Annotated in this window: 48 protein-coding genes and 4 pseudogenes (1 of these 52 running past the window's edge); 35 read left to right on the forward strand and 17 right to left on the reverse strand. The window is 68.9% G+C overall.

Features of this window, described 5'->3' with window-relative positions:
- Positions 1 to 69: 69 nt before the first annotated feature.
- From WJ438_RS07560 to WJ438_RS07575, 4 genes are all read right to left on the reverse strand, one after another.
- The gene (locus WJ438_RS07560; RefSeq protein WP_406724515.1) at positions 70 to 879 is read right to left on the reverse strand and encodes a mycofactocin-coupled SDR family oxidoreductase; all 810 of its coding nucleotides are present in this window, start codon (positions 877 to 879) and stop codon (positions 70 to 72) included.
- A gap of 25 nt (positions 880 to 904) precedes the next feature.
- Positions 905 to 2,374 carry an aldehyde dehydrogenase gene (locus WJ438_RS07565; RefSeq protein WP_406724516.1) on the reverse strand — a complete coding sequence of 490 codons (1,470 nt, stop codon included), beginning with the start codon at positions 2,372 to 2,374 and terminating at the stop codon, positions 905 to 907.
- 278 nt (positions 2,375 to 2,652) lie between these two features.
- Positions 2,653 to 3,828 (reverse strand): acyl-CoA dehydrogenase family protein, encoded by a 1,176-nt coding sequence (locus WJ438_RS07570; RefSeq protein WP_406724517.1) that lies wholly within the window; start codon positions 3,826 to 3,828, stop codon positions 2,653 to 2,655.
- A 71-nt stretch (positions 3,829 to 3,899) separates the two neighbouring features.
- Positions 3,900 to 4,559, reverse strand: a complete 660-nt coding sequence (locus tag WJ438_RS07575) for a TetR/AcrR family transcriptional regulator (RefSeq protein WP_406724518.1) — start codon at positions 4,557 to 4,559, stop codon at positions 3,900 to 3,902.
- A gap of 219 nt (positions 4,560 to 4,778) precedes the next feature.
- Here WJ438_RS07575 and WJ438_RS07580 point away from each other — a divergent pair, with 219 nt between their 5' ends.
- From WJ438_RS07580 to WJ438_RS07650, 15 genes and pseudogenes are all read left to right on the forward strand, one after another.
- Entirely contained in the window at positions 4,779 to 5,564 is a 786-nt protein-coding gene (locus WJ438_RS07580) for an enoyl-CoA hydratase/isomerase family protein (RefSeq protein WP_406724519.1), read from the forward strand.
- Positions 5,561 to 6,448 (forward strand): cyclase family protein, encoded by an 888-nt coding sequence (locus WJ438_RS07585; protein WP_406724520.1) that lies wholly within the window; start codon positions 5,561 to 5,563, stop codon positions 6,446 to 6,448. Before WJ438_RS07580 ends, WJ438_RS07585 begins: the two co-directional genes overlap by 4 nt.
- Positions 6,445 to 7,380, forward strand: coding sequence for a hypothetical protein (locus tag WJ438_RS07590; protein WP_406724521.1), 936 nt, complete (start codon positions 6,445 to 6,447; stop codon positions 7,378 to 7,380). Before WJ438_RS07585 ends, WJ438_RS07590 begins: the two co-directional genes overlap by 4 nt.
- Before the next feature lie 26 nt (positions 7,381 to 7,406).
- Positions 7,407 to 8,168: an enoyl-CoA hydratase/isomerase family protein gene (locus WJ438_RS07595; RefSeq protein ID WP_406724522.1), complete on the forward strand. Its 762-nt coding sequence runs from the start codon at positions 7,407 to 7,409 to the stop codon at positions 8,166 to 8,168.
- Positions 8,165 to 9,300 (forward strand): annotated as a pseudogene (locus WJ438_RS07600) (CaiB/BaiF CoA transferase family protein). Before WJ438_RS07595 ends, WJ438_RS07600 begins: the two are co-directional and overlap by 4 nt.
- On the forward strand, positions 9,297 to 11,321 hold the full coding sequence (locus WJ438_RS07605) for an acetoacetate--CoA ligase (RefSeq protein WP_406724523.1): 2,025 nt from the start codon (positions 9,297 to 9,299) through the stop codon (positions 11,319 to 11,321). The pseudogene WJ438_RS07600 and the gene WJ438_RS07605 overlap by 4 nt, the downstream one beginning before the upstream one ends.
- A pseudogene (locus WJ438_RS07610) lies at positions 11,318 to 11,689 on the forward strand (AMP-binding protein); the annotation flags it as partial. The gene WJ438_RS07605 and the pseudogene WJ438_RS07610, both read left to right, overlap by 4 nt.
- Positions 11,690 to 11,709: 20 nt before the next feature.
- Positions 11,710 to 12,975, forward strand: coding sequence for an AMP-binding protein (locus WJ438_RS07615; RefSeq protein ID WP_406724524.1), 1,266 nt, complete (start codon positions 11,710 to 11,712; stop codon positions 12,973 to 12,975).
- Positions 12,972 to 13,538: a DUF2889 domain-containing protein gene (locus tag WJ438_RS07620; protein WP_406724525.1), complete on the forward strand. Its 567-nt coding sequence runs from the start codon at positions 12,972 to 12,974 to the stop codon at positions 13,536 to 13,538. Before WJ438_RS07615 ends, WJ438_RS07620 begins: the two co-directional genes overlap by 4 nt.
- A gap of 83 nt (positions 13,539 to 13,621) precedes the next feature.
- A pseudogene (locus WJ438_RS07625) lies at positions 13,622 to 14,266 on the forward strand (FAD-dependent monooxygenase); the annotation flags it as partial.
- 44 nt (positions 14,267 to 14,310) lie between these two features.
- Positions 14,311 to 15,405, forward strand: coding sequence for an FAD-dependent oxidoreductase (locus WJ438_RS07630; RefSeq protein WP_406729624.1), 1,095 nt, complete (start codon positions 14,311 to 14,313; stop codon positions 15,403 to 15,405).
- A 357-nt stretch (positions 15,406 to 15,762) separates the two neighbouring features.
- Positions 15,763 to 16,971: an acyl-CoA dehydrogenase family protein gene (locus tag WJ438_RS07635; protein WP_406724526.1), complete on the forward strand. Its 1,209-nt coding sequence runs from the start codon at positions 15,763 to 15,765 to the stop codon at positions 16,969 to 16,971.
- A complete protein-coding gene (locus WJ438_RS07640; RefSeq protein WP_406724527.1) occupies positions 16,968 to 18,008 on the forward strand; it encodes a phosphotransferase family protein in 1,041 nt (346 codons plus the stop codon). Before WJ438_RS07635 ends, WJ438_RS07640 begins: the two co-directional genes overlap by 4 nt.
- On the forward strand, positions 18,005 to 18,754 hold the full coding sequence (locus tag WJ438_RS07645) for an SDR family NAD(P)-dependent oxidoreductase (RefSeq protein WP_406724528.1): 750 nt from the start codon (positions 18,005 to 18,007) through the stop codon (positions 18,752 to 18,754). The genes WJ438_RS07640 and WJ438_RS07645 overlap by 4 nt, the downstream gene beginning before the upstream one ends.
- 189 nt (positions 18,755 to 18,943) lie before the next feature.
- Positions 18,944 to 19,339 (forward strand): HIT family protein, encoded by a 396-nt coding sequence (locus tag WJ438_RS07650; RefSeq protein ID WP_406724529.1) that lies wholly within the window; start codon positions 18,944 to 18,946, stop codon positions 19,337 to 19,339.
- A 352-nt stretch (positions 19,340 to 19,691) separates the two neighbouring features.
- Here WJ438_RS07650 and WJ438_RS07655 read toward each other — a convergent pair whose 3' ends face one another.
- The 3 genes from WJ438_RS07655 to WJ438_RS07665 form a co-directional block, all read right to left on the reverse strand.
- A complete protein-coding gene (locus WJ438_RS07655) occupies positions 19,692 to 20,669 on the reverse strand; it encodes a hypothetical protein (RefSeq protein WP_406724530.1) in 978 nt (325 codons plus the stop codon).
- Between the two features lie 61 nt (positions 20,670 to 20,730).
- Positions 20,731 to 21,993 carry a group II intron reverse transcriptase/maturase gene (ltrA, locus tag WJ438_RS07660; protein WP_406724469.1) on the reverse strand — a complete coding sequence of 421 codons (1,263 nt, stop codon included), beginning with the start codon at positions 21,991 to 21,993 and terminating at the stop codon, positions 20,731 to 20,733.
- Positions 21,994 to 22,612: 619 nt separating this feature from the next.
- Positions 22,613 to 23,656 (reverse strand): IS630 family transposase, encoded by a 1,044-nt coding sequence (locus WJ438_RS07665; RefSeq protein WP_406724448.1) that lies wholly within the window; start codon positions 23,654 to 23,656, stop codon positions 22,613 to 22,615.
- 906 nt (positions 23,657 to 24,562) lie between these two features.
- On the opposite strand from WJ438_RS07665, the gene WJ438_RS07670 reads away from it, so the two are divergent.
- A complete protein-coding gene (locus tag WJ438_RS07670; protein ID WP_406724531.1) occupies positions 24,563 to 24,814 on the forward strand; it encodes a hypothetical protein in 252 nt (83 codons plus the stop codon).
- Between the two features lie 289 nt (positions 24,815 to 25,103).
- On the opposite strand, the gene WJ438_RS07675 is transcribed toward WJ438_RS07670, so the two are convergent.
- Positions 25,104 to 27,437, reverse strand: coding sequence for a hypothetical protein (locus WJ438_RS07675; protein WP_406724532.1), 2,334 nt, complete (start codon positions 27,435 to 27,437; stop codon positions 25,104 to 25,106).
- Positions 27,346 to 29,769: a hypothetical protein gene (locus WJ438_RS07680; RefSeq protein ID WP_406724533.1), complete on the reverse strand. Its 2,424-nt coding sequence runs from the start codon at positions 29,767 to 29,769 to the stop codon at positions 27,346 to 27,348. The genes WJ438_RS07675 and WJ438_RS07680 overlap by 92 nt, the downstream gene beginning before the upstream one ends.
- A gap of 168 nt (positions 29,770 to 29,937) precedes the next feature.
- Between WJ438_RS07680 and WJ438_RS07685 the strand changes: the two genes are divergently transcribed.
- The 13 genes and pseudogenes from WJ438_RS07685 (at position 29,938) to WJ438_RS07745 (ending at position 44,268) form a co-directional block, all read left to right on the forward strand.
- Entirely contained in the window at positions 29,938 to 30,477 is a 540-nt protein-coding gene (locus WJ438_RS07685) for a hypothetical protein (protein WP_406724534.1), read from the forward strand.
- A gap of 496 nt (positions 30,478 to 30,973) precedes the next feature.
- Positions 30,974 to 31,096 (forward strand): annotated as a pseudogene (locus tag WJ438_RS07690) (IMP dehydrogenase); the annotation flags it as partial.
- Between the two features lie 1,527 nt (positions 31,097 to 32,623).
- Positions 32,624 to 34,414 (forward strand): ABC transporter permease, encoded by a 1,791-nt coding sequence (locus tag WJ438_RS07695; RefSeq protein ID WP_406724535.1) that lies wholly within the window; start codon positions 32,624 to 32,626, stop codon positions 34,412 to 34,414.
- Complete coding sequence (locus WJ438_RS07700; protein ID WP_406724536.1) at positions 34,411 to 35,559, forward strand: ABC transporter ATP-binding protein; 1,149 nt, start codon at positions 34,411 to 34,413, stop codon at positions 35,557 to 35,559. Before WJ438_RS07695 ends, WJ438_RS07700 begins: the two co-directional genes overlap by 4 nt.
- A gap of 228 nt (positions 35,560 to 35,787) precedes the next feature.
- Entirely contained in the window at positions 35,788 to 36,834 is a 1,047-nt protein-coding gene (locus WJ438_RS07705) for an ABC transporter substrate-binding protein (protein WP_406724537.1), read from the forward strand.
- 49 nt (positions 36,835 to 36,883) lie between these two features.
- The gene (locus tag WJ438_RS07710; RefSeq protein WP_406724538.1) at positions 36,884 to 38,509 is read left to right on the forward strand and encodes a bifunctional 3-(3-hydroxy-phenyl)propionate/3-hydroxycinnamic acid hydroxylase; all 1,626 of its coding nucleotides are present in this window, start codon (positions 36,884 to 36,886) and stop codon (positions 38,507 to 38,509) included.
- A gap of 55 nt (positions 38,510 to 38,564) precedes the next feature.
- Complete coding sequence (locus WJ438_RS07715) at positions 38,565 to 39,509, forward strand: 2,3-dihydroxyphenylpropionate 1,2-dioxygenase (protein WP_406724539.1); 945 nt, start codon at positions 38,565 to 38,567, stop codon at positions 39,507 to 39,509.
- A 20-nt stretch (positions 39,510 to 39,529) separates the two neighbouring features.
- Complete coding sequence (locus WJ438_RS07720; protein ID WP_406724540.1) at positions 39,530 to 40,387, forward strand: alpha/beta fold hydrolase; 858 nt, start codon at positions 39,530 to 39,532, stop codon at positions 40,385 to 40,387.
- A 99-nt stretch (positions 40,388 to 40,486) separates the two neighbouring features.
- Complete coding sequence (locus WJ438_RS07725) at positions 40,487 to 41,278, forward strand: IclR family transcriptional regulator C-terminal domain-containing protein (RefSeq protein ID WP_406724541.1); 792 nt, start codon at positions 40,487 to 40,489, stop codon at positions 41,276 to 41,278.
- Positions 41,279 to 41,521: 243 nt separating this feature from the next.
- Positions 41,522 to 42,103, forward strand: coding sequence for a fumarylacetoacetate hydrolase family protein (locus WJ438_RS07730; RefSeq protein ID WP_406724542.1), 582 nt, complete (start codon positions 41,522 to 41,524; stop codon positions 42,101 to 42,103).
- Positions 42,100 to 42,879: an HpcH/HpaI aldolase family protein gene (locus tag WJ438_RS07735; RefSeq protein ID WP_406724543.1), complete on the forward strand. Its 780-nt coding sequence runs from the start codon at positions 42,100 to 42,102 to the stop codon at positions 42,877 to 42,879. Before WJ438_RS07730 ends, WJ438_RS07735 begins: the two co-directional genes overlap by 4 nt.
- Positions 42,880 to 42,902: 23 nt before the next feature.
- A complete protein-coding gene (locus tag WJ438_RS07740) occupies positions 42,903 to 43,412 on the forward strand; it encodes a hypothetical protein (protein ID WP_406724544.1) in 510 nt (169 codons plus the stop codon).
- Positions 43,413 to 43,641: 229 nt separating this feature from the next.
- Entirely contained in the window at positions 43,642 to 44,268 is a 627-nt protein-coding gene (locus tag WJ438_RS07745; protein ID WP_406724545.1) for a nucleotidyltransferase family protein, read from the forward strand.
- Here the strand turns inward: WJ438_RS07745 and WJ438_RS07750 are convergent.
- From WJ438_RS07750 to WJ438_RS07775, 6 genes are all read right to left on the reverse strand, one after another.
- Positions 44,243 to 46,663, reverse strand: a complete 2,421-nt coding sequence (locus WJ438_RS07750; RefSeq protein ID WP_406724546.1) for a site-specific integrase — start codon at positions 46,661 to 46,663, stop codon at positions 44,243 to 44,245. The genes WJ438_RS07745 and WJ438_RS07750 overlap by 26 nt on opposite strands.
- Positions 46,660 to 47,013, reverse strand: coding sequence for a helix-turn-helix domain-containing protein (locus tag WJ438_RS07755; protein ID WP_406724547.1), 354 nt, complete (start codon positions 47,011 to 47,013; stop codon positions 46,660 to 46,662). The genes WJ438_RS07750 and WJ438_RS07755 overlap by 4 nt, the downstream gene beginning before the upstream one ends.
- A gap of 17 nt (positions 47,014 to 47,030) precedes the next feature.
- The gene (locus WJ438_RS07760; RefSeq protein WP_406724548.1) at positions 47,031 to 48,134 is read right to left on the reverse strand and encodes a tyrosine-type recombinase/integrase; all 1,104 of its coding nucleotides are present in this window, start codon (positions 48,132 to 48,134) and stop codon (positions 47,031 to 47,033) included.
- Between the two features lie 65 nt (positions 48,135 to 48,199).
- On the reverse strand, positions 48,200 to 49,309 hold the full coding sequence (locus tag WJ438_RS07765) for a tyrosine-type recombinase/integrase (protein ID WP_406724549.1): 1,110 nt from the start codon (positions 49,307 to 49,309) through the stop codon (positions 48,200 to 48,202).
- Between the two features lie 19 nt (positions 49,310 to 49,328).
- Positions 49,329 to 49,577, reverse strand: coding sequence for a helix-turn-helix transcriptional regulator (locus WJ438_RS07770; RefSeq protein ID WP_406724550.1), 249 nt, complete (start codon positions 49,575 to 49,577; stop codon positions 49,329 to 49,331).
- 237 nt (positions 49,578 to 49,814) lie between these two features.
- Positions 49,815 to 50,441 carry a tyrosine-type recombinase/integrase gene (locus tag WJ438_RS07775; RefSeq protein ID WP_406724551.1) on the reverse strand — a complete coding sequence of 209 codons (627 nt, stop codon included), beginning with the start codon at positions 50,439 to 50,441 and terminating at the stop codon, positions 49,815 to 49,817.
- Between the two features lie 248 nt (positions 50,442 to 50,689).
- Between WJ438_RS07775 and WJ438_RS07780 the strand changes: the two genes are divergently transcribed.
- Genes WJ438_RS07780 through WJ438_RS07790 form a run of 3 tightly spaced genes read left to right on the forward strand, consistent with a single transcriptional unit; the run spans position 50,690 to position 53,925 of the window.
- Positions 50,690 to 51,145, forward strand: coding sequence for a hypothetical protein (locus tag WJ438_RS07780; protein ID WP_406724552.1), 456 nt, complete (start codon positions 50,690 to 50,692; stop codon positions 51,143 to 51,145).
- A 48-nt stretch (positions 51,146 to 51,193) separates the two neighbouring features.
- A complete protein-coding gene (locus tag WJ438_RS07785) occupies positions 51,194 to 52,918 on the forward strand; it encodes an IS1182 family transposase (RefSeq protein WP_406724553.1) in 1,725 nt (574 codons plus the stop codon).
- On the forward strand, positions 52,915 to 53,925 hold the full coding sequence (locus WJ438_RS07790) for an IS1380 family transposase (RefSeq protein WP_406724554.1): 1,011 nt from the start codon (positions 52,915 to 52,917) through the stop codon (positions 53,923 to 53,925). The genes WJ438_RS07785 and WJ438_RS07790 overlap by 4 nt, the downstream gene beginning before the upstream one ends.
- Positions 53,926 to 54,049: 124 nt before the next feature.
- On the opposite strand, the gene WJ438_RS07795 is transcribed toward WJ438_RS07790, so the two are convergent.
- Positions 54,050 to 54,976, reverse strand: coding sequence for an IS30 family transposase (locus WJ438_RS07795; protein ID WP_406724555.1), 927 nt, complete (start codon positions 54,974 to 54,976; stop codon positions 54,050 to 54,052).
- 385 nt (positions 54,977 to 55,361) lie between these two features.
- On the opposite strand from WJ438_RS07795, the gene WJ438_RS07800 reads away from it, so the two are divergent.
- On the forward strand, positions 55,362 to 55,676 hold the full coding sequence (locus WJ438_RS07800) for a calcium-binding protein (protein ID WP_406724556.1): 315 nt from the start codon (positions 55,362 to 55,364) through the stop codon (positions 55,674 to 55,676).
- An 11-nt stretch (positions 55,677 to 55,687) separates the two neighbouring features.
- Here WJ438_RS07800 and WJ438_RS07805 read toward each other — a convergent pair whose 3' ends face one another.
- Positions 55,688 to 56,392, reverse strand: a complete 705-nt coding sequence (locus tag WJ438_RS07805) for a hypothetical protein (protein ID WP_406724557.1) — start codon at positions 56,390 to 56,392, stop codon at positions 55,688 to 55,690.
- 180 nt (positions 56,393 to 56,572) lie between these two features.
- Between WJ438_RS07805 and WJ438_RS07810 the strand changes: the two genes are divergently transcribed.
- Both WJ438_RS07810 and WJ438_RS07815 read left to right on the forward strand, forming a co-directional pair.
- The gene (locus tag WJ438_RS07810) at positions 56,573 to 57,151 is read left to right on the forward strand and encodes a hypothetical protein (protein ID WP_406724558.1); all 579 of its coding nucleotides are present in this window, start codon (positions 56,573 to 56,575) and stop codon (positions 57,149 to 57,151) included.
- Positions 57,148 to 57,671, forward strand: the 5' end (the start) of a protein-coding gene (locus tag WJ438_RS07815; RefSeq protein ID WP_406724559.1) for a hypothetical protein. The gene runs 739 nt beyond the window's last position; the window shows 524 of its 1,263 coding nt (coding positions 1–524); its start codon is at positions 57,148 to 57,150; the stop codon falls past the right edge of the window. Before WJ438_RS07810 ends, WJ438_RS07815 begins: the two co-directional genes overlap by 4 nt.

Here is a 57,671-nt window from a genome sequence, read left to right on the forward strand (position 1 = left end):
CACCTCGGGGGCGCCCGTGACGGTCACGGGTGCCCCCGGCCGCTCTGGCTGAGCGGCATGTGCGGTTGTTCAGCGGGTGGTGCAGCCGGCGTCGACCGTCATCTCGAGGCCGGTGACGTATTGGGCCTCGTCGGAGGCGAGGAAGAGGACGGCGTTGCTGATGTCGCGGGGTTCGACGAACTCGATGGGCAGCGAGTTGACGAAGATCCCGCCGGTCGACGGGTCGAGGCCGATGAGCTCGTCCATCCCGCCGAGCCCCTCGAGCAGCGGGGTGCTGACGCCGGTGGGGTGCACGGTGTTGACGCGGATGTTCTTCTGCGCCACCTCGTTGGCAATCGACTTCATGATCCCGACGACTCCGTGCTTGGCCGCGACGTAGGGGGTGAGGAAGGGCTGGCCCTTGATGCCGGCGGTCGAGCTGGTGAGGATGATCGATCCGCCGCCGCGCCGTATGAGGTGCGGCAGGGCGGCGACGACGGTGTTCCAGGTGCCGGTCAGACAGACGTCGATCGTGTCCTGCCAGATCTGCGGCGTCACCTTGTCCCACGGCTGCACCGTGCAGATGCCGGCGTTGGCGCTGACGATGTCGAGGCCGCCGAGCTGGTCGACGCCGCCGGCGACAGCCCTGGCCAAGGCGGTTGGGTCGCGGACGTCGGCCACCGTGGCGACGATGCGGCGGTCGAGGGCCTCCACCTCCTTGACTGTCTGGTCGAGGTCGGCCCTGGTGGCCATGGCGTACCCGACGCTGTCGTAGTTTGTGCAGGCGTCGATCGCGATGACGTCGGCGCCTTCCTGGGCGAGCCGGACGGCGTGGCTGCGGCCCTGTCCGCGAGCGGCGCCGGTGATGAGGGCGATCTTGCCCTGGACCCGTCCTGCCATGGTGTCTGCCTCCTTGTTGTGGTGGTCAGGACCGGCCCGCGCCGATGGGCGGCATGATGCACTTGAGCTCGGTGTAGTCGGCGATGCCCTCCGGCCCGCACTCGCGGCCTACGCCGGACTGGCGGTAGCCGCCGAAGGGGCCGGCCATGTCCATGTTGTGGGAGTTGACGCCGACGGTGCCGCAGAGCAGCCGTCGGGCGACCTCGACGCCACGGTCGGGATCGGCGGTCCAGACGCTGCTCTCGAGCCCGTAGGGGGAGTCGTTGGCGATGCGGACCGCGTCGTCGATGTCGGTGTAGGGGATGACGCAGTAGACCGGGCCGAAGATCTCCTCCTGGGCGATGCGCATGGAGTTGTCGACGCCGGTGAAGATCGTGGGCTCGATGTACCAGCCCGTCGGGTAGTCCGCGGGCCTGCCGCCACCGGTGGCGGCCTTGGCGCCTTCGGTCTTGCCGAGCTCCAGGTAGGAGGCGACGCGGTCGCGCTGGCGGCGGGAGGCGAGCGGGCCGATGAAGGTGTTCGGGTCGTTGGGGTCGCCGAAGGGCAGGGACCGCAGGGTCTCCACGATCGCCTCGGTGGCCTCCTCGGCACGCGGGGCCGGCACGAGCAGGCGGGACGGGGCGTTGCAGGCCTGGCCGTTGATGAAGGCCATCGGAGGGGTGAGGGCGGGCATCGCGTCGGCCAGCACGACGTCGTCGAGCAGGATGGCGGCGCCCTTCCCGCCGAGCTCGAGCGTGCAGCGCTTGACGTTCTCGGCGCAGATGGCGCCGACGCGTTTGCCGGCCGCGGTGCTGCCGGTGAGCGAGACCTTGTCGACTCCGGGGTGGGACACGAGGTACTCGCTGACCTCACGGTCCGCGGGGACGATGTTCAGCACGCCCTCGGGCAGCCCGGCCCTGCGGAAGGCGTCGGCGAGGAAGTTGAAGCTCAGGCAGGCCTCCTCCGAGGGCTTGAGCACGGCGGTGCAGCCGGCCACGAGTGCAGGGGCGAGCTTCATGGCCGCGACGATCTGGGGGCCGTTCCACGGCACGATCGCCGCGACGACGCCGACCGGCTCACGCTCGATGAGCAGCTCGAGCGAGGCGTTGACCTCGTCGTAGGAGGGCCGGCGCTGCCGCCACGGGTAGTCCTCGGCCAGCGCGGCGAAGTACTCCCAGATCTGGTAGGCCCGGGGCACCTGCACCGCTAGGGACTGGGCGATCGGGGAGCCCATCTCGGAGGTGATGGTCCGGGCGATCGCGTCGGTGTTGTCGCGCAGGTTGGCTGCGGCCTCGTGGATGATCGCGGCCCGCTCGCTCAAGCTCATCCGCGGCCAGGGTCCGGTGTCGAAGGCTGTGCGGGCGGCGCCGACTGCGGCGTCGACGTCCGCACGGACCGCGGCGGCGACGCGTCCGGATTCTTCCTCCGTGTGAGGGTTGTAGGCGGTGATCCACTCGGATCCCTGGGAGGGGATCCAGTCCCCGCCGATGAACAGGCGGCCGTCAGAGCTCGACATCGTTTGCTTCCTCCAATGTGGACGGGTGTGCTACCTGTGCGCCGGGCGACGGATGCCCGTATGGGGTTGGTACTGCAACCGCACTCATCGCATCACCGCAGGTCAGACCTGGTGGACGGGCTCTCCTGTGGATTGATGGCAAGTCCGTGGAAGTGGCTTCCCGCCCCCGCTCCGGCTGCTGCTAGGAGGTCAGCCGCCCGTAGCTGACGGCCTGTCATCTTCTAGCGTGGGTTGCGCCGCGCTGGCCCTGCGGTGATACCGCGAGTTCGGTTGCAGTCTTAGTAGGACTTCGGGAGCTTGAGCGCCCGCTCGGCGACGTAGTTCATGATCTGTTCCTCGGTGACAGGGGTGATCCGCAGCATCCGCGCCTCCCGGAAGTAGCGCTCGACGTGGTACTCCGTCGCGTAGCCCATGCCTCCGTGGGTCTGCACTGCGCGGTCTGCTGCGAAGCAGGCCGCGCGTGCGGCGAGGAACTTCGCGGTGTTGGCCTCGGTCCCGCAGGGCCTGCCGCTGTCGTAGAGCCGCGCGGCGACCCGGGTCAGGTGCGCCGCGGCGAGCAGCTGCATGTGGGCGTCGGCGAGGGGGTGCTGGATGCCCTGGTTCTGTCCGATCGGGCGGCCGAAGACCACCCGGTCCCGGGCGTACTCGGTGGCACGGCGCAGGGCTGCGATCCCCAGCCCGACTGCCTCGGCCGCGACCAGGATCCGTTCCGGGTTGAGCCCGTCGAGCAAGTTGTAGAAGCCGCGCCCCTCCTCCCCGACGAGGTTCTCGCGTGGGATCGGCAGGTCGTCGAACACGACCTCGCAGCTGGCCACGGCGTTACGACCCATCTTCGGGATCGGCCGGATGTCGACGTGCGCCGGATCGAGGTCTACCACGAACAGGGAGAGCCCGTCGACCGGCCGCGTGGTCTGCCCCAGGGGTGCGGTGCGGGCGAGGACGAGCGCTGAGGAAGACTGCAGGCCCTTGGTCATCCAGACCTTGCGGCCGCGCAGCACCCAGCCGTCGTCGGTGGGGATTGCCCTGGTGGTAATGCGGGTGGTGTCGCTGCCGGCGTCGGGCTCGGTCACGCTGAACGACACGTGGATCTCACCGGAGGAGACGCGCGGGAGGTACTTCGCGCGCAGGGCGGGGCTGCCCCACTTCGTGACCGGGTGGAATCCGAACATCGACAGGTGCACCGTCGAGCAGCCGTTGATGCCGGCGCCGCTGGCAGCGATCTCCTGCAGTGCCAGGGCGGCGTCTTCGACCGTCGATCCCCCGCCGCCGTACTCCGGCTCGGCCATCATTCCGACGATGCCGAGCTTGACCATTGCGTCGTAGAAGTCGTGGGGGAACTCGTGGTCGGTGTCGTGGCGCGACCAGTACTCGTCGTCGAAGTCGGCGCAGACTGAGCGGATGGCTCCGACAAGGTCGCGTTGGGTGTCGGACAGGTCGAGATCGAACACGTTCATCCCTCTGGTGGTCGGGGCCGCTGCTGCGGTCGGATGGGGTGCGCAGTAGCGAGGGATGAGTGCGCCGAGTGTCAGGGGCGGTTTTCCGGCTGGAGTCCGGTCAACACCATCCGTGCCATGCCCGCGCCGATCTCGGATGCGTCCATGAGGCCGTTGGGCCTGAACCATGCGTGGGATGAGTTCGTCATCCCGATCACGCAGTTGGCGATGACGCCCGGGGGCAACGCGGTCCGCAGATCGCCGTCGGCGATTCCCTCTGCGACGACCTGCTTGACCAGGTCGAAGTACTGCTGGTTCCACTCCCGGATCGTGGTCTCCCACGGTCCAGTCGCGGTCTCGGTGTCACCACCGATCTTGCTGAAGTCCTCCTGCACGAAGACGTAGAGGTAGGGGTAGTGCCGCTCGAACGACTCCATGAGGAGTTCGATCAGGCGGGCCAGCTTGCGGCTCGCCGGGAGGGGCTGCGCGACGACCTTCTGCGCGGACTCGATGTTGGCCGTCACCGCCTCCGAGACCACGTCCCGGAACAGCTCCTCCTTGCTGCCGACGTAGTAGTACAGCGAGGCCCGGGACATGCCGACCTCCTCGGCGACGTCGTTCAGTGACGCCACCCGCAGGCCCTTCGCCCGGAACACCCGCACCGCCGCCTCGCGGATCGCCATGACCTTCTCGGTGTAGGCGGGATCGTCCGCCGCGGCCCTGGCTGCCCGTCGTCGGCCTATGTCGCTCATCGTCGGCCTCCTCTCGGTAGCCGACGCTAGCAGATGGGGGCGAGAGTAAACGGATTCGTTGACCCCGTCTAGTCCTCGCGTGGACTTGAACCCGCATGGGTTTACCAACGCCCCTGTCGACAGCATTTCATCGCAAGACCATTGCTTGTAAACGGGGGCGTTGATAACGTCCTGGCGCGGTCGGGGTTGCATGGGTGCACCGGGCCGAGGGAGGACGAAATGAGCGAGTGTGTCGTCACACGTGAGCGAGTAGGCAAGGCCCTTCACCTCACGATCAACCGCCCTGAGCAACGCAACGCCCTGTCGAACGAGGTGTTCGTCGAGCTACGGGCGGGTCTAGCCGCGGCAAAAGCCGACGGATCAGTGCGCGCGGTGGTGCTCGCTGGTGCCGGTGACAAGGCGTTCTGCGCCGGCGGCGACCTGCGGCAGATGAGTGAGGAGGGCGACGAACTGGCCGCGCACCGTGGCAGGGCCGGTCTGGCGCAGGTGATCCGCGACCTGTGGGAGCTCGGGAAGCCGACGATCGCCCGGGTTCAGGGGTACGCCCTGGCGGGCGGATTCGGCCTCGCCGCCGCCTGCGACTTCCTTGTCGCAAGCGAGCGCGCCGTATTCGGGGTTCCTGAGGCTCGGGTCGGCTTGTGGCCCTACATGATCACTGTGCCGCTGATGCAGTCGATGCCACCCAAGGAAGCACTGCGGCTGATGCTCACCGGGCGGCGGATCGACGCGGTCGAGGGCAGACGGTTGGGCGTGGTCAGCGATGTGGTAGACCACGACAACCTGGACAAGGCCATCGCCGACCTCGTTGACGAGCTTTCGCTTGCTGCGCCGCAGGCTGTCTCACTGGGCCGCACCACCTTCTACTCGGCACTGGGTAACGACGTCGACGCCCGGCTGCGGATGCTCGAGGCGTCCCTGACGGTCAACCTCGGCCTTGAGGACGCAAAAGAAGGCCTGGCCGCGTTCGCACAGAAGCGTCGGCCGGCGTGGCAGGGGGACTCATGACCACCATCCAGCAACTCCCGGCCGCATGGGGCCGCTGGGGTAAGGACGACGAGCGGGGCGCGCTCAATCTCCTCACTCCTTCCGCGACCTATCGTGGGCTCGAGACCGTACGAGAGGGCCGGTCGCTCTCCCTGGCCGTGCCTCTGCGCGCGGGCAAAGGGCCGATCGCCGGACGGCGCGCGCCGTTGCAGCACTTCATGGTCCGCGACGGCGGAGACTACGCAGCCGGGCTCACCGAGAAGGGATTCGGGTTCGCCGATGACTGCCTTGTGCTGTCTACGCACGGCAACACCCATCTCGACGCCCTAGCTCACGTGTGGCAGGACCACCGCATGTGGAACGGGCACTCCGCGGATCACGTCACCAGCAACGGCGCCCGCCGGTGCGGGATACACCTGGTCGGGCCGATCGTCACCCGCGGGATCGTCGTCGACCTCGCCGGCCCCCACGGCCCGAGCCAGGACGATGAGCATGCCATCTCGGTTGACGAACTACGTACTGCCGTCGAGGCGACCGGCTGCCTCCCGCAGGACGGGGATGCACTACTCGTGCGCACCGGCTGGCTGCACCGCTGGCGCGAAGGCGAGGCCACCGAAGCCCGCTGGGCCGGCCTCGCCCCGGACTGCGCGAGCTGGATCGAGGAGCAGGGCTTCGTTCTTGTCGGTGCCGACAACATCGCCGTTGAGGCTGGCCCGTCCCCCGACCCGGACGACGCGGCACCGCTGCACGTTGAGCTCATCCGCAATCGCGGGATCCACCTCATGGAACTCGTGGACCTCGAGGCCCTCGTCGCCACCGGTCGCCACGAGTTCCTGCTGGTCGTCGCCCCACTGCCGCTCGTCGGCGGCGTCGGCAGCCCGGTCAACCCGGTGGCTGTTCTGTGAGCGCCCCGGACCGCAACGTCGCTGTCTGTGAGGCCTGGCTGCGTGACGGAATCCAGGGCTGGCCCGACGTGCTTCCGACCCAGGACAAGGTCCGGATGCTGCAGGCGATCGCCGGCTGCGGCGTCCCTGAGATCGACGTGACCTCGTTCGTCCCCACCCACACCGTGCCCCAGTTCGCCGACGCCGAAGAGGTGCTCAGTGCGGTACCGGACGACGTCAAGGTCCGCGTCCTGACGGTCAACGTCCGTGGCGCCAAGCGCGTCGCCGACGCCCACGCCGCGGGGCGCCCGATCGACCGCTGTGGCTTCCCTATCTCCGCGAGCGAGCCTCACAACCTCGCGAACCTGCGCCGGGACCACGCCACCCACAAGGTCGCAGTCGCCGAAATGGTTGATGTCCTCGGCACCGCAGGCATCTCCCCGCTGCTCGGGGTTGCGACCGCATACGGCTGCCCGATCCAGGGCCGGGTCGAGCGCGAGGATGTGCTCGCGCTCGTCGAGTGGGGACACTCGCTTGGCATCCGCGCGATCATGTTTGGCGACACCACCGGCATGGCCGACCCACGTACCGTCCACGAGCTGTTCACCTTGGCTACCAACTCGTTCCCGGACGTGGAGTTCATTGCCCACTTCCACGACAACCGTGGCTGCGGCATCGCCAACACCCTTGCCGCGATCGACGCCGGAGCAGCGACGGTCGACGCCAGCCTCGGCGGAATCGGCGGCGAACCCGCCGCCGTCGAGCAGGGCTTCGTCGGGGAGAGCGGCAACGTCACGACCGAGGACCTGGTGGCCGTGCTGGACCGGATGGGCGTCCGTACCGGAATCGATCTGCCCGCCCTACTGACCGCCGGCGAGATCGCGGAAGACGTACTGGGCCGCCCCCTGCTCAGCCGCGTCCAGCGCGCCGGACTCATCAGTAACCCCCGCTGACCAACCACCTTCTCGAGGAGCAGCCCGTGGGCCGGATCGATCTCGACGTCGTCGACCACATCGCGACGATCACCCTGGACAACCCGAACAAGCGCAACGCCGTAGACGCGCCGATGCGCGACGGGCTCCGCGCCGCCTACGAGCGCATCGAGCACGACGACGACATCCACGTCGCTATTGTCCGCGGCGCCGGCAACCGCGCGTTCTCCTCCGGCGGCTACATCGACGGCTACCACGAGGTGAACGCGTTCGGCCCCGGTGGCGGCGGCCCACCCCCCATCCCGCGGCCGTGGCCGATCTGGAAGCCCTTCATCGCGGCCATCAACGGCTACGCCGTCGGCGGCGGGTTCGCGCTCGCCCTCGCGTGCGATCTCCGCGTCGCCGGCCGGAGCGCGACGCTCGGCCCATCGGGGCTGCGCCGCGGCGCGGTCCAGGGCGCCCAGCAAAGCCAGCGACTCAGTCGTCTCGTCGGGGCCAGCAAGGCATTGGAGCTGCTGCTGCTGTCCCGCTACGTCGGCGGCGAGGAGGCCGCGAGCTTCGGGCTGGTGCAGGCAGTCGTTGACGACGAACAGGTGATGGACACCGCCATGGACTGGGCCCGCACGATCGCCGGATACAGCCCCTGGGCGGTGCAGCGCACCAAGCAGCTCGTCTACGAGGGCCACCACATGCCGCTTGGCGAGGCGTTCGCCTGGGAGGAGGAGGTCGCCGCCGAGGGGTACCGCAGGCCGGATGCGCTCGAGGGCTTCACGGCGTTCAGCGAGGGCAGAAAGGCACGGTTCTCATGAGCTCTGGTCCTCTCGCCGGTGTCCGCGTGGTCCACCTCGCCTCCCTCGGCCCCGGCCCGTACGCCGCGATGCTGCTCGCCGATCTGGGTGCCGAGGTCATCGTGGTCGACCGCACCTCGGACATGGAGACCTCCGTGCCGGCCGAGCGCGACCCGCGCCGACGCGGGCAGCGCAGCATCAGGCTGGACCTGAAGCAGCCTAAGTCCCGCGAGGTGCTCGATGTGATGCTCCGCCGCGCCGACGTGTTCTGCGAAGGCATGCGCCCCGGTGCGGCCGAACGCCTTGGCCTCGGCCCTGAGCGCCTGCTCGAGCTCAACCCGCGACTGATCTACGCCCGCATGACCGGCTGGGGGCAGACTGGCCCACTCGCCCACGACGCCGGCCACGACATCAACTACATCGCGCTCACCGGTGCTCTGCACGCAATGGGTGAACCCGAACACCGCCCCCCGGTTCCGCTGAACCTGCTCGGTGACTACGCAGGCGGCAGCACATTCCTGGTGATGGGCGTACTGGCCGCACTTCTGGAACGGGTCAGCTCCGGCCGCGGCCAGGTCGTCGACGCCGCCATTATCGACGGCGCCGCATCGCTCACCTCGGCCACGCTCGGGATGCTCGCCACCGGCCGCTGGGGCGAGCGCGGTACCAATGTGCTCGACGGGGGCACACCTGGTACCGCACCTACCGCACGGCGGACGGCGGCCACGTCGCCGTGGGCGCGATCGAGCCCCGGTTCTACGCCGAGTTGCTGACCCGGCTCGGGCTCGATCCCAAGGAATACCCGCGCGAGGACCAGTCCCGCTGGAATGCCCTCGCCAAGGTCCTGGCCGAGACCTTCGCCTCCCGCGACCGCCGGCACTGGGAACAGATGTTCACCGGCACCGACGCCTGCGTGACCCCCGTGCTCTCCTTCACCGAAGCCCTCACCCACCCGCACCAGTTCGAACGCGCCGGCTACCTCGAGGTGGCAGGGGTCCCCCAGCCCGCCCCGGCGCCGCGGCTCTCCCGGACCCCGGCGCCGCGCCCGTCGGCCCCGCCCGCGCTCGGCGGCCACACCGGCGAGATCCTGCGCGAGCTGGGCTGGACCGACGACGCCATCGCCGCGTTGCACAAGACCGGAGCAGTCGCATGACCATGACCAGACCCCGCGGCGAGATCCTGCGCCCCGTTCCAGCCGACGCGATCGACACCACCCGCATGGGCGCCTTCCTGCGTTCCGCCGAGGCTCGGACCGGCACCGCGATAACCGGCCACGACGAGCTGTGGCAATGGTCAGTCGAACACGCCGCCGACTTCTGGCAGCACGTGATCGACACATTCGACCTGATGATCTCCGGGATCCCGGGCCCCGTACTCGCCGACCCGACCATGCCAGGGGCCCGCTGGTTGCCTGGCGCGCGCCTGTCCTATCCCGCGCACGCGCTGCGGGCGGAGTGGTCCGGCCCGGCGCTGGTCGGTCTCTCCCAGACCCGCGACCGCGTCGAGCTCTCCTTCGCTGAGCTGCGCGACCAGGTCGCACGCTGCCGCACCGGGCTCGCTGCGCTGGGGGTCGGTCCGGGTGACCGCGTCGCCGGGTACCTCCCGCACGTGCCCGAGACGGTCGTCGCCTTCCTGGCGACCGCCTCCCTCGGTGCCGTGTGGGTCTGCTGCCCGCCCGAGTTCGGGGCACGAGCGGTGATCGATCGGCTTTCCCAGGTCGATCCCGTCGTCCTGATCGCCGTGGACGGGCACCGGTACGGAAACAAGGAGATCGACCGCAGGCCGGAGGTGGCCGCGATCCGCAGCGCGCTGCCCACACTGCGGCACACCGTGACTCTGCCCTACCTGTATGACGACGCTGCCCCGGACGGCAGCCTCAGCTGGTCCGAACTCCTCCGCGAGCCTGGGCCGCTCGAGTTCACCCCGGTCCCCTTCGACCACCCGCTCTACATCCTGTTCAGCTCCGGCACCACCGGCCTGCCCAAGGCGATCGTCCACGGCCACGGCGGGATCCTGCTCGAACACCACAAGAGCCTCGGTCTGCACAACGACGTCCACGCCGGAGACCGGTTCTTCTGGTTCTCCACGACAGGCTGGATGATGTGGAACTACGCGGTGTCAGCTCTGCTGCTCGGCGCCACCGTCGTGTGCTTCGACGGCAACCCCGCGTGGCCGGACGCCGACGCACTCTGGGCCGTAACCGAACAGGAACGGCTGACCTACTTCGGCACCTCCGCAGGCTTCCTCATGAACTGCCGCTCCGCCGGCCTCACCCCCGCAGCGCAGCACGACTTGAGCTCGCTGCGCGGGATCGGGTCGACCGGATCCCCGCTGCCCGCCGAGGGCTACCGCTGGGTCCACGAGCAATTCGGCCCGCAGATCCTGCTCAACTCCGCGTCCGGCGGCACGGACGTGTGCTCCGCCTTCGTCGGGGCGTCCCCCCTGCTGCCGGTCCGCGCCGGCGAGATCCCGGGACGCATGCTCGGCTGCGCCGTGCACGCGCTCGACCCGTCGGGACGGCCCGTGATCGACGAGCCGGGCGAGCTCTCCCTCACTTCGCCCCTCCCGTCGATGCCCGTCGGACTCTGGGGCGACGCCGACGGCTCCCGGTTTCGCGACACCTACTTCGGCCGCTGGCCCGGCATTTGGACCCACGGCGACTGGGTGACATTCACCGCCGACGGCGCCTGCACCGTCAGCGGCAGGTCCGACGCCACACTCAACCGTGGTGGCGTCCGGCTCGGCACCTCCGACTTCTACACCATTGTCGAGGACATCCCCGCCATCGCGGACAGCCTCGTCGTGCACCTCGAAGACCAGCAAGGTGGCGCCGGAACACTGGTGCTGTTCGTCGTTGCCGAGCCCAGTGCCCCGGACAGGAGCGAACTGCGCGAGGAGATCGTTCGCCGGCTCCGTAGCGACATGTCGCCCCGCCATGTTCCGGACGAGATCGTCTGGCTCCCTGCCCTGCCCAGGACCCTGTCCGGCAAGAAGCTCGAGACGCCGGTCAAGCGCCTGCTCATGGGCGCCCACTCCGATGATGTCGCCGCCCGCGACAGCCTTGTCCACCCCGAAGCGCTGCTCGACATCGAGCGGTGGCGCGACGGCCATCCCCAGCTCACCCCGCAGCGGCCGTGCCGCAGCGGGACGGATCACCGGGAGGAGCGGCAATGACCGCTAGCTACCTTGAGTCCATCCCCACCCACGAACTCACCATCGTTCGGCTCTTGGAACGGCGCGCGGCGCTCGCCCCGGAGGGCCCGTTCTACTCCTGGGCGGACTCCGTGAGCACATTCGGCGAGTTCAACGCGGCCGTCAACCGGATGGCCCGCCGGCTGGTCGCCGCCGGAATCACCCGCGACACCCACGTTGCGGTCCTGATGAACACCTCGCCGGACTACCTCACCCTCTGGTTCGCCCTCGCCAAGGTCGGCGCAGTCGAGATCCCGATCAACACCGCGTACATGGGCGACATGCTGCGCCACCAGCTCACGACGAGCACCGCGACCGTGTGCGTCGCCGACGCCACCTTCGCCCCCGAGTTGCTGAGGTCGCACCCTCCGTGCCAGGGCTCGCGCACATTTTCGTCCGCGCCGACCAGACCGCCGATGGGGCTGGCGGCGGGGTGCCCGGGAGCCGGAACTTTGCGGAGCTGCTCGCCGACGACGACGAGGCCAACCTGGGGATTGAGATCCGCCACGACTCCACGGCCGGCATCATCTTCACCTCGGGGACCACGGGGCCGTCGAAGGGCGTCCTGCTCAGCCACCACTACCTCGCGGCCTACGGGGCGATGTACGCCGACATCAACGGGCTTTACTCCGACGACGTTGTGCTCAACTTCCTGCCTTTCTTCCACATTGGCGCGAAGTTCCAGACCATCGCCACGCTCGTCTGTGGTGGCCGCATGCGGTTGCTGCCCCGGCTGAGCATCAGCACGTTCCTCGACGAGGTCACCACGCACGGCGTCACCAACTTCGTCGCCGTCGGCGGTGTCTGCAATATGCTGCTGTCCAAGCCCGCCAGACCCGAGGACGCGCACAGCACCATCCGCACCGTCTACGCCGTGCCCGATCCCGCGGACGTCCACGAGGAGATGGAGCAGCGCTTCAACTGCACGATGACCACCGTCTACGGATCCACCGAGGTTGGGTTGCCGATCTTCCGCGGCGTCGGTGACCAGTACCGCCCCGGGTCCTGCGGCCGCGCCAATCCCTACTACGAGATCAGGGTCGTCGACGAGTTCGACAACGAGCTGCCCCCTGGTGTCGCCGGGGAGCTGGTGATCCGGCCCAAGCGCCCGTTCCTCGTCGGCTCGGGCTACATCGGGATGCCCGACCGCACGGTCGCGGCATGGCGGAACCTTTGGCTGCACTCCGGCGATCGCGGCCGCATAGACGACGACGGCTGGTTTTACTTCGAGGACCGCGCCACGGACTCCCTGCGCCGGCGTGGCGAGAACATCTCGTCCTTCGAGGTCGAGACCCTCGTGACGGGACACCCGGCAGTGTCGGAGGCGGTCGCGGTCGCTGCCCCCGCCGAGGTCGGCGAGGACGACGTGTGGGTGCTCGTGACGCTGCGCGAGGGGCACACGACCACCCCGGAGGAGATCCTCCGGCACTGTGCGGACACCATGCCGTACTTCATGGTCCCCCGCTACATCGACATCGTGGAGGACTTCCCCCGCACACCGACCGCCAAGGTCGAGAAGTACAAGCTCCGCGCCGCCGGTCCCGGACCGACGACGTGGGACCGCGAGGCTCACGGCTGGAAGGTCACCCGGACCGGCCTGGTCCACGACGCCGACCTGCTCCGGAGCAGCACGTGACCGGGCAGCGCGCGGCCCGTCGGGAACGGACGCTCGAGGTCGAGCCCCTAGGCCCCGGCCGGTTCCGCTTCACCGCCGACCTCACCGACCGCTCGGTCGGAGGCGATCACGAACCGCCCTCGCCGACCGCGGTGATCCACGACTTCCGCGTCACCGGGGAGGTCGAGGGCCCCGAGCTCCGCATCACCGCGCTGACGGTCGAGGCGCTGACCCATCCCTACCCGCAGTGCCCGTTCATCCTGCCCACCTGCGACGACCTCGTCGGCGCGTGCCTCACCTCGGGCTGGCGGGCGACCGTCCTCGAGCGGCTCCGCGGCACCGCGGGGTGCACGCACGTCGTCTCGCTGCTGCTGGGCCTCACGGAGCTGACGACCCTGACCTTCTTCCTGACCATCAACGAATCCGTCCCGTACGGGCCCGAGCAGCGTGCGGACGGCCGGTGGATGGCCATCGGGCTCGCCGCGGTCCCCACGCTCGCCGGCGCCTGCCACGTCCTGGCCGAGGACGGGCCATTGCTCGCCCGCGCCCACAGTCACGGCGGCACCGGGAACCCGGACACCTGACGGCGCCCGCGGCAACGCCGCCGCATCGACCTCGCACGGGCGCGGACGCCTCGCCCACACTTACCTCTGCAAAGGACGCATCCATGGCCATTCCCGCCGACCCCCGGCTCACCGCCGTTACAACCGACTGGCTGTCGTCGTTGAACCAGGCCTGGGAGAACCTGGACCCCGCTGAGGCGGCGGGCCTCATCGAGCCCGACGGCTACTGGAAGGACATCGTCTCCTTCACCTGGGCCTACCGCACCTTCGCCGGTACCGAGGAGATCGAGCGCGGCCTCAAGCTCACTCTGGACGACGTCCGGCCGCGGAACGCGCGGATCGCCCCTGAGCGCACTCCGCCGAGACTCGTCAGGCGCTCGGCGCGGACGGTCATCGAGGCCTACTTCGACTTCGACACCGCCGTCGGCCGCGGCACCGGGTTTGTGCGACTGCCCTACGACCCCGACGCCCCCACCACGCCGAGGGCCTGGATCCTGCTGACCACCCTGCAGGAGCTGGCCGACGCCCCCTTCCGGATCGGCGAGCACCGCCCGACCGGCGTCGAGTACTCGGAGAACTTCGCCGGAGACAACTGGCTCGACCAGCGGCGCAAGACCCAGGCCTTCGAGGACCGCGATCCCGAGGTCCTCATCGTGGGCGGCGGCCATTCCGGGCTCATCCTGGCCGCCCGGCTCGGCCTGATGGGGGTCGACACCCTCGTCGTCGAGCGCAACCCGCGGGTCGGCGACAACTGGCGCAACCGGTACCACTCCCTGACCCTGCACAACGAGGTCTGGGCCAACTCGATGCCCTACCTGCCCTTCCCCCGAACTGGCCGACCTTCGTCCCGAAGGACAAGCTCGCCGCCTGGCTCGAGGGCTACGCCGAATACATGGAGATCAACGTCTGGACGGACACGACGTTCGACGGTGGGGAGTATGACGAGGCTACCGGCACCTGGACCGCCGACCTCACCCGCGCCGACGGCACCCGGCGCACGATCCGCTGCCCGCACCTCGTCCTCGCCACAGGCGGAAGCAGCGGCGTGCCCAACCGGCCGGACCTGCCCGGCCTCGCCGACTTCCACGGCGAAGTGCTCCACTCCAGTGAGTTCGGCAGCGGCACCTCCTACGCCGGGAAACGCGCGATCGTCTTCGGCACCGGCAACAGCGGCCACGATGTCGCACAGGACCTCCACGCCAACGGATCCGCCCAGGTCACCATCATCCAGCGCAGCCCCACGTGCGTGGTCAGCCTGGTGCCCAGCGGCACGATGGTCTACGCCCTCTACTCCGAGGGCCCGTCCAACGACGACATCGACCTCATCACCGCGGCGATCCCGTACCCGGTGCTCCGAGACACCTACCAGTGGCTCACCAAGCGAACCTGCGCGCTCGACAAGGACCTGCTCGACCGACTGCACGCCGTCGGCTTCGAGACCGACTACGAGCCGGACGGAACCGGTTTCCACATGAAGTACCTGCGCAAGGGCGGCGGCTACTACATCAACGTCGGCTGCTCCGACCTCATCGCCGACGGCGAGATCGCGCTGCGGCACGCCCGGAACATCGATCGCTTCCAGCCCGACGGGCTGCGCTTCTCGGACGGATCGGTCGTCGAGGCCGACGTCGTGGTGCTGGCCACCGGCTACGACAACCTCCAGGAGGGCGTGCGCCGGCTCCTCGGCGACAAGGTCGCGGAACGCGTCGGCCCGATCTGGGGCTTCGACGACCACGGCGCGATGCGGAACATGTGGATGCGCACCGCGCAGCCCGGATTCTGGGTGATGGGCGGGTCACTGATCGACGCCCGCCTCTACTCGACCTTCCTCGCCGTGCAGATCAAGGCCGAACTCGACGGCCTCTTCCCGAAGGAATTGCCGATCTGAGCAGGGTTGGCGACTGGCGTTGACCGTCGTGTCCCGCCAGGACGCCCGCCGATCACCGCATCGCGAGGTTTGAGTCGCTTCAGTCGCTGTTCAGGAGCCGTACTGCGCTGAGCCTGCACGTTGCAGGGGGAAGCCAGCAACCCACGCCTGGTGGACCCGGGATCCCTTCAGCCGCTGTCCAGGCGGAGGGGATCGACTCTTCAAAGGCCGGTCCCCTTATGAGCCGTTGGAAATCCGGCCTGTTCGCCATCAAAAGACAGGCGGACGGAGCGGAGCGACTGAAGCGACTCATGCCGGCGGCGACTGAATGAAAGCAGAGTACGAGCCAATGGCTGGTCTACCAGAGAAGAAGGTCCTGTGCCCATCGAACTGACACCTGACCCCGAGGTCGCTGATCTCGCCGACCGCACGGCGGCGTTCGTCCGCGATGTCGTCATTCCGGTCGAGGAGGAACACGCGGGAATCACTGCGCGAGCGGGAGACGCGGTGCGTGCGCGGCTGCAGCAGGCCGCCAAGGACGCCGGAGTGTTCGCTCCCCATGTGTCCGCTGAACATGGCGGTCACGGGCTGGACATGCGGGCACGTGCGGTGGTCTTCGAGGAGGCCGGCTACTCGCTGTTCGGTCCGCTGGCGCTGAACATCGCCGCCCCGGACGAAGGCAACATGCACATGCTGGAGCACATCGCGACGCCGGAGCAGAAGGAGCGGTACCTGCGTCCGCTGGCGACCGGCGAGGTGCGTTCCTGCTTCGCGATGACCGAGCCCTCCCCGGGTGCGGGCTCCGACCCGGCGGCCTTGTCGACGCGGGCCGAGCGGGTGCCGGGCGGCTGGCGGATCGACGGCCGGAAGTGGTTCATCACCGGCGCCGACGGGGCGGCGTATGCGATCTGCATGGCCCGTACCTCCGGTGAGCCGGGCGACCGCGGTGGGGCGACGATGTTCCTGGTCGACGCGGACAATCCCGGCATGAAGGTGATCCGCCACATCGAGACGCTGGACGAGAGCCTGTTCGGCGGGCACTGCGAGGTCGTGTTCGACGGGTGTGTCGTCCCCGACGACGCGGTCCTCGGCGAGGTGGACAAAGGCTTCGAGTACGCCCAGGTGCGGCTCGGCCCGGCCCGGATGACCCACTGCATGCGGTGGCTGGGCATCGCCCGCCGTGCCCAGGACATCGCGGTAGGACGAGCCGCCGACCGCCGGTTGTTCGGCTCGCGCCTGGCCGAACTGGGCATGGTCCAGCAGATGATCGCCGACAACGAGATCGACATCGCCGCTTCCCGTGGATTGATCCGGCACGCGTGCTGGGAACTCGACCAGGGCCGCTCGGGCGCCCAGTCCACAGCCATAGCCAAGACGTTCACCGCCGAAGCGGTCTGGCGCGTCGTGGACCGCTCGCTGCAGATGTGCGGTGCGCTGGGCATCTCCGGCGATGTGCTGCTCTCCCGCTTCCTGCGCGAGGTCCGCCCCTTCCGTATCTATGACGGTCCGTCCGAGACCCACCGCTGGGCGATCGCCAAGCGCATCGTCGGCAAGCACCTCAAGGCCAGCAACCGGGGGGAGGCGTGAGCGCGCAGACAGAGAGCCCCGAAGGGCTGGACATCGCTGCCCTCCAGAAATTCCTCGAGACCAAAGCGGCAGGCGTGGACGGGCCGCTGCACGCGGAGTTGCTGCACGGCGGACGGTCCAACCTCACCTACCGAGTGACCGACGGGACCTCTACCTGGGTGGTGCGGCGGCCACCACTCGGTGGACTGACCCCTTCGGCACACGACATGGGCCGCGAGTTCCGCATCGTCGCGGCGTTGCGCGACAGCGGCGTCCCCGTGGCGGGGACGGTGGCGCCGTGCGAGGACGCCTCGGTGATCGGCGCGCCGTTCTCGGTGGTGGAGCACGTCCCCGGCCGGGTGATCCGCACCCAGGCCGAGCTGCACTCCCTCTCCCCCGCCGATATCACACGCTGCGGTGCCGCGCTGATCGACGTGCTCGCCCGGCTGCACGGCGTCGACTACCGCGCCGTCGGCCTCGAGGGTTTCGGGCGACCCGAGGGCTACCTGCCCCGGCAGGTGCAGCGCTGGCGCGATCAGTGGGAACGGGTCAGCACCCGACCACTGACCGACCTCGACACGTTGCACGCACGGCTGGCTGCCGCCGTGCCGGCCGAGAGCGGCGCGTCGATCGTGCACGGTGACTACCGCATCGACAACGCCATCCTCGACCCTGCCGATCCGGCCGAGATCCGCGCTCTGGTCGACTGGGAGATGGCCACCCTGGGCGATCCGCTCGCCGACCTCGGCCTGCATCTGGTCTACCGCGATCCGGCCTTCGACCCCGTGCTCGGCGGCTCGGCCGCCTCCACCAGCCACCGGCTGCCGGACGTGAGGGACCTCGCCGAGCACTATGCCCGCCTCACCGGACACGACCTGGCGCAGCTCGGTTTCTACCTGGGCCTGGGCTACTTCAAGATCGCCGTGATCGCCGAAGGTATCCATGCCCGGCATCAGCAAGGCCTCACGGTGGGCGACGGCTTCGAGACGGTCGGCCAGGCGGTTCCGCTGCTGGCGGCCTCCGGACTGCGCGCGATGAACGGAAAGGGGATGCTGTGACCACCACCGGCGGCCGTCCGGCCGCACTCGTCACCGGGGCCTCGCGCGGCATCGGCCTGGGCATCGCCCGCCGGCTGGCCGACGCCGGGTACGACCTGACGGTATCCGCCAGGGACGCGGCGCGCCTGGACAAGGCCGCGGCCGCACTCGCGGACGCGGGCGGGCGCGTACACCCGGTACCTGCCGACATGGCCATCGAAAACGACGTGCAACGCCTCGCCGCGGAGCACTCCCAGCACCACGGCAGACTCGACGTGCTCGTGATCGGCGCAGGCGTGGGCTCCTCCGGCGCTCTCGAAGAGACCACGATGAAGCGCTACGACCTGCAGTTCGACGTCAACGTGCGGGCACCCTTCGTGCTCCTTCAGACCAGCCTGCCGCTGCTGCGCAAGACGGCTGCAGCGAATCCCGAGCACGGTGCCAAGGTCATCGCCCTGGCCTCGATCACCGGCGTCGCCGCCGAGCTGGCCCTCGCCGTGTACGGCGCCACCAAGGCCGCACTCATATCCCTGTGCCGGTCGGTCAACACCGAGGAATCCGCCCACGGTGTCTCCGCCACCGCGATCTGTCCGGGGTATGTCGACACCGACATGGCCGCGTACATGCGGGACCGGATCGAGCCGCACCAGATGATCCGGGTCGAGGACGTTGCCGAACTCGCCATGTCCGTCACCCGGCTCTCGGCCTTCGCCGTCGTCCCCGAACTGGTTGTCACCCGCCCCGGCGAGCAACTCTGGCGCGCCTGAACCTGTCGAAGAGTTGCCGGAGGAAGGAGAGCATACGTCAGCTTGACGATCACAGCCGCAGCGAAGTACGTGCCCGACACCACGAGCGACCGCCACTTCGCCAAGGACCTGACCACGCCGAGATCACCGTCGTAACGGTGGGTCCGGAGGGGGGTCTGCGCGCCGACCGGCACACGGGAGAATGCCACCATGCCTACACTCTTCACCAAGATCATAAACGGCGAGCTGCCGGGCCGGTTCGTCTGGACCGACGACCGGGCGGTGGCCTTCTTGACGATCGCCCCCGTCACCGCCGGGCACACCCTCGTGGTGCCACGCGAAGAGATCGACGACTGGACGACGGTGGAACCCGACTTGATGAGTCACCTCATGGTGGTCAGCGGCAGGATCGGCGCCGCGGTCCGCCGGGCCTTCGACGCACCCCGCGCCGGGCTCGTGGTGGCCGGCTTCGAGGTCCCGCACTGCCACCTGCATGTCTTCCCCGCATGGGGACTGGACGACTTCGACTTTCGCCGCGCCAACAGCAACGTCCCGGCAGCAGAGCTCGACGAAGCCCACACCCGCATCCTCGCCGTCCTCTCCTGACCAGGCACAACCACCACCCGAACACCACGCACCCCGGCGGGCACTCCCCCGGCGCGCCCCAGCCCACTGATGTGAGAGAACACCGGCCAGCCCGGCCCCTCGGCCGTCACCCTGCCCGGGCAGCGGGACGCCGAGGACCCGGCCGGCCACCTGATGGACGGCGGCCGCATCACCGTCGACGAGTTGGCGGTGCATTGAGATCGTTTCATCGTGAAGGTGCAGGTCGTGGCTCTGGTGTGAGTCCGTGACCGTGTCCTCGTCCAGGCCGGCGGCGTGATCGTCTCGGGGAGATCGTCGGTCACCTCTGGATTTAGGTGTTCAATGCCGGAAAGTTACGGTTTACGCTGCTTTGTCAAGCAGCTTTGCCGGTGGGCGTGTTGGTGGTGGCAGGTGGCTGTGTGAGGGGGGCCGGTGCTGTCTGCTTGGGGAGTCTGTAAGTTGCCGGCGCGGTCTTGACCAGCAGGTTCTTGCGCACCCAGGTGTTGAGGTGGTAGGCGAGGGTCCTCTCTTTGACGGTGTTCAACGTGGTCGCGAGCTCGCGGGTGCACCAGTCGCGGTCGGGGTCGGTAGCCATGATCGCGAGTACGTCCTGCTGACGGACGGCGAGCCTGGAGGGGCGTGGTGGCCCTTCAGGGATCTTGAAGGTGGCCGGCCCGGTCTTGATGAGGATCTCGCGCCTGGCCCACCGGATCAGCTCGCCGGTCAGGTCACCGCGGTCCAGCCGGAGCAGGGTGGTCAGTTCGGTGACACGCCACTCGCGTTCCGGGGCGGTGCCCATGGCGGCGAGCACGTCATCGAGTCTGCTGGTGTGCATCGGGACTGTCGGAGGCAGCAGTGTGGCCGCGTCCGCGGGCGGATTGGTGGGGGTCGGGATGGTTTCGTCCGGGTGTGCGGCCCGAAGTGGGACGGGCGCCGCAGGGACGGGGGTGACGTCGCCGTCCGCGGGCGCGTGGATGACGATGCCGATGGCGGTGACCGGGCTGCTGGCCCGGGGGCGTTTTTCGCCGGGCTTGCGGTGTCCGTAGCGGGCGGAGACGCCCTTGACGGCGCGTGCGCTGATCCGCGCACGGCGTGGTGGCAGCAGGGTGGCGGCGACCGTTTCGGTGACGGCGCTGGTCAGCTCACTCCCGGCGGCGGGAAGGATGTCGGCGGCGCGGGTGGCCGTATCGCGTGCGGCGGCCAGGGCCGCGGTGAAGCAGGCCCGGTCCGGGGCTGAGGTTCCCCCGAGATACGGAGGTTGGTGGCAGAGGGTCAGATGTGACTCATGAGAGGAACATCGACTATGGCTGCACCCAGAAAGTACTCGCCGAGTAGCCGAGGGGATTCTCACCCCTCGGCCCTCACAGATCCGTACGTGACGATCTCTCGTCATACGGCTCTTGTCGTTCTGGTCACCAGACGCGGGGAGCGTGGGTGGTCCAGGCCCAGTGGGCGAAGAACCGGGGTCGCCGTGCGACGGCCTGGTTCCACGCCGTCTGGGCTTTCTTCCTGCCCCTCAGCCGTTTGAACTTCTTGCGCATCCACCGCATCACGTAGGCGTTGACGCGTTCCAGGAGGGGGCAGAGGGCCGACTGGTAGAAGGCCCCGTAGTACGCCATCCATCCCCGAATGATCGGGTTGATGAACCGTGCGAGATCTGCTTCGGTCAGGCTGGTGCGGTGGTGCAGCCGCCAGGACCGCACCTCGGAACTGATCCTGCGCAGGGCTTCCCCACTGATGGCAGGGAGGAACGACCGGAACATCTGGCCGTCCTTGCGCACCGCGGAGCGTGTGCGGAAGGTGAACCCCAGGAAAGTGAACTCGGTGTGCTGGTACGAGGCACGCCGGTTGGCATCCTGGCAGTACACGATCCGGGTTTTCTCCGGGTGGAGTTCAAGCCCCACCTCGGCCATCCGCTTCTTGATCGCCGCGAGCACGAAGCGTGCCTGGCGTTCGCTGACGCAGTGGATCACCGCGTCGTCCACGTACCGTTCGAAGCCGATGGCGGGGAAGTTCCGCGCCATCCAGGCATCGAAGGCGTAGTGGAGGAAGAGGTTGGCGAGGACCGGCGAAACCGAAGAGCCCTGGGGCGTCCCCCGGTCCCGCTCGCGCCGTGTCCCGTCGGGCAGTTGCAGCGGTGCGGCCAACCAGCGCCGCACATACAGCAGGACCCAGGACTGGGACGGATCAGTGTGGGCGGCGACCGCCTTGAGGACCAGGTCCCACGGAACGCTGTCGAAGAACGCGCGGATATCCAGGTCGATGACCCAGTCCGCCTTCCAACAGCGTTCCCGGCACCGGCCCACAGCATCGATCGCCGACCGGCCGGGACGATAGCCGTAGGAATCCGGATGAAAGACCGGCTCGGCCTTCTTCTCCAGGACCCCGGCAACCACCGTCTGAGCGATACGATCCCCAATCGTGGGCACGCCCAAAATTCGGACGCCCCCTTTCTTGGGGATCTCCACCGCACGCACCGGAGGCGGAAAATAGGTGCCGGAGGTGAGACGGTTCCAGATCCGGTACAGATTGTCCTTCAGATCCTTCTCGAATTCCTCCATCGACACCGCATCCACGCCCGCCGCGCCCTTGTTCAACCTGACTTTCTCGTACGCCTCCCAGACGGAATGCTTGGAAATATTGAACGGCTTGTCTGATGCTTTCAACTCGTTCACGCGACTCCTCCCGGGTGACCCCCGGTTGATCGAATAAACACAGTCACGAACGACCCGGCCCCTTCGCTCCGCCCCCGTTACAGGGGTTTCATCACTACTACGAGCCGGTCCGCCGGCGTGCCTGGCATCGGTACTCAGTCCCTCACGGCTTCGGACCGCCCGGGACGCTCCCTCTCTCCCCGCTCACCAGCGGAGACGTATCCAAGCCCGCCTTCTCCTGTTCCGTACGAAGGCCGCAGACCGGGCTCGCGTCGCCTGTATGCCGGACACCGCCTGGCCAGTAAACGGGCACCCGCCAGGCTCATCCCGGGATCGCATTGACACCCCGGTTCTGATGTCGTCTCTAAGTTTCGACACGTCAGCAGCGATTCACTTGCGCTCGCCTTCCCGATCCCTACCTGACGTCTCAACGGACGCCTTTTCCTCATCGTTCACCACGGCAGTCTTCAGCTAGCGCAGCATGAGGTGGTTTAAATTCTCCCCCGCAGGGCGAATTTGAAGGGCCATACCTTCATCCTTCGTACAGCATCGCTACAAGAAGAGTTCCTACATGCTTCTTCCTTTCGCGTTCAGGACACAACAATGCCGCGTAGTTATTGAGCCGAAACGGTCTGGTTTCCTACTGGATGGTGTAGCGGACGTGGCGGGCATGGAAGTAGCCGCGGACGATGTGGGGCTGGCGCTGGCGGCGATGGAGGAAGCGTCGGGTCTCGCGGGCGAGGTCGTCCACCGAGCGGGCTCGTGAGGCATGCACGTGCCGTTTGACATCTGCGTTGAGGATCTCGTCGGGGTTGAGTTCGGGGCTGTAGCCGGGCATCAGGTGCAGTTCGATCCGCTCCGCGTTGTCGGCGAGCCAGGCGGTCACGGCCTTGCTGCGGTGGACCGGGTGCCGGTCGGCGATCACATGGACCTTGCGGCCGGCCTGGCGGGCGAGCCGGTCCAGGAAGGTGATGAACACCTTCGCGGTGAAGCGGCCGGTGAAGACGGTGAACCACAGGGCGCCGCGCGAGGCGATGGCGGACATGATGTTCACGCGCAGCCGCTTGCCGTTGACCCGGACGACAGGGGTGTCGCCCTTCGGTGCCCAGGATCGGCCGGGCGGGGCGGTGTCCGAGCGCAGCCCACACTGATCCGCCCAGGCCACCACGGCGCCCTCGCTGCGGGCGCGCTCGGCGAGGGCGGGATACTCCTCCTTCAGCCAGGCCGTCACCTTCTCCTGCTTCTGCTGGTAGGCGCGGCGGGCCGGGCGCTGCGGGGTGAACCCGTGGCGGCGCAGCCACTTGCCCACGCCCTGTTCGGTCATGGTGACGCCGACGACCATCCGAATCAGCTCGGCGACCAGCGCCCGGGTCCACAACGGACCGCCGATCAGCAGTTCCTCGGGCGTGTAGTCGGCCATCGCCTGGAACAGCACCACACGGTCCTCGGCACCGATCAACTCGCCGGGTCCGGAGCGGGACTTCGCCGGCGTCGCGAGCGATTCCCGTCCCAGCCGGCGGTACTTGCGCCACCAAGTGCCCACGGAACGCTCCGACACCCCGAACACCTCGGCCGCCTGCCGGTACGTCCGTACCCGCCCCGACTCCAGCGCGGCCACCACCCGCAGCCGCACCACTTCCTGCGCGGCAGGCGCCAGCCGCCGCGCATCTCCCGACTCGATCACGCACACTCAACGCGCGAGGCAACCAGATCGTTTCGGCTCAATAAGACGAGAGTCACGCCTGTCAAGTGCATCGGGCAGATCGAGGCGAGTGCCATTCATGAGGACGGGACGCGCCCTACAAGAGGTACTGCCCGCGCTTGTTACTGTCCGAACGTCGCTCACGGCAGAAAGGCATCGAGGCCGCGCGGTCCGCGCGAGAACCAGGCCCGGGACGCGGCGCCCCCGGCGCGTGGGTGACCTGCCACGCCCGCGCAGCCAGCAGACCGTCTGACCAGCGACATAGGGCACCTGATGATCCATCAGAACGAGCGTCACAAGCGTCATTTCAGCGTCAAGACATCGCCCGTAACGCCCACACCGCACATCATGCGCACGCACAAATCCGCAGGTCAGAAACCCTTTGCGGCCGGTTCGAGGATGGCGACGCACTCCACGTGATGCGTCATCGAAAAGATGTCGGACTGATCGGATTTCGGAAAAGACCAGGTCAGATGCCATTTCCCGGCTCGCTGGCCCGCGTACGGTCGCCCAAAGCGTCAAACGAGCGTCATGACCGACACAGTCCGTCCCCCACTCGGGGTGAAACAGACTGCGACACGAGGACACCTGGCGGCATCCGCCCCCACTGAGATCGCGGCGCCCATGGCCGATATGGCGGCCATGCTCCGTAGCGGTCTCGAAGCGCGGGGGCAGTTGCAGGCGCTGGAGACCCCGGCCCCCGCTGCCCGCCTGCCTCACCGTCTTCGCCCCGGCGACCGGGTAGGAAAATGCTAGATCGACATCCTCAAAGGGAGATCTTCTGGCGGCCGATCGCTCAGAGCCAGTACGGCCCGTTCGGAGAAGGACGTGATCGGGACCAAAGTCCGCGCCCTCGCTGATTGAGGAGCGCCCCGCGATCTGATCAACGTGCTCGCATTCTCCCGCCGCTGGGCCAATGCTGAGCTTAAGGACTTCGGCAGCCGCCACGCCCGTAGTCGTTTCGAGCGAGAGGATCTGCAGTCGAACCTCACGGGCGCCAAGTGGACCGACGACGAAGCCTTCGCGGCCTACGGTCTCGAGGATGCCACCGTCGCCGCTCTCCGCACGTGGGCCGTGGAGTGGGCCGACGACCTCGCAACCCGCCTCCTCGAAGGGTCCGATGATCCGAACATCGAGTGATCACGGTCGGACGGGACCGGATCTCCAAGCTGCCTACGATGCAGACCAGGATAAGAGTCAAGAAATCAGTAGGTTAGGAACGAAGTCAGCAACGGGGCGATGGCTGGACTCCAGCACCGTCGCGATGCGGCGCCGGCCGCCCCGGCGGCCAGGATCGTCGCGGCCTGCCGATGCCGGGTTCGTTCTCCCCACCGACGCTGCCCGGAGGCGCCGGGTGGCCGGCGCCAGCTGGCCACGGCCTCACACCGCACGCGCCCCCTCGGCTCGCTGACGCCCCCTGGGGTCCCCGTCAGCCCGTCGTTGCGGGCTCCACCACGAACTGTCCGTTCGCCGTAGGCCGCACGGCAAAGCCGAGCCGTTCCACGAGGGCACCGAGCGAGGCGCCGCCGCGCAGTTGCCGATAGGTCTCCTTCCCGAGGGTGTCCGTGAGGGCCTTGCCCACCTGGAAGGAGGCGACATCGAGTCCACCGGTCGCGGCGAACAGCAGGTGGCCGATGACGAACCGGCCTGCCTCCTCCGGGCCGTCGGCCTCCACCAGCCGACGGGCCTCCTGGCGAATCTCCGGCGTCAACGCCACGGGCCTCGGACGTGGCACCGGTGATGGCGTCTGTGAGGGTGAGGGCACTCGTCCTGCGGAACCCACCTGCCCGGCAGCTCGCGCCGAACCAACCTGGGAGGGCAGCGGCACCGGCGGGACGGCCACCTCCGGAAGTCGTGCCCCGGCATTGCGGAACAACTCCTGCTCCTGGGCCAGTTCCACGCGCCAGGCCCTCAGCCCGTCATGGGCGAACCCGAGGTCGAACTCGACCACCTTCCCCTGATGCGCGAAGTTCGTGAAGTCCTCACGAGGTACGAAGAACGCCTTCATGCCGCCGTCCTCCACTGCGACCTGCCCCGACCGCTGTCCTTCGATCTGCCGGACCACGCCGCGGACGCGCTGACACACCTGCTCGGAAAGCTGCCAGTCCCGGCTCGCGGGCCGGTACTCCCCGAGCTCCCTGAAGTTCGCCAGACGCGCCGCCGCATGACCGTCGGACATGCCCTTCGCCACCCACTCGTAGTTCCACCGCCTGCTGCGGCCGGGGTTGAGCTGCGCGGCCTCGTTGCAGCGGCGCTGCGCCTCGTCCTGCGAGTACTCCTCCTGGTTGAGCCAGCGCAGGAAGTGCACAACGTACAGGTAGTAGCTGCACACCGGACTCGTACGCGATCCGGCGATGACGGAGAGACGTTCGAGTGCGGCGAGGTCGTCGTACTCCGGAAGTCTACGGTAGCAGCGGAACCACAACTCCACGTCATGGTCGGCGAGATCGCCGCGGTCCTCGAACGCCGCGTCGAAGAACTCCACGACGGTCTGGAAGACCTCGGTGGGCGTGTCCTTCCAGTCGCGGCCCTGCTCCTGGAGAAACTTGCGGGCCAGGACCAGCGCCAGCCCGGAGCGACTGCGGGAGTTCACGATCACGTCGCGCCAGGCCCGGACCATGGTCTCGATCTCGCCATGCGCGATCTCGATGTCCTCGCGGCAGCGCTGGAGGTACGGGCTGTCGGTGCTGTCGGGGCGTACCGACTCGCACTCGTCCAGCAGCGAGAGCGCCACCCTCAGCTGCTCGTCCGCCCAGCTCCCAGCGTCGCCGCCCGCGGTCAGGAGGTGGACGAGGCTCTTGTGCGTGGAGACCACGACCAGCTTGTTGAGGACCCTGACGATCATCTGGATCGCAGAGACGTAGTTGTGCTCGTCCTCCGGCTTGAGCTTGCGAGCCCTGGCGAACACGCTGAGCGCCGCGTCGTACCGGTCGCGTACGTGCTCGATGATGGCGGCCTCGCGGCCGGTACCGGTACCGGTACTGAATTGGCGCAGTCCCGCGTACACCCACTCTCGGTGCAGCATCCCCAGGGCGTGGAACTGCACGTGGTCCTGTTCCTTGGAGAGTTCGATCGCCCGGTTGATGAACTTCTCCGCCTGCCCGTCCTCGTGCTTCTTGAAGTCCAGATGGTAGCGAGCCAAGTGCAGCCAGTAGTGCGGCTCTTCGGAGCACCGGCGCGTGAGCTCCTGAAAGATTCGGTACGCCTGCACCCGGCCCGGCTGCTGATCGGTGCCGAAGGCCCTGATCAGTTCGGCGAACTGGTGCGTTCCCGAGCCCAACCTGTCGCGACGGATGAAGAGGTTGTCGAGGATCGCCCGCGTCTCCACGTTGGCGGACCCGAGGTGGCCGACCAGCTGTCCGATGAACTCGATGGCCGTGTTCGCCAGCCTCGACGGCCACCTGGCGTCCCCCGTCTTCGCCTCCAGCAGCACCTCCAGGAGGGTGTCGGCGATGGACGGGTGCAGGATGCGCAGTTGCCGGCCGTCCTCGACGACCAAGTGACGAAGGTCCGCGCCGAGGATGTTCTCAAGGTCGGCCGTGTACTCCGCGAGGGACGCGGCATGCCCGCCCCACTCTCCGGTGATCCACCGGCGGACCAGCGAGTATGGCAGCCCGATCTGTCCGTACCGGGACACGAGGGCCAGGTAGGCGGCCACGCGCCGCTGCTCCTCAGTGAACTGGCTGACGTGGCTCTCCACGTACTTCGCCGTGCCCGAGAACTCCGTCTCGAAGGCGCACAGGCCGAAGTAGAACGGGGTCACCTGTTGGTCCGGTACGTCGTATGGGACCAGCGCCTCCACCGCCGCCTTCGCCTTGGGAGAGCGGGCGCGGCAGCTTGCGGTAGAGGTCCTCCCGCTCGCTCTGCCCCATATCGGCGCTCTCCGCCACCAGCACGAGCGACCGCTCGGTGCGCCGGTAGACGCTGTCGACGCGCTCGACTGTGTCCAGGCTGTAGTGACGCAGCAGCAGCACCGGATGTTCGCGGTGCAGGTCCCAGGCGATGCGCCGGGCCAGCGTGGTGCCGCCCGCGCCGGGCGCGTGGAACAGTTCGAAGCTGGCCGAGCTCTGACGCCCCAGGACATCGGCGATCGCCGCCTGCAACGAGGGCTGCAGTGTCCGGGGGACATCCTGACCGGCGTCGAGGTCCAGCCAGTTCGCCGGGCGGCCCCGCCAGAACGCGTCGACCGCCTGGTCGTGCAGTTCCTCGTCCAGGATCTGGGAGTGCAGCACGACGAGGTCGGCTTCCAGATCGGCGAGCCAGGGACGGGAGAAGCGGATCGGCCCCTTCGCGCCAGGGAGCGTGGCGAGTCGTTCGGGGCGCGGCAGGGCTCCGGTATCCGCGAAGACGTTGAGGAGAGCCTCGAACCGTCCGTCGCCGGGGCTGGCGCGGAGGACCTTCACCGGCGGTTCGTAGAGGTCGTCGATGAACTCCATTACCCGCTCCGCGCGTTGGTCCGGCTCGTCTCCAGCGGTGAGGCACATGACTGCGGCCGCACGGTTGACGCTGTTCCTGCTGTGCCGCTCAAGGACCTCGCGGACGAGATCCTGATAGGTCGAGCGCCAGCTCCGGAAGTCTGGCGGCGCTTGTTCGCCCAGGCGCTCCCGGCCACCCGCCATCAACCACGACACCGTGTTGCGGCCGGGCGTCGGCGCCCCGTGCCGTCCCGAGACGACGATCTGGTGCTCGGCCGTCTCCGGATCGAATCCGTGGGCGAGGCCGGTCGTCTCGCTGTCGGGGTTGAGGTCGATGATGACCGACCAGCGGTGGTCGGGCAGGCGGGCGAGGTCCTCGTGTGTCACACCGTTCTCGACGACGAGGAAGCGGTCGAACCCGTTTTGGGTGTCCGCGATGAACGGCTTCACCTGTTCCGCCATCTCCTCTGCGGCCGCCTTCGCGCCGACTGCCGCGACCGCCCTGCCCGGCGCGGAGGTCTGCGGCTGGTGCGCGTCGGCCAGGACCCGTGCCAGGAGCGTCGGGTGGTACTCGGTGAGGAGAAGATGCGTGGCCCATCCGGCCAGCCGGTACGCCGTGACACGCTGCTCTGCCGGTGACTTCCGCTTGGCCGCGTAGTTCAGCGCAGCGCCGAGCCGCGCGACCAGGTACTGGTGCCGGAGCGATACCTTACGGGCCGGCTGGAGCGCCTCGATCGCTTCGTCCTTGCCCCGGCGGATACTCTCGACGAGCCTGACGTTGCCCTCCCACCCAAGGGGCCCGGCCCTTCTCGGGTCGCGGAGGTCACAGTCCTGGAGGATTTCGAGCGGGAGCTGCTGCCTCAGCAGCTCTTGCCCGACGAGCAGGGTGGCCGTCTCCAGATAGGCGTGGTCGTACAGAAGCGGCGCGTCACCGTCCCAGGCGATGTCGATGAGCCAGTACGCCACCTCGTCCGCACTCGCCCCGTCCAGGAGGATGTTGCGCGTGTGCAGGTCGCCGTGGTTGTAGCCCAGCATGACGAACTCGGTCTCGCCGGAGAGTTCGTTGTCCTGCTCCAGTACGGATACGGGGTCGGGCAACATCTGAGTGGAGAAAGCGAACGTGGTGCCGGCAATGTCGGCCAACCGCCGGGCCTCGCGAAGCGCCTCCCCCTTCTGGCCGGCGAAGAACCCCGCTCCCATCCATGCTTCGAGGGTCTGCCGGACCGTCATGGGCTCGCCGCCAGCGTAGTTCCCGAACTGCGCTTCCAGCAGTTCGCGGCTCACTTCCGACAGAGCATCGATCGAGACCGCCGTGGTCGCCACGCGGGCCGGGCGCACGCCACGCGTCTCACCGGCGACTTTGTAGATGTCGACGCGGAGCTGTTCGTCGTGTCCGGAGAGCTCCAGGGGCGGCACGCGCCGGTCGGCGAAGGGGATAAGCCGCTCGGTGAAGAGCCGGTGCGCCTCGTTCTGACGGTCGTTGGGGTCGTCTGACACCTTCAGGATGTACTGGCCCTCCAGGCGGGCCCGGCCCTCGGCCATCAGGTCGCAGCGGGTGACCCGGGCAGCGGTGAATCCGTCGGCGAAGTCGTCCAGGTATGTGATCTTCACGGGTGTGCCCAGCTCACGCTCGACGATCTGTGCCACCCGTTCCCGCCGCTTCACCTCCTCCTCGTCCACGGTGCCGGTACCGTCCTACTCAAAGAGGCGCGTCATACCGCCCGATCGTAGAACCTTCCCCTCTTAACTACTCGGTGTTCGAAGCGACTTAGCCGACCATTGTGCGAGGTGGGGCTCGAGACGTCTGCTCAGGTTGGCCAGCGGGACGCGGCCAGGAATACTGGAGTGATGGACGCGGGTGGGTACGCGGCGTGGGCCGCTGCGGTGACGAGTGTCGCCACGTTGGTGGTGACGACGGTCGTCGGGGGACGCAGGGAAAAACGTCAATGGGCGCGCGAGGCCCTGACGGACGCTTTCGTCGCGTTCCTAGCGGCGAGTTGGCAGCATTCTGACCTCGCGAAGGTGTCGGCGACGCCGCCTGACACCTCGTCGATCGAGGCGATGGACGGGCAGTACGGCGAGATGCGCAATCAGCTGACGCGGCTGCGTCTGCTGTCGCCCCCCGACGTGGTGCGCGCCGGCGAGGCGCTCCTCCGTCTTCAGCGCGGAGTGAAGGACGCGGGGTCCGCGTCCGAGCGAGCGGAGGCGCTGGCAGCGGCGTCGACGGGGCGCCACGACATGGTGTCCGCGGCCCAGAAGGCGATGGGGCTCCGCCGGCCGTGGGGCGCCGCTCCCAGGGGGCTGCGGAGCGCCTCCACCGCTCCCGGCCTGCCGGAACCCCGGCAACCCTCCGATTCCACAAGGACGCGCGCCGACGAGATCTCGTAGCCCGTCCGCCAGCCCGAGGACTGCGGATCGGCGGGCACGGAACCATCCCGCTCCTTTAAACAGCGGCCAGGAGGCTTTTCGCCAACGGCGGGCTCACGCTCTCTGGCACCTCGAATTCCTCCTCCATCGTTCCGCAGCGGCTTCGCCGCCGTGGGGTGGGCGCGGAGTGTTCGTGCAGCAGCCGGAGGCCGTGCGGGGCGAGCGGGAGCAGGCCGCGGTGGAGCCCCGGCATTCCGGCCGCGGCCAGGTCATGGTCAGCGGCGCGGTAGGCGGCAGCGGCCATTGCTGCGGTCGGGCCACCGGGTTCGGCTCTGCGGGCAGCGGTGACACAAGCGCCATCGGATCGCCGAGAACATCGACATCTTCGACTCCGAACTCACCGCGGACGAGCTGAAGGGCGGCCTCGACGGCCTGGAAACCGGACGCCGCGGAGGGCCCGAGCCGAAGGCCGTCATCTTCGCCGACTTCGGCCGCGCCATTCCCGAAGCCTGACGCCGTCCTGCACGGCACGGTCAATCCCGGCCGTGTCTTCGACCGGACCCTCATCCTGGAACAGACACCTGACGGCTACCGCGCCATGGACCAGCGCGAAGCCCTCAAGGTCCTCCTCACCCCGTGACACCCGGAGCGGTGCGGCGGCGACAGCGCAATCGCCGCGTGCACGGGCGTGCAAGCACTCCTGAAATGCCTTCACCGTGTCCCGGCCCAGAAGTCCTACGGGCACACAGTGCATCGTGAGCACGGAGAGCGCCAATGGACGGCAAGCCGACGCTGACCACGGCAACCCCCTGCGCACAGCCAACGTGGGCGGTACCTTGCCTCTCCGGTGAGACTCTCCCGGCCGCGCCGAAGCAGCCGTCACCGCGTCGTGCCCAGTAGTCCTCACCGTTGCGGGACTCCTCGCGACTACATCGGGCAGAGCAGCCCGCACGACCGCTGCCTCTGCGGTGACACCTCATCAGGACGAGCGTCATCTGAGCGTCGAGACGGCTGGCGCCATCCGGGCCGAGAGAGGGAAAGACAACCCCGTCGATCCGACAACGGTCCCAAGAACGCCAGGTCGGACAGCCTCCGTAAGCCAAAGAGGCGCTCAACATCGTGCGCTTCGGGAAACAGATCGAGCACACCCTGCCCCACCTGAAAAGCCCAGGAAAACCGCAGGTCAGAGCCCCTTCGCGGCAGGCTCAAGAATCGCCACGCACTCCACGTGCGACGTCATCGAAATGACGTCGTCACAAGAGCGGGACGGAAACTACCAGGTCAGACGGCATTCCCCGAGTCGTCGCACGGCCCTCGGACGTCTGGGGCGTCATCTGAGCGTCATGGCATCCGGCTTCCGAACGGCAGCACCGCGTCTCGTCATGGCCGCTGTCGCTCCCTGGTGAACCTCTTTACCCTTGACCCCCGCCCTTGTCCACGCGCCCCCCTCGCCCGCCACGGCGTGGCACCGTCTCAACGCCCTCCTCGCCTGCCGCACGCGCGTCGCCGGGATCACGCCCATGGCCTTCGCGCTCATCCGGAGAGGGCGGACAGCCAGCCTCATGAAGGAGAGCGTGTCGCACCCTGTGCGTGCCGGGTCTCAGGTCCATGCCTGTCGTTCCTGGCCGCGAGGATCGTCGATCTGGGTCCAGTCGGCGTCGACACGCATGGTGGCCCGGTACTCCAGGTCGTACGGGTCCCGCCCTCGGCGAGGCGTCGATCGACGGTCTCCGGGCCGAGGGCGAGAGCCGTCGGCGTGATCACAGACAACAGGCCCATGGAGACCACGACGCGTGGCCGGGCGCCGACGGTCGCCCGTGGTTCGCGGACAGTTGCCCCGAGCGTGACGCCGTCCCCCGGTTCCGGCCCACGGGCGCCCGGCACGAAGGGCGGAGACTTCCGGCGGACGCTACGGACCGGCCCCTGAATAGGACGAACACGCAGGCAAGGCGCCGGCGGCCCGCGACGGGACACCGGCTACACCCTCGTACGTGCAGAGCCACACACCCCGCGCGCCCTGCCGCAGGACATACTCCCGATACACCAATCACCCCTGGGAAACAAGGGATTGACGGGCCAGTCATGTCCTCTTAATGTCACCTCCAGTACGGATGACGTACAGCGCGTACGGAATGCGTACAGCTGCGACTGTTCGAGGAGGAACACCATGAGCAGCATGGCCTCAGGCGCGGCCACGGGCGGAAAAGCCGCACCTGGCGCAGCCCTGGTGCGGCACCTCCCCCGGCTGATCGGCGCCGTCGTCTTCACCTGGCTGTTCGTCTGGCCGCTGGTGATGCTGGTGTACGGGGCGTTCAGGACGTCCCCGATCGGGGTGAACCCCAGCTGGACCACGGAGGGTGTCACCCGGGTGCTCACCGACCCGGGAACCTGGAGCACCCTCGCTACCTCCCTGGTGTACGCACTGGTCATCACCGTCTTCGCGATGGCGATCGCGGTCTTCTTCGCAGCCGTCAGCACCCGCTTCGACGTTCCGCTCCGCCGTTGGATCACTCCGGCGATGATGGTGATCGTCGCGATGCCGACCGTGCTCTACGCCCTGGCGTGGGCCATGCTCGGCGCCGGGGAGTCGGGCCTGATCCACAAGTCGCTGTCCACGGTCGGCCTCGGCTCGCTGGCTCCGCTGTTGGAGACCCGCAGCTGGTTCGGGCTCATCGTGGTCACGGCGCTCAAGGCGGGCGCACTGGCCTACCTGGTCGTCGTCGGCGCCTTCCGCAACCGCAACGCCGCCCTGGAGGAGGCCGCCCGGATCAGCGGAGCCTCGGGGAGGCGGGCCTTCTTCGGCATCGAACTGCCCGCGCTGATGCCCGCGATCCTCGCCGCCGCCCTGTACGTCTTCGTGAAGGGGCTCGAAGCCTTCGAGACGCCCGCGATGCTCGGGGTGCCCGCCGGCATCGAGGTCTACTCGACGCACATCTACGACTACCTGCGCGGCGGGCTGCGGCCGGACTACGCCGCCGCCTCCGTGGCCTCGCTGGTCATCGTGCTGATCCTGGCGGCGCTGGTCGCACTGCAGTGGCGGCTGACCGGCGGCGGACGTTCCTACTCCTCCGTCGGCGGACGCGCCAAGGCCGGAAGCCTGCGGCCGGCGGGCCGGGCCCGGACCCCGCTCACCGTGACGATCGCCCTCTTCCTGCTGGTCGCCCTCGCGGTCCCCACCGTCCAGGTCGTCCTCAGCGCCTTCCAGCCATACCTGGGCGTCTCGACGCTGACCACGGCCAACATCGAGCGTCTACTCGCGGACGACGGCGTGGTCAAGGCACTGCAGAGCACCCTGACCGTGTCGGCGATCGGCGGCGCGCTGGCGGTCCTGCTCGGCTTCGTCGTCGCCTACGCCTTCGTACGCATGCGGTCGGCAGCCGGCCGGTTCATCCAGATGGCCTCGTGGGTTCCCGCCGCCATGCCCGGCCTCGTCCTGGGTCTGGCCCTGCTGTGGTCGGTGCTCACCACGCCCGGCGGCAGCAGCCTGTACGGCACGATCTGGCTGCTCGTGATCGGCCTGGCCGTGGCGACCGCGCCGCTGGCCACCCGCACCCTGGAAGGACCGCTCTCCCAGATCGGGGTCGAACTGGAGGAGGCCGCGCGGGTGTTCGGCGGCAGCCCGCTGCGCGCCATCGGCATGGTGACCGCGCGCATCCTGTCGCCGAGCCTGCTCTCGGCCTGGTTCCTGGTCGGCATCACGATGTCCGGAATCCTCGACGTGCCGATCCTGCTGGGCTCCACCGACACCCAGATGATCGCGACCGTCAGCTTCTCCTACTACAACAACGGCGAACCGGTGATGGCCTCGGCCCTCTACGTTGTCTTCACCGCCTGCCTGGCCGCGCTGGCCCTCGCCCTGGCCGCCCTCGGCGCCCTCGTCCGCCTGGTGCTCCGAAGGGCCGTGCCCGAGACCGCGCCCGCCACCTACTCCGACTCCGAGAAGGAGAACGTCCGATGACCGGGATTTCCGTCAGGGGTGTCACCAAGTCCTTCGGCGCCAAGACCGTCCTGGACGGGGTGGACCTCGAGGTCGCCGACGGCGAGTTCGTCTGCCTGCTCGGCCCCTCTGGCTGCGGCAAGAGCACCCTGCTGCGCTCCATAGCCGGTCTCGAGAGCCCCAGCTCGGGCAGCATCCACCTGGGTGACGAGCCGGTGTACGACAGCTCACGGAAGCTGAACCTGCCGCCCGAGAAACGCGAACTGGGCATGGTGTTCCAGAGCTTCGCCCTGTGGCCCCACAAGACCGTGTTCGACAACGTCGCCTACCCGCTGAAGCGGCAGCGGGTCGAGCGCCGCGAGATCACCGAACGCACCCGCGAGGCACTGTCGATGGTCGGTCTGCTCGACTTCGCCGACTCCTACCCCGGCACCCTGTCCGGCGGTCAGCAGCAGCGCGTGTCGCTGGCCCGCGCCGTGGTCGGCCGACCGCGCCTGCTCCTGCTGGACGAGCCGCTGTCGAGCCTCGACACCAACCTGCGGTCCCAGATGCGGCGCGAGATCCGCCGCATCCAGCAGCACCTGGGCGCCACCGCGCTGTACGTGACGCACGACAAGGAGGACGCGGGAGGCCTCGCCGACCGCATCGCGGTGCTGCAGCAGGGCACCATCGTGCAGCAGGGCCCGCCGCGCGAGGTGTTCGTCCGTCCCCGCACGGCCTTCGTCAGCGAGTTCGTCGGGTTCGACAACTTCCTGCGGGCCACGGTCACCGAGACCGGCGACGGGATGTGCACCGTGGAGCTGCCGGGCGGCACCAATCATCTGCGGACGGCCGTCGACCGCCCGGTCGCCCCGGGCGACCGGGTCACGGTCGCGGTCCGCTCCCGGCTGGTCCGCGTCCACCCCGAGGGCCGGGAGACCGACAGCGGCAACGTCTTCCGCGGCACCGTGCGGTCCAAGTCCCACCTCGGCGACGACGTGGAGATCGTGGTGTCCGACGGCACCACCGAGATCGTCGCCCGGGTACGCCCCGGGTACGCCGACGAGGTGACCGTCGGCGAACCGGCCCTGGCGGCGCCGCCGGCGGGCGCGTCGGTGGTCGTCGCGGTGGGCGAGGAGGCCCACAAGCAGCCCGCCTCCACCGCCCCCGCCCCGGCGGCGGCCTGAGAGCCTGGCCCGAGAGCCTCCGTCACGCGACCGGCCGGCGGCACCGGCGCTCCTTCGGGCGTTCCCCCGCCCGGACGCCGGTGCCGCACCCCTCACCTCCGCACCCCGCACTTCCCGCTTCCGCGCGGCGGCCTCCCCACGACCGCTCCGCCACCCCTGACACCGGCCGGGGAGACCACCCCCGGCACCCCACCCGCGCACCCCGACCGTACGAAAGGCCACACCGCCATGAGAAGAACGCACCTCGCCGTCACGGCCGCCCTACTCTCCACGTGCCTCACCCTGACGGCGTGCGGCGGCTCGGACTCCGCCCCGGAGGTGACGGACGCCTCCTCCCTCACCGAGCTGTACGAGGTGGCCAAGAAGGAGGGCGAGATCCTGGTCTACGGCCCGACCGAGGACCTCTACGCCAAGGTGTACGAGGAGTTCGAGGCCGCCTACCCCGGCATCAAGGTGAAGACCACGGACATCTTCGGCGCCGAGCTCGACTCCCGGCTCGAGGGCGAGCTGGTCGCCGGCGGCTTCGAGGCGGACCTGCTCCACATCGGCGTCTCCGACATCGAGCGCTACGCCACCTCCGACTATCTGTCGTCCTTCCGGCCCGTCGAGGCGGACGCACTGGAGGACGCCTACCGGGGCAAGGAGGACCTGTGGAGCGTCCCCTCCCAGCACCTCTACGCCACCGTCTACAACACCAAGACCCTCGACGAGGCGGACGTCCCGGACACCTGGGCCGAACTCGGCGACCCGGGGTGGAAGGCCAAGCAGGGCGTCTCCGACCCGTCCATCAGCGGCGCCACCCCGCAGGTCCTGTCCGCCGCCCTGGAGGCGGGCGTCGTCGACGAGAAGTGGCTGGACGACTACGCGGGCAAGGTCAAGCCGAAGGTCTTCCCCAGCGTCGCCACCGCGCTGCAGGCGGTCACCACCGGTGAGACCCAGGCGTCCCTGGTCGCCGGATACGGCACCTACATGCGGCAGAAGGCCGCCGGAGCCCCCCTCGGCTACGCGGTCATGAAGGACGGCGGCTACATGTCGGACGTCGCCTACGGCACCCTCGACTCCAGCCCGCACCCCAACGCCGCCCGCCTCCTGGTGAGCTGGATGTTCTCCGAGGAGGGCCAGAAGTCCGTGGCCGAGCACATCTACGAGTTCGGCACCATGCCCGGCGCCCCCGAGCCCGAAGGGGCCGAGGAACTGGGCGAGTTCGAGCCGATCACCTACCCCGGTGCCGAGCGCTACGAGAAGGACCTCGAGCTGCTCGGCGAGAAGTTCTGACCACGCGCAACCAGTGGATCCACAGGCAGAAACGGAAGACATCGCACCCATGGACGACATCGTGAGAACGCAGGTACTCGTCGTCAGCGCCGGCCCGTGCGGCACCACGATCGCCAACCTGCTCGGTGTGTACGGCATCGAGAGCCTGCTCGTCGACAAGGCTCCCGAAGTCGTCGACTTCCCCCGGGGCGTCGGAGTGGACGACGAGTCGCTGCGCGTCTTCCAGTCGGCGGGACTGGGTGAGACCGTGCACGCGGACATGATCCAGAACCAGCTGTTGCGGTACTTCGACTCCTCCGGCCGCTACCTCGTGGAGATCGCACCCTCCGCGCAGCCCTTCGGCTGGCCCCGGCGCAACTCCTTCCTGCAGCCCATGCTGGAGAAGAAGCTGCGCGCGGGACTGGACCGCTTCGCCCACGTCGGCCTGCGCGTCTCGACGGAACTGCTGACGCTGGAGCAGGACGACGAAGGGGTCACCGCGCGGATGCGCGACGACTCCGGCGAGGAGTTCACCGTCCGGGCGGACTACGTCGTCGGCGCGGACGGCGGCCGCAGCACCGTCCGCAAACTGGTCGGGGCCACCCTCGAGGGTTCCACGCTCGGGGCCCGCTGGCTGGTCGTCGACCTCAAGGACGCCGAGCTGCACGCCCCCTATGCCGGCAACTACATCAGCAGCACCCGCCCCCACGTGTCGATCGACCTGCCCTTCGGCTACCGGCGCTTCGAGTTCCGGCTCGCCGAGCACGAGACCGACGAGGAGATGCTCAAGCCGGGGGCGGTCGAGCGCCTGATCCGCAAGCACTTCGACTGGGACGGCCCGATGCCCGGCCTGGAGCGCGGCCGCATCTACCAGCACCACTCGCGGGTCGCCGACCGCTTCCGCACCGGCCGGGTGTTCCTGGCGGGCGACGCGGCCCACCTCCAGCCGCCGTGGTTCGGCCAGGGCATGAACTCCGGCATCCGCGACGCGGCCAACATCGCCTGGAAGCTGGCCGCGGTCCTGGCGCACGGCGCCGACGACCGCATCCTCGACACGTACCACACCGAACGCCACGGCCACGCCAAGGCGATGGTGGACCTGGCCACGACCCTGGGGAAGGTCTACTCGCCGAAGACCAAGCTCGGCGAACGGGCCCGTTCGCTGCTGCTGCGCGCCAGCGTGCGCGTCCCCTCGGCCCGGGACTACATCCTGCAGATGAAGTTCAAGCCGATGCCGTTCTACCGCCAGGGCGTCGTGGCCCACCGGCGGACGGACGACGCATCGCCGGCCGGCAAGATGTTCATCCAGCCCGCGGTGGAGACCGAGGACGGCACCCGGCTGCGGCTGGACGACGCCGTGGGCCCGTGGTTCGCCGTGATCGGCATCAACATCGACCCCGCCGACCACCTGTCCGAGGAGTCGGCCGCCTACTGGCGCTCCCTCGGCGCACAGCTAATACGCGTCAACCGCTCCCGGGCCGGGAAGCACCTGCGCACCACGGACGCCGGCACCCTGCTGCTGGACGACACCGCCGGGGGCTTCCGGGACTGGCACAAGGGCGCCCGCTCCCGCGAGATCGTCGTCCTGCGCCCCGACCGCTACCTCGCGGCCACCTGCGCCGGGGACGAACTCGACGACCTCACCGCACGGTTCCGCCGCATCATGCCGGTCCGCGAACCGGCGGTCCGCACCTGAGGACCGCGGCACCCGGAAACCCGAGGTACCCAGGCATCCGAGAAAAGGCCCACACATGTCCGAGATAGTCGGCTTCGCCGCCCTCTCCCACTCCCCCTTCTGGGACGGTTCGCTCCCGGCCGAGGCCACCCCCGACACCTTTGGCGCCCGGTTCACCACGGCCGCCGCCCGTCTCCGCGAGCTGGTCGCCGACCTCGCGCCCGACGCGGTGGTGATCTTCGGCCCGGACCACTTCCGCAACTTCTTCCTCGACGTCATGCCGTCCTTCTGCGTCGGCGTCGGCGAGATCGTCAGCTGCGGCGACTACGGCACGCACAAGGGCGCGGTGCCGCACGCCGAGGGCATCGGTCGGCACATCGCCGAGAGCACCCAGGCCGCCGGCTTCGATCCCGCGTTCTCCGTGCGCATGGGCGTGGACCACGGCATCGTGCAGCCCTACCAGGTGCTGTGGCCCGGTCTCGACGTGCCCGTGGTGCCGGTCATGGTCAACTGCAGCGCGGACCCGCGGCCCTCCTTCCGCCGCTGCTTCGACTTCGGCCTGGCGGTCGGCGACGCCGTCCGCTCCCTGCCCGGCGACCAGCGCGTCCTGGTGCTGGCGTCCGGCGGACTCTCGCACTGGGTGAAGGCGCTTTCGGTCGAGGACGAGACGCTCGACGCGAACACCCGCGACTACCTCGTCGACGGCCGCGACCGCGTCGACGCTTACAACGCCTCCCGCGAGGAGAGCCTGGCGCAGCGCATCGCGGGCGGCCACGAGGGGCCCGTCAACGCCGAGTGGGACCGCTGGTTCCTGGACCGGCTCACCGCCGGCGACCACACGTCGTTGCTGGCCATGGATTCCCGGCAGGTCGAGGAGACCGCGGGCAACGGGGCCCACGAAGTGCGCACCTGGCTCGCCGCGTGGGCGGCCTGGGGCGGACCCGTCGAGGTCCTCGGCTACGAGGCGGTGCCGCGCTGGGTCACCGGCATGGGCGCCGTCGCGGGGACCGCGCAGCTGTGAACGAGGAAGGCACGCAGAGCATGAGCATGGACACACCCGACTACACCACCGACGCCTACTTCGGGCTCGAGGACAGCTGGGCGGAGACCGCGCCCGGAGAGCTGACGCACTATCACGACCTGGGTGAGGGAACGCCCGCCACGTTCCTGCACGGTTCCGGGGCAGGCGTCTCCGCCGCCGCGAACTGGTGGCTGAACCTGCCGGAGCTCGCCCGCGAGCACCGCACCGTCGCGCTCAACCTGCTGGGCTTCGGCCAGACCCGGCCCGCGCCCGACGCCGCCTACGGCATCGACGCGTGGGTGCGGCACACCGTACGGCTGCTCAACACCCTGGGCATCGAGCGGACCTGGCTGGTCGGCAACTCCCTCGGCGGCTGGGTGGCGTTCCAGATGGCGCTGACCCACCCGGAGCGCCTCCTCGGCATCGTCTCCATGGGCACCGGCGGCGCCCCGCGCACCGCCGCACTGGCCCGCCACGCACGGCCCGAGGTCACCGAAGCGGGCATCCGTAAGGTGCTGAACGAGTTCGTCACCGAGCCGTCGCTGGTCACGGACGACCTCGTCGCCGCCCGCTACACCGCGGCCCGCGCACCGGGCGCCGAGGAACGCTTCGCCAAGGTCATCGAGGCCCGCGACCACGACCGGGTACACAACCCGCTCGACATCGAGGCGCTGCGCGGATTCGACCGGCCGGTGCTGCTCGTGCACGGCCGCGACGACACCGTCATCCCGGTGTCCCGCAGCCTGCAGCTCGCCGAGGTGCTCCCCCGGGCCGACCTGCACCTCTACTCCCGGTGCGGCCACTGGAGCCAGGTCGAGAAGGCGCCTCAGTTCAACGCGCTGGTCGGCCAGTTCCTGCGGCTACACTCTGGCGGCTGATCGCCGGACCGACCGTTCGCCGACAGCGCGCGACGAACGCGACCGACCGGCCGGCCACCACGCCGGCCCCAGGACGACAACCCCCGAAGGAGGAGCCAGGTGGCTCACAACGATCAGGTGGCGCCGATCGCCGAGGGTGACTTCATCCAGTCCCTCGGCAAGGGACTGGCGGTCATCCGGGCCTTCTCCGCCGAGCGCAAGTCGATGACCCTGAGCGAGGTCGCCGCCGCCACCGGCATATCGAAGCCGAGTGCCCGGCGCATCGTCCTGACCCTGCAGGCGCTCGGGTACATGAGCAACACCGACGGCGCCTTCCGGCTGCTGCCGAAGGTGCTCGACCTCGGCTACGCCTACATCTCCTCCTTCGAGCTGCCCGAGATCGCCCAGCCGCACCTCGACGCGCTCAACGAGCAGTTGGGCGAGGTGTGCTCGCTGGGCGTGCTGGACGGCGGCGACGTGATCTACCTCGCGCGTTCCCAGTCCCAGCGCGTCATGAGCACCACCGTCCGGATCGGTTCACGCATCGACCCGGCCGCGACCGCCGTGGGACGGGTGTTGCTCGCCCACCTCCCGGAAGCCGAGCTGACGTCCTTCCTGGACGCGCACACCTTCCAGGCGTACACCGAGCACACCGTGACCGACCCGGACGCCATGCGCGACCGCCTGACACTCATCCGCGACCGCGGCTGGGAACTGGCCGATCAGGAGAGGGAACTGGGCGTACGCACCATCGCCGCCCCGATCACCGACATGCAGGGCGAAACGGTGGCCGCCGTCAACATCGCCACCAACTACATGCGGGTGCCCATGGACAGGCTCTTGGACGAGTTCCTGACCGCCCTGCTGGACACCGCCGCACGCATCAAGAGCGACCTCGCCGACTACCGGTGAGCCGCCCGGCCTTCCACGACTCCGGAAAGCGAAACACACCCATGCTCAACTCCGCGCAACGACAGACCATCGCCGACGAACTCGCCGAGGCCACCCGTACCCGCACCCCCATACCCCTGCTCAGCGCCCGCTACCCGGAGATGGAGGTCGAGGACTCCTACGCGGTGCAGAACCTGTGGGCCGACCGGCAGACCGCCGGCCAGGCGGGTCGTCGGCCGCAAGATCGGGCTCACCTCGAAGGCCATGCAGGCGGCCACCGGCATCACCGAACCCGACTACGGTGTCGTCTTCGACGACATGGTCCTGGAGAACGGCTGCGAGATCCCCTGGGAGCGCTACACCCACCCGCGGATCGAGGTGGAACTCGCCTTCAAGCTCAACGCCGACCTCAACGGGCCGGGCTGCACCATTTTCGACGTCCTTTCGGCGACCGAGTACGTCGTCCCCGCCCTGGAGATCCTCGACTCCCACATCGAGCTGAAGGGCCGCACCATCGTGGACACCATCAGCGACAACGCCGCGATGGGGGCGATGGTGGTCGGTGGCAACCCGATCAAGCCGGACTCCGTCGACCTGCGCTGGATCGGCGCCCTGCTGTACCGCAACCAGACCGTCGAGGAGACGGGCCTGGCGGCCGGCGTCCTCAACCACCCCGCCTCCGGCGTCCACTGGCTGGCCAACAAGCTCGCCCGGCACGGCAGCGGCCTCAAGGCCGGTGACCTGGTCCTCGCCGGCTCCTTCACCCGTCCCGTCCACGTGCAGAAGGGCGACACCTTCCTCGCCGACTACGGACCGCTGGGAACGATCACGTGCACGTTCGCATGACCCCCGACCCCACCTTCCTCGACGCCCTCGCCGCAGCCGACCGGCCGCTGACGGGCATGTGGCTGTGCACCGGCAGTCCGCTGGTCGCCGAGATCTGCGCCGGCTCCGGGCTCGACTGGCTCCTCATCGACGCCGAGCACAGCCCCAACGGCCTCGACTCGATCCTCGCCCAGCTCCAGGCGGTGCGCGGATACGGTCCCGTCCCGGTCGTGCGGCCGCCCGCCCTCGACACGGTGACCATCAAGCAGTACCTCGACCTCGGCGCGCAGAACCTGCTCATCCCCATGGTCGACACCGCCGAGCAGGCCCGGCAGGCCGTCGCCGCGATGTACTACCCACCCCGCGGCGTCCGCGGTGTGGGCGCGGCCCTCGCCCGCGCCTCCCGCTGGAACGGCGTCGACTCCTACCTGCACACCGCCGGCGAGACGTGCTCCCTCACCGTGCAGATCGAGTCCGAGGAAGCCGTGGCGAACGTGGAGGAGATCCTCGCGGTCGACGGAGTCGACGCCGTCTTCCTCGGCCCCTCCGATCTCGCCGCCTCGATGGGTCTGCTGGGCCAACAGGAACACCCGGACGTGATGCGTGCCGTCGAGCACTGCCTCACCGCCGCGCACCGGGTCGGCAAGCCCGCGGGCGTCAACGCCTTCAACGAGAGCACGGCCCGCCACTACCTCACCGCGAAAGCCCGCTTCGTCCTCGTCGGCGCGGACGTCACGCTGCTGGCGCAGGGCAGCCGGGCGCTCGCCGCACGCCTGGCCGACGGCGGGGAACGATGAGGTGACGTACCCCGGGAGTCACCTTGCCCGGGCCGTGGCGAGAGTTCTCCGGCCACGGTGCACTGGAGTCCCGCCTGGGGTACCTTCTGCGCGATCTCGAACAGCGTGCCGCAGCGGCCGAACGCCGGCAGCGAGAAGAGGAACTCCGCAAGGCCGAGCAGCGACGCCGCTGGTACGCGGCCGTGGCGCAGGCACGGGAGCGGCAAATCGAGCGACATCGAGTGAAAGTCCTGGTCGAGCAGGTGGAGGCACGGCATCGGGCCGACGAGATCCGCGCCTTCTGCCGCGCGGCCCGCACGAGAGCCGACGGCGCGTCCGCTGCGGCGGAGGAACTGGCGTGGTTGCAGTGGGCTGAGGCGTACGCAGACCGGATTGATCCACTATCCGCGCCGCTGGTCACTCCGCCGGATCCGCCGGCCAGCCGTGAGGCTCTGCGCGAACTCCTTCAGGGCGATCTCTCCGCCCATCCCTGGCCGTTCGACAGCAAGGGGCGCTGGACGCCGCCCGAAGAGGAGGTCGCACAGCACCCCTGATCAGGCAAGCGCCTCCGCCCTGTCCGTAGGGACAGGGCGGAGGATCATTCATGCGGCAATGGTGAGCGGAACGTCAAGGCGCTCCCAGGCACCGAGCACGGCCTTGTGCGCGTCCGGTTGAAGGTGTAATGGTGCAGTCGGGTATTGGAACTGGCTGAATGCCTCTGGCCCGTGGGGTCTCCGAGGGGGACCTGGCCCGCCCATGGGCGACCTGTGGTAGGCAGAGCTGGTGATCAGCCGACTCCCTCTCGACCAGCAACTTGAGTCCCTGCGTGCGGTGCTGTCCCGTAACGACGTGTTGACGGAGGTGCTGACGCGGACTGCGACGTTGGACCTTCCCGGGTGGTATGTGACGGCAGGATGCCTGTTCCAGACCGTGTGGAACGTGGTCACGGACAGGCCGCCAACCAGTGGCATCAAGGACTACGACGTTTTCTACTTCGACGGCAGTGATCTGTCCTGGGAGGCCGAGGACGCGGTGATCAAGGCCGGGCGGGAGGTCTTCGCCGACCTGCCGGCAGATGTTGAGATCCGCAACGAGGCACGAGTTCACCTCTGGTACGAGGACAAGTTCGGAGTCGCGTGTCCGCCGTATGAGTCCACTGAGGCGGCGATCGACAGTTTCGCCGCGACGACGTGCTGCCTGGGAGTACGTGCGGAGACCGACGGCCGGTGGCGCGTGTATGCGCCGCATGGCCTTTCGGACGTGTTCAACCTCGTCGTCCGGCCGAACCCGGTGCTCGCCCCGCGCTCGGTCTATGAGACCAAGGCAGCACGATGGCAAGCGCAATGGCCCGAGCTGACCGTGCTGGACTGGCCCGCCCCGAGCGTCACGACGACCTGGTCCGGCGGCTGACCTCGGCTGCGTAGGCGCCCCAGTCCCCGGCGGCGGCCCGCTGCCACTTGACGGCGACGGTGATGTCGATGCCGAGGGTGCGGGCGAGGACCGCGGCGGGCAGCTCGGTGGCGAGCTGGAACAGGGCGGTCGAGCGGGTCTGTGCGAGCCGGATGCCGAGTTTGCGGAGCCGTTCGCCCATCGCCCAGGCACTGATCGGGCGGCCGGGCTGGCCGCCGGGGAAGAGCCAGGGCGAGTCTGTGCGGCCGAGGACGGCATGGCTGCGGCGAACCTCGACCTGTTGGAGGGCCAGTTCAGCGACGGGTGCGGGCAGGTCCACCGGGACGGCGCCGAGGCGGATGCGGACCGCTCCGTCCGTCTCCTCGATGTGGTCGACGGTGAGCCGGGAGATCGCCGCGGGCCACTGAGCATAGAGAAGCAACAGCAGGCCGGCGAGGCGGTCTTCGGGCTTGAGGGTGTCGTCGTGCAGCAGGCGGCGGGCGGTGTCCCAGCGGGCCGCGTCGTCCATCGCCTGGGTGGGACCGTTCCATCTCACGGCCGGAAAGCTGAGATCGCGGGTGATCTTCTGGGCCAGTGCCCAGCGCACGAAGTGGCCTGTCTCCCGGCGGTGACGGACGTCATCGCTGGTCATCCAGCGTTCGAGGTCGGCCTGACGGCAGGTGGAGAGGGTGAGGTTCTCGTCCTCCAGCCAGTCCAGGAGGCAGACGGCCGCCCGTAGATGTTGCCGCGCGACCGCGAGTTGGTAGTGGGTGACCTCCTTGCCGCGGCTTCGTCGGCGAAGCCGACGAAGGAGGTGCCATGTTGCGTACCGGTGCAGGATTTTCCGCCCCTCGGCCGTCGTATGGGAGGCGACGAGGTTCTTCACGTGCCGCTCGAGACGGACCATCTGCTCGTCCCGCTGAGGCAGGACGCCGGTGGCGACGAGAACACTGCGGATGTGCTCGACGACCTTGCCTTCAGGGAGTTCGTCCAGGGCCTCGTGGGTGAGGGGACAGCGGCCGGAGCCAAGATCGGACAGGACGGTGGCGACGATGCCCTTGGACAGCCAGCGCAGCGCGGTGCCGGCCCGTTCAGTGCCGGCCAGGGCGTCGTGGAGGGGCTGCAGCTTCGGGGGTATAGAGCCGGTGCCGTTGCCGAGGATCTCGTGGAGCCGTTGCTTGAGCGTGCAGCGAGGGCACGGACCCGGCGCGTGCAGCCGCTCGGCTTGTCCGCAGGTCGGACACGGACGCCACAGCTCAGCGTCCGGCGTGGTGCAGGGGCCGCAGACGGGGGCGTCGGCGGTGCCGGAGTGAATGCCGCGCATTCGTCCGCAGACGGTGCAGTGAGCTTGGCGCCTGTCACAGCCGCCGCAGCGGGGCAGGCCGGTGAGCTTCGAGAGCATGCAGGGGGCGGTGCGGCCGCAGATCGAGCAGAGCAGTATGGGCAAGGGACGGCAGTTCGGGCAGACCGGCCCGTCCGCGGTGCGGGAGTTGACCATGCGTGACTCGCCGCAGACGATGCAGGTCTCCAGGTTCGCCGGGTCCCTGACCAGGCAGCTCGGACACAGCGGTCGCCCCTCGGCGTCGCGGGTGGCCGGCTCGCGCCGGGCACCGCAGCGTACGCATTCTTCGAAGCGGGACTTGGCGATGCAGTTGCGGCAGACCCGCTGCCCGTCCAGCGGTTTGTCGATGCGGACCACCCGGTGGCAGCGAGGGCAGGCGGGCCGGACGATCCCGGCGACACCGGCCTCGTGCAGCAGGTCGATGAACTTCAGGATTGCGCGATGCGGCGCCAGATGTCCTTCCCCGGTCAGCAGACGGGGGTTCTCCTCCAGAGCCCAGACCACTCGCTGGCGATAGTGGGGACGGTGCGGTGCCGTCCGGCGGAGGGCCTCGGCGACCACGTCACGGTCGGCGCCCGGAGCGATCACGGTGATCAGTTCGTGGACAATCGTGACTGGATCACGGTCGTCGTAGTCGGGACACATCGAACAGCGTGGCAGGCCCTTGCGGTCACGGAAGCCAACGCGTCGGACGTTGCCGCAGGCGGTGCACTCGGCTCTCTCCTGCCCGCAGACTCCGCAGTACCAGTCCTGGCCCTGGCGCTGGAGGGTTCGCAGCTTCTTGCCGCACTCGGCGCAGACCGGCGGTGCGATCGCCGAGGCGCCGGCCTTGCGGAGCTCGATGAGCAGATCGCCGACGGCCCGGGGCGCCGGAGAGCGGCCGTCGGTCAGGACGGCGGGCCGCACGGCCAGGGCTTGCACCAGGCGTCGTGACTTCGCGCGACCGCCCGCGACCGCGGTGACCACGGTCCGGATGGTCGCGACGCCGAGGTCCTTCTCGACGTCGGCGACGAGGTCTGTGATCAGCCCGATCGGATCGGCCACGGCCCGGTCGAGCTGGTCCGCTGTCGTCATGACCGGTCAACACCCCTGATCCGGGCCCGCTTGGGCCGCAGCCCGCCAAGTCCCTCCGAATCGGATGCCGTGCCGCCGCCGACGGCTGCCTTCTTCGGCTTCTTCGCGGCTCCGGCTGCGGCCACGGGCTCGATGAGATCGTCCATGGTGCAGTCGAGGATGTCGAGCAGGGCCATGAGGATCTTCAGGCTGAGCCGTTCGGGGCGCTCGACGACGAGCCGGTAGACCTGGCTGGAGGACAGGGTGATGCCCCGCTCGGCGAGCGGAGGGATGAGGTCGGTGGTGGAGAACATCCCGCGGTCAGCCATGACTTTGCGCAGGTGCCACTGGTAGTCGAGCTTGGCGGCCATCGCCGGATCCCTCCTCGTCAGGCTCCGGCGAACGCCGGGGCCAGTGCCTTGTGCAGGGAAGTGTTCATGAAGTCGTCGCTGACGTGCGTGTAGATGGCCAGGGAGCTGTCGCACTCATGACCGACCTGCTGCTGGATGAACCGGCGGTCGACTCCGTCCTCGGTCAGATGCGTGACGTAAGAATGTCGGATTGAGTGGGGAGTTAGATCTTTTGAGAGTTTTAGGGCGTCGCGGTATGCCTCGAACCGGTCGTTGATCGAGCCGGGCTGCAGGCGGCCCCCGCGCTCGGTGATCCACAGAGCCGGGTGATCGGCGAACCCGAAGCGCGGGCGGACGTTCTCCACATAGTCAGCGACCGCCTCGACGGCCCAGTCCATCACCGACAGCACGTTCCGCCGACGCGGCGGCTGTCCCTTCTTCGCCTTGCCGTAGCGGACGTTGAGCGTGCCGTACCGGCCGAACTGCCGGGCCTGCGGGTTGCGGCCGAAGTCGACCACATCGAGCTTGGCCGTCTCGGTCCGGCGCAGCCCCCACCCGTAGATCACCTTGAACAACGTGGCATCGCGGTAGGCGGCGAGGGCTCCCTTGCGCTTGGCCTTCACGGCGCGTGCGACCTGGTCGTCGGCGTAGTCGAGGAAGCGCTGCAGCTCTTCCCTCGTGAAGGGACGTGCCTCCGGGGCGCCTTCGTAATCCTGCAGGTGGGGGAGGGTATTCCACTCGTGGCAAATCGCCACCGGATAGGTGCCGAAGGCTTCTTCACACGCCGGGACCCAGCCGTATCGGGCGTCGATGAGGAGCTCGGTGAACAGCCCGACGGTGCCCTGGTAGCTGCGGATCGTGGACGGCGCCAAGTGCCTCTCGCTCGCCAGCGATGCCGACCACTCGTCCAGATGGGCCGGCGTCCATCGCCACGGGTACTCGTTCGTGAACTCCAGGAACCGGCGGATCAGCCGTTCCCTCGGGTCGATCGTCTCGTCCTTCAGTCCTCGCGACTTCTGCTGAGCACGCCAACCGCGCAGCATCGCGTCGAACATCGCGTCCTCGGGACGCAGCTGGACCACCCCGGAGACGAGCTCCAGATGAGCCGACCCGGCCAGGGCCACCTTGCGCTGATACACCACTCCAGACCATCCCTTCTGGAGAGCAGATCATGCATCAGAAGGGATACCCTCGGCAACATCCCTGTTCAGGAGGCCAGTTCGTAGAGGCGGCGGACTCCTTCCGCTTCCCTCCGCGACCAGGCGACCTGCGACTTCTCGCCCGTCTGACGCAATTCCCGAGGGTTCGCGTAGCGCTGGGTGGTCTGGAAGCTCTCGTGGCCGAGGAGGTGCTGGACCTCGTAGAGCGAGACTCCCTTCTGGACCAGCCACGAGGCGCAGGTGTGACGCATGGAGTGCGGCGGATAGTGCGGGACGAGTTGCTGCTCGCCGTCGGTGTCGAAGTAGTAGGCGGCCTCGACGGTGGGCCACCAGGTCTGCCGTCTCCAGTTGCCGTCGTCAAGGCGGCGGCCTGCACGGCCCTTGGTGATGGTGGTGAACACCACTGCGTCCCGGTCGAGCCGGTGGACGTGGCGTTCGAGGGCCTCCAGGACGTAAGGCGGGAGCGGGACCTCTCTACGGCTCTTGGAGCTCTTGGGGTACTCCTTGATGCCGCTCTTGGTGTTGACCTCCACCACAAACAGGCGCGAGCGGCGCTGGTCGATGCGGTGGCGGTGCAGGCCCGAGAGTTCTCCCCAGCGCAGTCCGGTGTAGAAGCCGAGCAGGCACATCGTCCGCCACGCGGCGGGGAGTTCGTCCAGGATGCTCTGCGCCTGGTCAAGGGTGAACCACTGCGGTGGTTTGACCGCGATCTGGGGCAAGTCGATGCTGCGGCATGGGGTCACCGCCAGGACATCGTCGTCGACGGCCGCGCGCATGATGGAGGACGTCAGGTTGTAGGCCCGCTTGATCGCAGCAGCCCCCGCGCCCTTCTCGACCAGGGTCCGGATCCAGCTCTGGACGTCCATGCGGGTGATGGCCCGCATCTCCCAGTCCGCCCAGTAGGGCATGACGTGGTTCTTGATGCTGGAGGCGTCGCCGCGCAGCGTGTGGGGCTCAACGATGCGAGCGTTCCACCACCGGTCGTGCCACTCGCGGAACGACATTTCACCGGCCCGCGGGTCGCGCATGCCTCCGCGGGCGAACTGGGTCTCCAACTCGATACCCCAGGCGCGGGCCTGCGCCTTGAGGGGGAACGACTCGCTGAACCGGTCTCCTGTCCGGTTGCGTACGGTCGCCTGCCACTTGCCGGACTTCAACTTGCGGAGGTACGAGGCTCTACTCCTTGTTCAACGGTGACGGGGCCGAGATGGTCTGGGTCAGCGGCGGGCTGCCGGCGGTACGACGGCGCGGCGGCTGATGAACTCGTCGAAGGCCGGCCACGGGTACCCGTACACGGGACCGGCCTGGTCCGGTACGGAGGTCGACGACAGGCAGGTCGCCAGCAGCGATGAAGCGGTAGACGGTGCGTCGGTCGACGTCCAGGGCGGCGGCGACGGCAGGGATGGACAACAAGCGTGCAGGCATGGAGGGGACCTTGAGGTGAGGGTGGGCTGGGCGCCCGCGGAGTTGGCAGCCGGGGCATCGGGCGGTCCAAGGCGGTCAACCAGCCCTGTCAGGGCAGTGGGACCGCGTCACGGAGGGTCTCCGACGAGAGGGAGGCTGATCACGTGACGGCTTCGTTGGGGTGCGGACCACCGGTGCAGAAGAGGATGAGCTGGTGGCGCCCGCGCTCTGAGTGTCAGCCAGAGCGCGGGGCGAGAATTACGACTTGAGCGAGTCCGGAAGAGCCATGGCCCCGGCCAGGTGGTCCCAGTCGATTTCGACGTCCTCCGTGCGGAAGCAGTGCGGGTAACGCAGCGCCAGCCAACTCGGGGTCACGCCAGCCCACTCGGCAACCGTGACGGATGAGATGCCCATCCTCAGCCACTTCACGAGGCAGGATTCACGGAGAATGGAGATGGGCTCCCCCAGGCGCCACGAGTACAGCTCGTCCCTTGGCAGGACGGCCTCTTGGGCCTGCCGCCAGATCCGCTGGTAAACGGAAGCCGAGAGCGGCCCACCTCGCATACCGGGAAACAGCAGGTCGTCCTCCTGCAGACCCGCCTCACTGATCCACTCACGCAGGAACTCAACGAATTGCGGCTGGAGGGGGATTTCCCTCGCTGTCCCATTGTGACGGCCTGTCAACTTACCCCCGCCCTCCGAGAGCACCACGTCGCTCACTCGCAGGGCGCGAGCCTCGCCCGGACGCAGAGCCTGCTCGGCCACAATGCGCATGAAGGGGTGCACCGAGCGATGAGCACCCGCGTGCCCATGCATCCACTCAAGCAGCGCTCGAACCTGCTCCTCGGAATGCAACCATTCTTCGTCCATGACCTCGACAGACACAGCTCTGGGTGGTGTCAGTCGGTGGAAGCAACTGAGCTGGTCAACAACTCGGTGAAGACTTCGGCGGGGATGCGGTAGGCCAGGATACGGCGGGGCCGGGCATTGAGTTCTTCGGCCACGCATTTCAGCCTCGATCCACCGCGTAGCGGTCGGGCTGTGGACGGAGAAATCAGAAGAGGCGCCTGCTGACCTGGGATGATGGGAGTTCTGACGCTTCCAACAACACCAACCAGCAAGGCACCTCTCACGTGAAATTGTTCCACAGCCCGGCGGCGGCTCACGCCGCGTTCGACGAGCCGAATCTGATCGCGCATGCCGGGCTGGTCCCGGTGATCCGGATGGCCGAGCGGTGCGGCCTGCCGGTCCTGGTGGCCGAGAAGGTCAAGCTGACCGGTGCGAAGAACGGCGCCGGCACGGCCGCCGACGCGAAGGTGATGAGCATCGTGGGCGGCATGGCCGCCGGTGCCGACTCCATCAACGACCTGGACGTCCTGCGCCATGGCGGACTGCCCAAGCTGTTCGGCGAGGTGCGGGCACCATCTACGCTGGGCACGTTCTTGCGCGCCTTCACCTGGGGGCACACCCGTCAACTGGAGTCGGCGGCACGTGCGTTCACCTGCAACCTGGCCGCCCACACCGGCTTTGTCCCCAAGGGGGACTCTGCTGCGCAATTCGCTGCGGGGGTGAGGTCGGGTCCGCGATGATCGTTCCTGGGGTCGCTTCTCTGTCGTGCGGCCGTGGAGGCGGTACGGATGTCGATGCGGCCGGCGGGGCTGCCGGAGATCCCGGAGCAGACCGTGATGGTGGCCCGGGCGGCGTTCCCGAAGGGGAGTCTGGCGATACGGGTGCGGGACCGTCTGGCGGAGGTCTTCGCTGATGAGCCGTTTTCCGCCGCGTTCGGGGTGCGTGGGGCTCCGGGCCTGTCGCCGGGGGTGTTGTCGCTGGTGACGGTGTTGCAGTTCGCCGAGGACCTCACCGATCGGCAGGCCGCGGCGATGGCGGTACGGGCGATCGACTGGAAGTACGCCCTCGGTGCGGAGCTCACCGACACCGGCTTCGACGCCAGTGTCCTGTCCAGGTTCCGTACCCGGCTCGCGGACAGCGGCATGGAGCGGGTGGTCTTCGACCGGCTCTTGGCGCACTGCAAGGAGGCCGGTCTGGTGGCGGCCGGCGGCAAGCAGCGTACCGATTCCACCCATGTGATCAGTGCGGTGCGGGACTTGAACCGTCTGGAGCTGGCCGGGGAGAGCGTGCGGGCGGCGCTGGAGGCCCTGGCGGTCGCGGCCCCGCTCTGGCTGGCCGGGCAGATCGACATCACCGAGTTCGCCGAGCGGTACGGGCCGCGGGCCGACGGCTGGCGCATGCCGCCCTCGCAGACCAGACGCGACCGTCTCGCCCAGGTCTTCGGGCAGGATGCCCTCGCCTTGTGCCGGGCGGCCTGGGCCGAGGACGCGCCGGGGTGGATCCGCGAGATCGAGGCGGTGGACCTGCTGCGGCAGGTCCTCGTGCAGACCTACCTCATCCGCAGCGACGCGCGGGGACGGCAGGTGATCAGGAAGCGGGACGCCGACGACGGTGTCCCGCCCGGTCAACTCCGCCTGTCCTCCCCCTATGACCGTGACGCACGGTGGGCGGCCAAGGGTGAGGACCTGTTCTGGATGGGCTACAAGATCCACCTGACCGAGACGTGCGGCACACTCCCCGACGCCGCCGCCGGGTCTGGGGCAGGTTCTGGGACAGGGGTGGTGCCGAACCTCATCACCGACGTGCATACCACCGACGCGACCGTGCCCGATGTGAAGGCGACCGCACCGATCCAACGCAAGCTCACCGAGCGCGGCGTGAAACCCGCCGAGCACTACCTCGACTCCGGCTACCCCTCAGCAGACCTGATCACCAAGGCCCTGCAGCACGGCATCCGCATGGTCACCCCGGTCCTCCTGGACCACTCCGCGCAGGCCAAGGCCGCCGAAGGCTTCGACAAGAACGCCTTCACCATCAACTGGAAGACCCGTCAGGTCCGCTGCCCCGCCGGTCGCACCAGCTCCCACTGGAACCCGGTCAAGCAGCACGGCAAGGACGCCATCGTGATCACCTTCAGTGTCCTGACCTGCCGCGACTGCCTCTTCCAGAAGCAGTGCACCACCTCGAAACCCGGGCGCCGCATGCTCACCCTGCGTCCCGAGGAACTCCACGAGAACCTCGCCCGGGCCCGCGCCGAGCAGAAGACCGACACCTGGAAGAACAAGTACGCCCTGCGCGCCGGCGTCGAGGGCACCATCAACCAGGCCCTCGATGTCACCGGCATCCGCCGGGCTCGCTACCGCGGCCTGCCGAAAGTCCGCCTTCAACACGCCTTCTCCGCCACGGCACTCAACGTCGTCAGACTCGACACCCACTGGACCACCGGGCCCCTGCCCCTCGACCGCCCTCGCAGCAGCAGGCTCGAACGACTCAGCTACCGACTTTCCGCATGAACGAATTGCGCAGCAGAGTCAAGGGGGACGAGGTGGTGTTCGTCGATATCGACTCCAAGGTCAAGCAGGTCTACGGTCCGGCCAAGCAGGGCGCCTCCTTCGGTTACACCAAGGTCCGCGGTCTGCACTTCCAGATCGTCACCGTGAAGAGCGCGACGTGCGCGCCGGTCATCGTCGCCACCAGGCTGCGCAGGGGCTCGGCGGGCTCGGGAAAGGGGGCCGCCTCGCTGCTGCGCGAGGCCCTGACCACGGTACGGGCCATGGGCATCACCGCGCAGATCGTCGTCCGCGCCGACTCCGCCTACTTCTCCCACAAGGTCGTCGCCGCCTGCCGCAAGGCCGGCGCCCGCTTCTCCCTTGCGGTCGCGGTCACCAAGACGATCCGCACGGCGATCGAGACGATCGAGGACGACGCCTGGACGCCGATCCAGTACACCGACGCGATCTGGGACGACGAGGAGGACCGATGGATCTCCGACGCCGAGATCGCCGAGATCCCGTTCACGGCCTTCACCAGCAAGAAGAAGGCATTCCACACCACCGCCCGGCTCATCGTCCGCCGGGTCAAACGGCTGAACCCCAAGACGGTGCCCGACGGACAGAGTGAGCTGTTCGCCGTCTGGCGCCACCACGCGGTCTTCACCGACAGCACCTTCGTCCTGACCGACGCCGAGCCCATGCACCGCGCTCACGCCGCGGTGGAACAGGTCTTCGCCGATCTGGAGGACTCCGCCCTGGCCCACCTGCCCTCGGGGAAGTTCACCGCGAACGCGGTCTGGCTCACCCTGGCGGCAGTCGCCCACAACCTCACCCGCGCCGCCGGACACCTTGCCTCTGCCTTCCACGCACGGGCGCGGACCGGCACCATCCGCCGCCACCTCATCCACGTCCCGGCCCGCATCGCCCGCTCGGCGCGACGCGTGGTGTTGCACCTTCCTCAACGCTGGCGCTGGGCCGACGACTTCACCGATCTGTGGACCGCCACCGGGCAGCGGATGCAGACCTGACCAGCCGGATCCCCGCCCGTCCACGATCTGGAAGACCTCGGAGAACCCGCCCCCGGAACGGCCATCCGGAAACCCGCCCTGCCCGGAACCGACAATCCACCCCGAAACCAATCACACCGCGCAATCAGAGATCACGCGGTGGATCGAGGTTCAGGTAGGCGGGGTCACCGGCGATGTCGGTGCTCTTGGGGAAGTACTCGCGCAGCAGCCGGTTGGTGTTCTCGTTGGTGCCGCGTTCCCACGGGGAGTGCGGGTGGGCGAAGTAGACATCCAAGTCGGTTGCCAAGGACAGGCGTTGGTGCTGGGCCATCTCACTTCCCCGGTCCCAGGTGAGGGACTTGCGCAGGATCTCGGACACGCCGGTGACCGTCTCGATGAGGGCGTCGCAGACCGCGCCCGCGTTCTTGCCGGCGGGCAGCGGGACGGGCAGGAAGAAGCGGCTGGTGCGCTCGACCAGGGTGCCCAGCGCGGTCTGGCCGTTCCGGCCGATGATCAGGTCGCCCTCCCAGTGGCCGGGCACGGCCCGGCCGGCGGCCTCGGCGGGGCGCTCGTCGATGGAGCGCATGCCGACGATGCGGGCGCCGGGGGTGCCGGCGCGGCCGCGCGGGCGGCGTGTGGTGCGGCCGGAGCGCAGCCGGACGCCGTGCCGGGCCAGCTCGCCGGTGGGAAGGGCGTAGATCCAGGTGTAGACGGCCTCGTGGGAGATCACCCTGTCAGGGTCTCGGTGACCGTGTTCGCGGCGCAAACGGCCGGCGATCTGGTCGGGCGAGTGGCCGCGGCCCAGCCGGGCCAGGACCTCGCGGCGCAGCCCGGGAAGCCGGTCCAGCTTGCGTACCTTGGGGCGCCGACGCGCCATGGCCGCATGGGAGTTGGCGTGCGCGGCACGGTATCGCTCCCGGCCGCCGTGGCGGCGGATCTCCCGGCTGACCACCGAGGGACTGCGGCCGATTCGCTCGGCGATCTCCTTCTGTTCCAGTCCCTCGGCCAGGCCCCGGGAGATCTCCTCCCGGTCGAGCAGGGACAGCGGGGTACGGGAGGAGGCCGTGCTCACGGGTGGTGCTCTCCGGTCGGAAATCGGGCCTCCCGAGCCTACGAGACCAAGATCAGTTGCTTCGACCGGTCGGGATCAAGGGCGCCTTCTAAGCGCTTGGCCGCAGGTTCGAGTCCTACGGGGGCACCCAGAACATGGCTGGTCCCCTGTCAAGGCCATGAGCCCCGGCGGTCATCGGTAGGCGTCGCGAACGGGGAGTCTGCGCCTGATCGCCCCGTACAGTCGGCGGCCCTCTCCGCGCCAACCCGTGACGGGTGCCGGGAAGTCGGTACGCACTACCAGGCAGCACGCCGGGGCGGGGGAACGACCATCGTGGCCCAGGACGGAGCGGCCGGCGATTGACCGGGAGAGGGGAACTGCGGGCCCCGCCGGTACCGTGTTCCCTGTGGCCGGGAAGCTGAGTGACGCGGAACTCGATGAGCTGGTCGAGCAGGCCACCGTGGACGCCTACGACGACGAGGAGCAGCTCACGGGCCTCTACACGATGCTCTCCGAGCATCTGGCCGTCCCGTTCAAGACAGTCGTTCTCGGGGTCGAGGTCACCGTGAAGAAGGTGGACCTGCTGCCCGGCAGTCAGATCGTGGCGGTCTGTACGCGAGGCAGGCACCGGCAGGCGATCGGCATTCTCGACCTTCCGTTGCCGGACCCGGCGCCCGAGGGGGCCGAGTGGATCGAGGCGTACCGGCACTGGGGACCGTAAGCGCGCCCGGATCAACGACCGCCTGGTGGCGCGGGCCGGTAACCCTGATCGGCGAGCCAGGCTCGAGCCCGGCCGTACTGCCGTTCCGCGGCGAACAACCAGTACCGCCGCAGCTGTGCCGGTGAGGTGGCCAGCATGTCCTTGAAACGGCGGAAGGCTCCCGGGCCCTGGATCGCGATGCCGAGGAACCGGGCGAGGTCCCGGTCGTCGAGGGTGGAGATGAAGTCCTCCATGTCCCGGTAGGCATCGCGTGATCCGGCGCACGGAACAGGGAGCCACCGCTCGGTGCCTGCCGGTTCGTCCTCGTCCCCTGACTCCTCGGTGTCCACGAGGGCGGGCCGACACTCGCCGGTGTCCAGGTCGATGCGGCCACCGCCCCAGGCCGGGTCGCCTTCGAGCAGACCGGAGAGTTCCTCCAGATCGACCGGCAGCGGCCTCAGCACCAAGACGGCACCGCCGCCCACCGTGTCGAGTTGTTCGGCGAGGACCTCGTCGCCGGGCCAGCCCCGTTCACGCAGGGTGGACGTGCACGCGATCGCCGTCTCCCGGCCACCGGGCACACCCCGAAAGACGGCTGCGGTGAGTGCGTCTCCGCACTGCTGCAGCACGCCGGCGGGGTCATGCGTATGCAGCAGGGCAAGCAGGGAGGGGCCGTCCGCGGTGTGGCAGGCGGCGCGGAGCGCCTTCAACTCGTGGTCGGTCCATGCCTCGGTCATGTCCGTGAGGCTATGCCGAGGCGTGCTGCGAGCGCCATCGTCTTCGGTGCGACAATGCGCTGGTGAGCACGGCGGACAAGTCCTCTCCCCGACGCAGGCTGCCGACGTTCGGCCCGGAGCCGTGGCCTCATCCGGCACCGCTGGCGAGTGGTCGTACTGGGACGTGTGGTTCGCCGTGGCGTGCGTGGTGGACTGCGGCGGCGACACTGGGACGACTTCGATGCGCGGCTGACGCGGGAGCGGTCGGGCGGGGTGGTGCGCGGGGTGGATCTGGAGCCGTTGTGGAGTCATCTGCTGGAGCTAGGGGAGCGTCTTGCGGCGGACGGGCTCGGTGCGGCCGAGCTGGCTGGAGGCGCTGCGCATGCTCCGAAGGTCGTCGCCCGGGCCCGTGCCAAGGTGTGGAAGCAGGCGCTGGAGGATCGGGCCGGCCTGGACCTGGTGGAGACTCCGGCCTGCGCGCTGCACAGCGAGTACGTCTCTGCCCGCTGGGACTTCCGCGCCCGTGAGATTCTGGGCCTTCGCGCCTACGCCCAGGTCGCGGCCGGGGCGGTGGACCGGCTCACCGCCACCGCGACTGTGCTGGGCTCGGAGGACTGGCAGCCGCTGGAGGCCCTGGTCTCCTACGCCCTGCAGCAGGGTGACGCCGCGACCGCCCGTGCCGTTCTCCGGGCGGCGGACCGGCCGGGGTTCCACCGGGACCGGGTACGGCGCCGGACCATCGAACTCGACCGGGAACTCGGTAGGGAAGGACACGTATGACGCGCGCCGACGACACGAGCGAGGTGCGGGACCGGCTGCTGGGCTGGCTGCTGCCGGACGGCGGCCCGGCCGGCTCGCTTGCCCAGGAGGATGTGGAGCGGTTCTGCTGGTACGAGCTGCCCGTCAAGTGGATGGCCGAGCCCGCCGAATACCCGCACATCCTCACCGCCCTGGCCGAACTCCTCCAGGACGCCGGCAGGCCCCGGACCGCGGCCGTCTGCACGTCGGAGGTCACCCGCGAGATCCTCGACGCGTGGCAGCACTCGCCCGATCAGGGGCGGGCCGCCTACCGGCGGGCGGTGGACGCTTCCCCAGTGACCCCGCCGGACACCGCCCTGCTCACCTGGGGGCCGGTGATGGGCATCGACGAGGCTGTCGCCCGCAGCAACGCCTCGCGGCTGCTGGAGCGGGCGCTGGACGACGGCGCCCTGGTGCCCGGCGCCCGGGGGTACGCCGCCGCCCGCATCAAACATCTGGAGCGCTGGCTCACCACCCCGCACCCCGCGCACGACGGCCGTAC

The organism is Streptomyces sp. GD-15H (assembly GCF_045291515.1).
GTDB lineage: Bacteria > Actinomycetota > Actinomycetes > Streptomycetales > Streptomycetaceae > Streptomyces.

Coding starts and splice junctions, on each gene's coding strand:
- WJ438_RS07560 (WP_406724515.1), bottom strand. CDS start 879: ATGGCAGGACGGGTCCAGGGCAAGATCGCCCTCATCACCGGCGCCGCT.
- WJ438_RS07565 (WP_406724516.1), bottom strand. CDS start 2,374: ATGTCGAGCTCTGACGGCCGCCTGTTCATCGGCGGGGACTGGATCCCC.
- WJ438_RS07570 (WP_406724517.1), bottom strand. CDS start 3,828: ATGAACGTGTTCGATCTCGACCTGTCCGACACCCAACGCGACCTTGTC.
- WJ438_RS07575 (WP_406724518.1), bottom strand. CDS start 4,559: ATGAGCGACATAGGCCGACGACGGGCAGCCAGGGCCGCGGCGGACGAT.
- WJ438_RS07580 (WP_406724519.1), top strand. CDS start 4,779: ATGAGCGAGTGTGTCGTCACACGTGAGCGAGTAGGCAAGGCCCTTCAC.
- WJ438_RS07585 (WP_406724520.1), top strand. CDS start 5,561: ATGACCACCATCCAGCAACTCCCGGCCGCATGGGGCCGCTGGGGTAAG.
- WJ438_RS07605 (WP_406724523.1), top strand. CDS start 9,297: ATGACCATGACCAGACCCCGCGGCGAGATCCTGCGCCCCGTTCCAGCC.
- WJ438_RS07650 (WP_406724529.1), top strand. CDS start 18,944: ATGCCTACACTCTTCACCAAGATCATAAACGGCGAGCTGCCGGGCCGG.
- WJ438_RS07685 (WP_406724534.1), top strand. CDS start 29,938: ATGGACGCGGGTGGGTACGCGGCGTGGGCCGCTGCGGTGACGAGTGTC.
- WJ438_RS07695 (WP_406724535.1), top strand. CDS start 32,624: ATGAGCAGCATGGCCTCAGGCGCGGCCACGGGCGGAAAAGCCGCACCT.
- WJ438_RS07700 (WP_406724536.1), top strand. CDS start 34,411: ATGACCGGGATTTCCGTCAGGGGTGTCACCAAGTCCTTCGGCGCCAAG.
- WJ438_RS07705 (WP_406724537.1), top strand. CDS start 35,788: ATGAGAAGAACGCACCTCGCCGTCACGGCCGCCCTACTCTCCACGTGC.
- WJ438_RS07710 (WP_406724538.1), top strand. CDS start 36,884: ATGGACGACATCGTGAGAACGCAGGTACTCGTCGTCAGCGCCGGCCCG.
- WJ438_RS07715 (WP_406724539.1), top strand. CDS start 38,565: ATGTCCGAGATAGTCGGCTTCGCCGCCCTCTCCCACTCCCCCTTCTGG.
- WJ438_RS07720 (WP_406724540.1), top strand. CDS start 39,530: ATGAGCATGGACACACCCGACTACACCACCGACGCCTACTTCGGGCTC.
- WJ438_RS07730 (WP_406724542.1), top strand. CDS start 41,522: ATGCAGGCGGCCACCGGCATCACCGAACCCGACTACGGTGTCGTCTTC.
- WJ438_RS07735 (WP_406724543.1), top strand. CDS start 42,100: ATGACCCCCGACCCCACCTTCCTCGACGCCCTCGCCGCAGCCGACCGG.
- WJ438_RS07750 (WP_406724546.1), bottom strand. CDS start 46,663: ATGACGACAGCGGACCAGCTCGACCGGGCCGTGGCCGATCCGATCGGG.
- WJ438_RS07755 (WP_406724547.1), bottom strand. CDS start 47,013: ATGGCCGCCAAGCTCGACTACCAGTGGCACCTGCGCAAAGTCATGGCT.
- WJ438_RS07770 (WP_406724550.1), bottom strand. CDS start 49,577: ATGCCTGCACGCTTGTTGTCCATCCCTGCCGTCGCCGCCGCCCTGGAC.
- WJ438_RS07785 (WP_406724553.1), top strand. CDS start 51,194: ATGTCGATGCGGCCGGCGGGGCTGCCGGAGATCCCGGAGCAGACCGTG.
- WJ438_RS07790 (WP_406724554.1), top strand. CDS start 52,915: ATGAACGAATTGCGCAGCAGAGTCAAGGGGGACGAGGTGGTGTTCGTC.
- WJ438_RS07805 (WP_406724557.1), bottom strand. CDS start 56,392: ATGACCGAGGCATGGACCGACCACGAGTTGAAGGCGCTCCGCGCCGCC.